Raw genomic sequence first — 53492 nt, 5'->3', positions numbered from 1 at the left:
CTATCGCCCCCCCCCCCCCGCCGGCGGTTGTGTATGGCCGCCACGGGGGCAAATTGCCCCCCTTCCCTCACCCCCGTCGATCGGGGGAGAGGTGTCGAGCGAAGCTCGACGGAGTGGGGGTCGACCTTTCACCGAAGCGATGCTTCCGCCTGGCACTCAGGCGAGCGCCAACGACAGGTTTTTCCGGCGCTAGTTTAATAGACTGCCCAGCTGTGTTAGGCCGAAACATTCCCCGCTCGAGGACAGACATGGCCGGCACATCGCGAAAATATCCCATGCTGCGGCGTTCGCGCGCGATGTGGGGCTCACGGCGGGTTTGGCAGCCGCGCCTGGTGTTCTGGGCGGGGGCGCTTGGCATCGGTGTGATCAGCGTGCTGTTCGCGGTGCTGGCCGACAGGGCGCAGGAACTGTTTCAACTGATGACAGGAGATGCAGGCGGCTGGCGTTTCTATCTGCCGCTTGCAATTACGCCGTTGGGTTTCGTGCTGTGCGCCTGGCTTGCCCACACCTTCTTTCCCGGTTCGCAAGGCAGCGGCATTCCGCAGGCGATCGCCGCCCGCCATCTGCGTGACGACGAGGACCGCAGCCACATCCTGTCCCTCAAACTGGTGGCCGGCAAAATCATGCTCACCATCGTCGGCCTGTTCTGCGGCGCCTCGATCGGCCGCGAGGGTCCGACGGTGCAAGTCGGCGCGTCGCTGATGCTGCAGGCGGCACGCTGGGGCGGCATGGTGCAGGCCCGGGGTCTGATCCTGGCCGGGTCGGCCGCCGGGATTGCCGCCGCCTTCAACACGCCGCTGGCCGGCATCGTCTTCGCCATCGAGGAGATGGGCCGCACCTATGAGGCGCGAACCAACGGGCTGGTGCTGACGGCGGTGATCCTGGCCGGTCTCGCTTCGCTCGGCCTGCTCGGCAACTACACCTATTTTGGCGTCGCCAGGGACACCATCTCGTTTGCTGCCGAATGGCCGCTGGTGCTTGCCTGCGGCATCATCGGCGGCGGGTTCGGCGCGCTGTTCTCGCTGCTGGCGTTGAAGGCGACGCGGCGGATCCGGCGCTGGAACACTGGGCAGCCTTTGCGGCGCGCCCTGGTCGTGGCCGCAATCTGCGGGCTTGCGGTGGCGGTGATCGGCATCGCCTCGGGCGGGCTGACCTTCGGCACCGGTTACGTGCAGGCGCGGGGCGCCGTCGAAGGCACGCCGCTGCCGTGGTTCTTCTTCGCCGAAAAGTTCCTGGCGGGATTGCTGTCGATGATCTCGGGCATTCCGGGCGGTATCTTCGCGCCCTCGCTGGCTGTCGGCGCCGGCATCGGCAGTTCGCTCGGCCTCCTCTTTGGCGCGAGCACTGGGGTGGCGGCACTGCTCGGCATGGCCGGCTATTTCGCCGGTGTGGTGCAAGCGCCGATGACGGCCTTCGTCATCATCCTGGAGATGACCGGCAATCACGACAATGTCATCGCGCTGATGCTGGCCTCGATGCTGGGCTACGGCACGGCGCGCATGATCTCGCACGAGCCGCTCTATCACGCGCTATCGCGTGTCTTCATCGCCGAGGCGATCCGGCGCCGCCGGGCGGAGGCCGGGCCGGGGCAAGTATGAAAGAAAAAAGGCCGGGCTTCGCGGCCCGGCCTTTCTCTCAAAAAAAGTAGCTTTGCCTATTTACACTTGGCGATCGATGTCAGCGCCGCCGAAATGCCCTTCAGAGAGAAGACATAGGAGGTGGGATTGCCGCGGCCGGACTTCGCCGTCACCTTCATGTCGGTGCCGGTCTTCATGGCGGCGATCAGTACCGGCTCCTCGGCGGCATTCTCGACCCAGGCCGATTTGCCGCGCGTGAACATCGAAAACGTCTTCTTGTCGATGGTCACAGTGGCCTTGGAGCCTTCCTGGAAATTGTAGCCGGCAATGAATTGCGGCTCGTAGGACACTTGCTGGCCGGGCCGCTGGCTGACGAAGAAGAACATATCGCCATGGTCGAGCGTGGGCGGCTGCTTGTCGGTCGGCACGGTCAGGACATAGCAGACCTTGCCGCCCGATGCCTGGTAGCTGTAGGTGCCCCAGGCATTGTGCTGGCCGATCTTGGTCGCCGACTGCGCCAGTGCCGGCGCTGCCACGGCCACCAGGGCCAGACTCGAAACTATCGCAATCAATCCGCGCATCGCTTTTCCCGTATTCCAAATGGTGCGGAGGCAGGCCGGCTTGGCGTCCTGCCCGTCGCTTCATTTTGATTTAATCTGGGTTACCAAACGGTGAATTTCCGAAGAGAAAAGGACCCTCACCCCGAGGAAACCGCCACCATACCCGCGCCGCCGCCCTGCGAGCGGGTGGCGCGACATCCCTTTGGCGACTTGGAGGCCACGAAAGCGGCAAGAGTTTGACTTTTTACGCTGTCGCCGAAAGCCGGCTTCAACGGCGTTCCGCGCGCGTGTTCAGCCCTTCTCGGCCATGGCGTCCCTGGCGGCCTGCCGGTGCGCAGTGGTGATATGGGCACTGACGGCGGTGATCGCGGCGGTGAGCACGGCGATGTCGTCGGTGAAGCCAAGCCCGAAGACGAAGTCGGGGATGACATCCACCGGCAGCACGAAATAACCGAGCGCGGCCAGCAGAATGCCCTTGGCGCGCAGCGGCGTGTTCTTGTCCATGGCGCAATAATAGGCGGCCACGACCTCTTCCATGAAGGGGATCTGCCGCGCGGCCTTCTTGGCTGTGCGCCAGAATTTCTCGCGCACTTCGCTCTCGTCTGACGGCTTGCCGCCAAAGCCGAAGAAATCAAAACCGGATTGTTGCGCCATCAGTCTCTCCTTGCGGGGCTCATGCGCATCCGGCGCCTGCCCGCGGGGGAAAATGTGGTGAAACCCGACCCCCGCTACAAGATGCCGGTGCCGATTTGGGCCTGCCGAGGCGATACCAGGCCTCAGGCGCCGGCAAAACGGTTCATTTTCGTGGCCAGATCGATATCGAGCGCAGTGACGCCGCCGGCGTCGTGGGTGTTCAGCGTCACGTCGACGGTCTTGTATACATTCGACCACTCGGGATGATGATCCATCGCCTCGGCGGCAAGCGCGACGCGGGTCATGAAGGCGAAAGCCTCGGAGAAATTCGCGAAGGTGAATGTGCGCTTGATGGAGGCGCCGTCTTCCGCCAGCGCCCAGCCGTCGAGGCCCGTCAATGCGGCTTCAGCGGCTTGCCTGCCCAGTTTCTCTCTCGCCATGTCCCTATCCTGTGCTATTCGAAAACGGCCCTCACCATAGCGACGGATCGATGAGCGCGAAGCCTATAAATTCCATTCTCTTCGTCTGCCTCGGCAACATCTGCCGGTCGCCGCTGGCGGAAGGTGTCTTCCGCGCCGTTTGGGCCGAGCGCGGGTCGGCCCGGGATATCCTGCTCGATTCGGCGGGAACCAGTGACTGGGAGGCCGGCTCTGCCCCCGATCGACGCGCGATCGCGGTCGCCATGCGGCACGGCGTAGACATTTCCGGGCAGAGGGCGCGCAAGGTCACGCCACAGGACCTCCACCGTTTCGACCTGATCCTCGGCATGGACCGGTCGAATGTCGCCGACCTGAAGGCGCTGGCGCCGGCGGCCGTGCAGGACCGCATCCATCTGTTCCTGGAATTCGCGCAGGGAAAGGCACGCGACGTGCCGGATCCTTATCATGACGAGGCAGAAGCCTTCGCTTCCGCCTATCGCATGATCCGCGAGGCGTCGGAGGCGCTGGCGACAAGGCTGGAGGCGCGGGCGTCCGTGCCTGACAGCGGCCAGGCTTCCTCGACGATGTAGGGTCCGCCGCCGACCGAATCGCGCGACGACATCAAAACGAAACGGCCGATGCGGAACGGCAGCGTCGAGAAATTGCCGCGCGCCGACAGATATTGGGCAACGTCCAGCGGGGTCGAATTGCGCAAGCGCGCCAGCGTCACATGCGGCATGAATTTGCGCGGGTCGGCCGGGATGCCGAGCCGCTGGCAGATGCGGTCGATCTCACCTTGAAGGGCGGCCAGATCGGGCGAGGCGGAAGCGCCCGCCCACACCGCATGCGGCTTCTTCTGGCCGAAAGCGCCGACGCCGGTCAGCGCCAGCGAGAAAGAAGGGCGGTGGACGCGGTCGAGCGCGTTGGCGATCTCGTCGGCGACATGGCCGGGAACATCGCCGATGAAGCGCAGCGTCAGATGGTAGTTTTCGACGTCGATCCAGCGGGCTCCCGGCAAGCCGCCCCGCAGCAGGGACAGCGAAAGGGCAGCGTCACGCGGAATTTCGAGGGCGGTGAAAAGACGCGGCATGAAGAGCCTCCCTTCCTCGAATCGAACTGTCACCCATAGCGAATCATCGATAGTCAAACGGAGCAAGAGGTTTGTTGGCCACAGTCCCTGTTAAAAGCTCGCCGGGCGGAAACAGTTCCAACCCGCTAGGAATCGCCCGGGACCGCCGCGATCACCTTCTCGACCGCGGGCAGGATGCGTTCGACCATCTGGTCGACGCCTCGTGCGCTCGGATGCAGGCCGTCCTCGAGCTGCATGCCGGGCTGGCCGGCGACGCCGTCGAGAAAGAACGGGTAGAGCGCGACGTCGTATTTCTTCGCCAGGTCCGGGAAAATGGCGTCGAAGGCGCTCTGGTAGTCGGGACCGAGATTGGGTGCGGCGCGCATGCCGGCCAGAAGCACGGCAATCTTGCGCTGCTTCAGCTTGCTCAGCATCTCGTCGAGGTTCTTTTTGGTGATGTCGGGCGAGACGCCACGCAGCATGTCGTTGGCGCCGAGTTCGAGGATGACCAGTTGCGTGCCGTCCGGCACCGACCAGTCAAGCCGCGCCAGGCCGCCGCTCGTCGTGTCGCCGGAGACGCCGGCATTGGCGACGGTCACATCATGGCCTTTGGCGCCAAGCGCTGCCTGCAGCCTGTCGGTAAAGCCCTGGTCGGGTCCAAGGCCATAGCCCGCCATCAGGCTGTCACCGAAGCCGACGATCTTGAACGGCTCGGCACGCGCCGACGACATGACGCCGCAAATGGCGAGGAAAACCACGAAGCCTGCGGCAATACTGCGTTTGAAAGACATGCGGCAGGCCCCATATGAGCTACAAATTCTTCAGTCGACGGCTTCCGGCAAGCAGAGCCTTCATTCCCAGATATAGGACGATTTCATTTTGACAGAAGCCGTCATCGCGCTGAAAGATGTGTCCCTGACCCTTGGCGAGGGCGCTTCATCGGTCCATGTGCTGAAGGGGGTGAGCCTCGATGTGGCGACCGGCGAGGCGACCGGCATCGTCGGACCTTCGGGTTCCGGCAAGTCGACCTTGCTGATGGTCCTGGCAGGCCTGGAAAGGGTCGATTCGGGTATGGTCCGAATCGCCGGCGAGCTGCTCAACGGCAAAAGCGAGGACCAGATTGCTTCGTTTCGTGGCCGAAACATTGGCATCGTGTTCCAGTCCTTCCATCTCATTCCCAACATGACGGCGCTCGAAAATGTCGCGGTGCCGCTGGAACTGGCCGGCCATTCCGATCCGTTCGCGGTGGCGGCGCGCGAGCTGGCGGCGGTTGGCCTCAGCGACCGCGTCACCCACTATCCCGGCGAATTGTCGGGCGGCGAGCAGCAGCGCGTGGCGATCGCCCGCGCATTGGCGCCGTCGCCGCGCATCCTGATCGCCGACGAGCCGACCGGCAATCTGGACCAGGCGACCGGGCGGCAGGTCGCCGACCTCTTGTTTGCGAAGGCGGCCGAGCGCGGCATGACGCTGGTGCTGGTGACGCATGATCCGGCGCTCGCGACACGCTGTTCGCGCCAGGTTTCGATGCGCTCGGGCCGGATCGAGGCACCGGCGCCGGTCAAGGTGACGGCCTGATGCCGCTGTCCCGGACGTTGAGGCTCGCTGTCCGCTTCTCGCTGCGCGAGATGCGCGGCGGCCTGTCCGGTTTCCTGATCTTCCTCGCCTGCATCGCGCTCGGCGTCGCGGCCATCGGCGGCGTCAACTCGGTGGCGCGTTCGATCACCGCCGGTGTCGCCAATCAGGGCCAGACGCTGCTTGGCGGCGATCTTCGCTTCCAGATCAACCAGCGTGACGCCAGCCAGGCGGAGCGCAGCTTCCTTGACGGGCTCGGCACGGTTTCGCGGACCGCCAGCATGCGTTCGATGGCGCGTCTGGCCGACGGATCCGACCAGGCGCTGGTCGAGGCCAAGGCGGTCGACCATGTCTATCCGCTCTATGGCACGCTGGAGACCGAGCCGGCGTTGTCGAAACAGGAACTGTTCGGCGAAGAGTTCGGCGTCTTCGGTGCGGCAGCGCCCGATCTTCTGTTCGAGCGGTTGCACGTCAAGCTTGGCGACCGGCTGAAGCTCGGCACCGCCACTTTCGAACTGCGCGCCAAGCTGGTCGCCGAACCGGACGCCGTGTCCGACGGTTTCGGCTTCGCGCCGAGGCTGATGATCTCGACCGAAGGGTTGGCGGCCACTGGACTGATCCAGCCGGGCAGCCTGGTCGAGAATGCCTACAAAATCCGGCTGCCGGCGGACGCCGACGAGACGAGGCTCAAGGCCATCCAGGATCAGGCCGCCACGGATTTTCCGGAAGCCGGCTGGTCGATCCGCACGCGCAGCAACGCGGCGCCCGCGCTGTCGTCCAACATCGAACGCTTCTCGCAGTTCCTGACCCTGGTCGGGCTGACGGCGCTGGTGGTCGGCGGCGTCGGCGTCGCCAATGCGGTGCGCGCCTATCTCGACGGCAAGCGCGGCGTCATCGCCACCTTCAAGAGCCTGGGCGCTTCGGGCGGCTTCGTCTTTGCCGTCTATCTCGTGCAGATCCTGATCATAGCCGGATTGGGTATCGTGCTGGGCCTTGTGCTCGGCGCACTAATGCCCTTCGCGGCGAGCGCGGCCTTGCAATCCGTCATTCCGGTGCCGGCCGAAGGCGGCTTCTATCCCGGCGCGCTCGGCATGGCGGCGCTGTTCGGCCTGCTGGTGACGTTGGCTTTCGCGCTGCTGCCGCTCGGCCGCGCCCGCGACGTGCCGGCAACCGCGCTGTTTCGCGAAATGGGGCTGGAAGGCCGCGGCTTGCCGCGCCCCGCCTATGTCGCGGCGGCCATAGGCATCGCGCTGCTGCTTGCGGCGCTGGCCATTCTATTCTCGGGCGACCAGCGCATCGCCTCGATCTTTGTCGGCGCTACCGTCTTCGCCTTCCTGGTGCTGCGCGCGGTCGGCGCACTGGTGCAATGGACGGCCAGGAAAAGCCCGCGCGTGCGCTTCGTGGCGCTCAGGCTCGCCATCGGCAACATCCATCGGCCAGGCGCCCTGACGCCATCGGTGGTGCTGTCCCTGGGGCTCGGGCTGACGCTATTGGTGACGCTGGCGCTGATCGACGGCAATCTCAGGCGACAGATCTCGGGCAGCCTGCCGGAACGGGCGCCGAACTTCTTCTTCGTCGACATCCAGAGCGCCGATGTCGCGTCCTTCTCGGCGCTGATCGGCAAGGAGGCGCCGCAGGGCGTGCTGGCCAAGGTGCCGATGCTGCGCGGCCGGGTGATGGCGCTGAACGGTGTCGATGTCGACAAGGTGAAGGTGCCGGCGGAAGGCGCCTGGGTGCTGAGGGGGGATCGCGGCCTGACCTATGACACCAGGCAGCCGGAGAACGCGACGCTGACCGAGGGCAGTTGGTGGCCCGAAAATTACAGCGGCGAACCGCTGGTTTCGTTTTCGGCGCAAGAAGGCAAGGAGATCGGGCTGAAGCTCGGCGACACCATCGCGGTCAATGTGCTGGGCCGCAACGTCACGGCCAGGATCGCCAGTTTCCGCCAAGTCGAATGGGAGACGATGGGTATCAATTTCGTCATGGTCTTCTCGCCCAACACATTCGCGGGCGCCCCGCATGGCTGGATGGCGACGCTGACCGAAAAGAGTGCATCGACGGCCGACGACGCCCGCATCCTCAACGCCGTCACCCGCGCCTTCCCGGCGGTGACGACGGTGCGGGTCAAGGACGCGCTCGACATCGTCAACCGGCTGGTCGGGCAGCTCGGCACGGCGATCCGGGCGGCCGCTGGCGTGGCGCTGATCGCTTCGGTGCTGGTGCTGGCCGGCGCGCTTGCAGCCGGCAACCGGGCGCGCATCCATGATGCGGTGGTGTTGAAGACGCTGGGCGCGACACGCACGACGCTGATATCGGCCTTCTCGCTCGAATATATGCTGATCGGGCTGGCCACCGCCATTTTCGCGCTGGCGGCGGGCAGCGCAGCCGCCTGGTTCGTCGTCGCGCGCATCATGACTCTGCCGTCGCATTTCATGCCGGAGGTGGCGGTGGTAACCATTCTGTTTTCGCTGGTGATCACGGTCGGCATTGGTCTCGCCGGCACCTGGCGGGTGCTCGGCCACAAGGCAGCACCGGTGCTGCGCAACCTGTGACGACAGGCCCGGAACGGGCATCCTGGATTAAATCTTGGTAAGAAAGCCGTCCGAAAAGCCGAGGAAACGGCGCTTCGCCCTCTCACGAACCGTTACATCCGGTTACGGTCTTGTTCTTGACGCGAATAACCATCATATTTCGCCACAGGCATGCTGGAGCCCTGCCAGCGGCGCCTGGGTCCGGAAGGACCTGACACCGGACGGGGCAGAAGCAATAGAGGACTACAATGGCTGATCCCATTCGCAACTACCAGACGCGCGCCGTGCCCGGCGTCGGCGTCGGTGCCGACATCGATCAGGGCCTGCGCGCCTACATGATCAAGGTTTACAATCTGATGGGGCTTGGCCTCCTCATCACCGGTCTTGCCGCTGTCGGCACGATCATGCTGGCCACCACCACCGATCCGGCTTCGGCTGTCGCGACGCTGCCGAGCGGCGAGATGCTGACGTCCTTCGGCTACGCGATCTTCGGCTCGCCGCTGCGCTGGGTGGTGATGCTGGCGCCGCTGGCCGCCGTGCTGTTCCTGTCGTTCCGCGTCCAGTCGATGAGCGTTTCGGCGGCGCAGACGACGTTCTGGGTCTATGCCGGTCTCGTCGGCCTGTCGCTGTCTTCGATCTTCCTGGTCTACACCACGGCCAGCATTTCACAGACCTTCTTCGCCACGGCCGCCGCCTTCGGTGCGCTGTCGCTGTTCGGCTACACCACCAAGCGCGACCTGACGGCAATGGGCTCGTTCCTGATCATGGGCGTGTTCGGCATCATCATCGCGTCGGTGATCAACATCTTCCTGCAGTCGTCGGCGCTGTCGTTTGCCGTGTCGGCGATCGGCGTGCTGGTCTTCGCGGGCCTCACCGCCTATGACACGCAGAAGATCAAGGAGATGTATTTCGAGGGCGACAGTTCGGACGTTGCCGGCCGCAAGGCGATCATGGGCGCGCTGACGCTCTATCTCGACTTCATCAACCTGTTCATGTTCCTGCTGCAGTTCATGGGCGACCGTCGCTAGTTCAGCATGCTGGACCATCGAGTTCCAAAAGGGCGGCCCAACGGCCGCCCTTTTCTTTTGTGCCGGGCTTTGCTGTTATCGCGAGCAGAGAAATGGCACCCATAAACTATGAGCACTATTACGATTCGACCGGCGACAGCGGCCGACCTCGACAGCATCACGGATATCTACGCCGACGCGGTCGCCAAAGGCACGGCGAGCTATGAGTTGGAGACGCCGAGCCGGGCGGAGATGGGTGTTCGATTCGACAGCCTGATGGCCGGCGGCTTTCCCTACCTTGTGGCGGAGAAGGACGGCGCGGTTCTCGGCTACGCCTATGCCGGTGCCTTCCGGCCACGCCCGGCCTATCGCTTCATTGTCGAGGATTCGGTCTATGTCGCGCCCGAGGCCAAGGGCCAGGGCGTCGGGCTCAAGCTGATGCAAAGCCTGATCGAGGCGGTGACGACGGCGGGCTTTCGCCAGATCATCGCGGTGATCGGCGATGGCCATCCCGACAGCGCCTCGGTGCGGCTGCACGAAAAGCTCGGCTTTCGCCATTCGGGCCGCCTGGAAGGCTCCGGCTACAAGCACGGGCGCTGGCTGGACACGGTGTTCATGCAGCTGTCGCTGAATGGCGGGGCATCGGCGCCGCCCGATCCCGAATCGCTGCCGGAGCGGAAGTTTCGCCTTAGAGCGGACTGAAGAAGGAACTGAAGAATTGCGGAATTGAAGAACTGAAGAATAAAAAGAAGCGGCGGCAACAGATGACGCCGAGGCCTTTTCTCAACTCATCAATTCTCCATTTCTTCAATTCCCCTGCTCTAATTCCCTGCTCTAATTCCCTGCTCAGGCTTCGACCAGCTTCAACTTGCTGTCGAACACACCGAGCACGCGGCCGAGTTCCTGGCCGCGTTTCAAGATGCGGCCGCCGGCGGCGATGACGGCAAAGGCGCCCTGCTTGCGGGCCAGTTTCGGATCCTTGACGATCTGGAACAGCGGCACTTCGCTGGTGCGGCGGAAGACGGAAAAGACAGCGCGGTCGGCGAGATGATCGATGGCGTAGTCGCGCCATTCATTGGCGGCGACCATGCGTCCGTAGAGCCTGAGGATCTGGTCCAGCTCGCGTCGGTCGAACCGCACCGGCTGATCGAGACGTTCGCGTCGCGCCTCGTGCAGCGGGATTATTGCGGATGCGTCCCCATCCTCCGTCCCGCCACTGTCATCGGTCATGCCTCGATCCTTCAAAATGAATCTTTGCCAACCAAAGTTGGCGTGTTCGCGACTGAATTGCAAGGCCCGGCGAACCGAGCCCCGCGCCGCGCCGTTTCCGTCACGTCCAGTCACTTTTATGAAACGCCGTGTTGGAATTGGTGATGTTTCGCCACATTTCCGCCTTTTTTTATCCGCGCTCATGCCCCAATGTCCGACGAATTTACCGGCGTTGCCTGAGACGGTTCGGTCCGGCACCGGCTCGTAAACCCCAAGCCCCCCGCCCACGGGTCTGCGTCGGATCGAACCAACCTCGGCTCTTCCTCGGAAGAACCGGGAGCGACGATCCCAAAACCTAAATGACCGGCGTCAGAAGCAAGCTGACGTCGGTTTTTTATTGGCTGGTGATAGGTGAGCCTTCGCGCTACCGCGGCAGGGGTTTGAGCGCTCTATCTCAAGGCTTGTGGATGAATGCGGCGCCGAGAATGGGACCGGGCATGCCGTCCTTGCCGACCGACTGCAGCAGCACGGCGCAGCCGCCCTTTTTGGCAATCTCGCTCATCGGCAGTTCGTAGCGCTGTGCCTTGCCATGCCACATGCCGGCGGTCTGGATGCCGGTGACGGCGTTCCAGTAGGTCATCTTGCGGCCGGTATTTTCGCCCTCGCCGACTTTGACCGTCTGCGGCGGGTCGAAATAGACGATGACGACATGGGCGTCGCTGGGGCCGTTGCCGGCATCGCCGGCGTCGATCATCACGCGATCGCTGGTGCGGCTGACCTTGACGGCGACGCGCATGCCTTCGCCGCTCTTGGCCATGCGGGCGAGCGCACCATCGACCTCGCCGCGGTTGGCGCCGTTGACATGGACGCGGCCATTGATGACGGCCTGCGGCGTATAGACGGAGCGGCTGCCGAAGGCGCGCATATAGTCGTATTGCCGCTCGGTGTTCTCCTTGCGGCCGAGCGTGTCCTGCCAGCCGAGATAGTCCCAGTAGTCGACGTGATAGGCGAGCGCGACGATGTCTTCCTTGGCGGCAAGTTCGGAGAACAGAGTATCGGCCGGCGGGCAGGAACTGCAGCCCTGGCTGGTGAACAGCTCGACCACGCCCAATGGCTTTTCGATCTGGACCCGGTCGGTCTGGGCGCGATCGGATTCGCCGGCATGCCCGGCGCCGGCAGACGCCGAGAAGGCCAGCGCAAGAGCTGCCAGCCACAATGATTTTCGCGAGGCCATGGCCATTCCGATTCCCGCCGGTGATGCCGGCTTTATCTTGATTGCTGAAATATGTGGCAGAACCGGAAGTCAACGGGAAGTCACGTTGCGGTGAAATTTTGCCGTTGCAGCCGACCGCAACCGCGCAATAGGAAGGATCTGCGCTTCAGGATAGAAACCGATTCGGGCGGCAATCGCGATGTGGCAAACGTTTTTGGCGCCGGTGGACCTCTATTGCGAGCGGACCGGCCCGGAATTCTGGTCCGAACCGGTCAACGCCCTGACCAACTTCGCCTTCATCGCCGCCGGCCTGTGGGGCGTGCGCGAGGTGCGAAGGCTGGGCACCGGCGCCTTCGCCGAGGTGCTGGCCTGGTGGGTGGTGGCGATCGGCATCGGCTCGACGATCTTCCATACTTTTGCCACCAAGGGCACGGTCTGGGCCGACGTGCTGCCGATCGCCGGCTTCACGCTGGCCTACACGCTGTTCAATCTGCGTCGCTTCCTCGGCATGCGATGGGGCAAAGCCATCGCCATCTTCATCGCCTTCTATGTGATTGCCGGGGCGATAACCGTTGCCGTGCCGGACTGGTTGCGCCAGGCGTCGAACGGCACGACGGGCTATCTGCCGCCGTTCCTGGCGCTCGCCTTCTTCGGCGCGCTGGTGGCCGCCAGCGGCAATCGCGCCGGCTGGTACAATCTGGCCGGATCGGCGATCTTCGTGGTGTCCGTCGTCTGCCGGATGATCGACCCGCTGGTCTGCAGCGGCTTCCCGCTCGGTACGCACTTCCTCTGGCACATCCTCAACGGGCTGATGCTGGCTGTGTTGTTGGCCGCCGCGGCGCGGTTTGGGGCGCCGAAAGTAAGGGAATAGGGGAATAGGGGAATAGGGGAATAGGGGAATAGGGGAATAGGGGAATAGGTATTCCCTTCCCTACTTCCCTACTTCCCTACTTCCCTACTTCCCTACTTCCCTACTTCCCTACTTCCCTACTTCCCTACTTCCTTACTCCCTTACTCCCTTACTCCCTTACTCCCTTACTCCCTTACTCCCTTACTCCCTTACTAAGCTGCCAGATCGCGCAGCACGTATTGCAGGATGCCGCCGTTCTTGAAGTAGTCGAGCTCATCCAGCGTATCGATGCGGCAGATGATCGGCACGTTCTTCACCGTGCCGTCGCCATAGGTGATTTTGGCGATCATCGTCTGGCGCGGCTTGATGGTGCTCAGCCCGTCGATCTCGACCAGCTCGTCTCCCTTGAGGTTGAGCGATGCCCATGAGGTGCCTTCCTCGAAGACGAAGGGGATGACGCCCATGCCGACCAGGTTCGAGCGATGGATGCGCTCGAAGGACTGGGCGATGACCGCGCGGACACCGAGCAGATTGGTTCCCTTGGCCGCCCAGTCGCGCGACGAGCCGTTGCCGTATTCGACGCCGGCGAAGACGACCAGCGGCACGCCTTCCCTTTTGTACTCCATCGCCGCGTCGTAGATCGATTCCTCTTCCTTCGACGGGTAGTGAATGGTGTAGCCGCCCTCGCGGCCGTTCTCGCCCAGCATGTGGTTGCGGATGCGGATGTTGGCGAAGGTGCCGCGCATCATCACCTCGTGATTGCCGCGCCGTGTGCCGTACTGGTTGAAGTCGGCGACGCCGACGCCGTGGTCGGTGAGATATTTTCCGGCCGGCGACGCTGCCTTGATCGATCCGGCCGGCGAGATGTGATCGGTGGTGATCTTGTCGCCGAACAGGCCGAGCACGCGGGCGCCCTTGATGTCGCCGATCTTGCCGAAACCTGATGTCATGCCGGCGAAATAGGGCGGGTTCTGCACATAGGTCGAGTTGTCGTCCCAGGCATAGGTCTGGCCTTCCGGCGCCTTGACGTTCTGCCAGTACTCGTCGCCCTTGAAGACGTCGGCATATTTGCGGGCGAACAGCTCGCGGGTGACGTTCTTCTCGATGAACTCCTGGATTTCGGCCGAGCTCGGCCAGATGTCCTTGAGGTAGACCGGCTCGCCGTTCTTGTCCTCGCCGAGCGGCTCTGTCGTGAGGTCCTTGGTGACAGTTCCGGCCAGCGCGTGCGCGACGACCAGCGGCGGCGAGGCCAGATAGTTGGCCTGCACGTCAGGCGAGACACGGCCTTCGAAGTTGCGATTGCCTGACAGGACCGCGGCGGCGATCAGGCCCTTGTCGTTGATGGTTTTGGAGATCGGCGCCGGCAGCGGGCCGGAATTGCCGATACAGGTGGTGCAGCCGAAGCCGACCAGGTTGAAGCCGATCTGGTCGAGCTCCTTCTGCAGGCCGGATTTCTCCAGATATTCGGCGACCACCTGGCTGCCGGGAGCCAGCGAGGTCTTCACCCACGGCTTCTGCTTCAAACCGAGCCGGTTGGCATTGCGGGCCAAAAGACCGGCGCCGATCAGCACGCTCGGGTTCGAGGTGTTGGTGCAGGAGGTGATGGCGGCAATGACGACATCGCCGTGACCGAGATCATGGTCGGTGCCTTCGACGGCATAGCGCTTGGAGATTTCGGCCGCCTTCTTGTATTCGGTCTCCATCGCCTTGGCGAAGCCTTCCGGAATGCCTTCCAGGGCGACGCGGCCTTCAGGCCGCTTGGGGCCGGCCATCGACGGCACGACGGAACCAAGTTCGAGCTCGAGCAGATCAGTGAAGACAGGGTCGGCCGAGCCGGTTTCACGCCACAGGCCCTGCGCCTTGGCGTAGGCCTCGACCAGCGCGATGCGGTCCTCGCTGCGGCCGGACATTGTGAGATAGCGGATGGTTTCCGAGTCGACCGGGAAGAAGCCGCAGGTGGCGCCATATTCGGGGGCCATGTTGCCGATGGTGGCCCGGTCGGCCAGCGTCATGTTGGAGAGGCCCGGGCCGAAGAACTCGACGAACTTGCCGACGACCCCCTTCTTGCGCAGCATCTGGGTGACGGTGAGCACGAGGTCGGTGGCGGTGACGCCCTCTTTCAGCTTGCCGGTGAGGCGGAAGCCGATGACTTCCGGCAGCAGCATGGAGACCGGCTGGCCGAGCATGGCCGCCTCGGCCTCGATGCCGCCGACGCCCCAGCCGAGCACGCCCAGGCCGTTGATCATGGTGGTGTGCGAATCGGTGCCGACGCAGGTGTCGGGATAGGCTGTGGTTTCGCCGTCCTCGGTGTTGGTCCACACCACCTGGCCGAGATATTCGAGGTTGACCTGATGGCAGATGCCGGTGCCGGGCGGCACGACGCGGAAGTTGCGGAACGCCTGCTGGCCCCATTTCAGGAATTTGTAGCGCTCTTCGTTGCGTTCATATTCCAGCTCGACATTGCGGGCGAAGGCCATCGGCGTGCCGAATTCGTCGACGATGACGGAATGGTCGATGACGAGGTCGACCGGCACCAGCGGGTTGATCTTCTGCGGATCGCCGCCGAGCGAAGCCATGGCGTCGCGCATTGCGGCAAGATCGACCACGGCCGGAACGCCGGTGAAATCCTGCATCAGCACGCGGGCCGGCCGATAGGCGATCTCGACGCCGGCGGTGCCCTTGTCGGTCAGCCAGCCGGCCACCGCCTGGATCGATTCCTTGGTGACGGAGCGGCCGTCTTCGTTGCGCAGCAGGTTTTCCAGCAGCACCTTCATCGAATAGGGCAGCTGCGAGATGCCGGTAAGGCCGTTCTTTTCGGCCTCGATGAGATCGAAATAGGCATATTCAGCGCCGCCTGCGGTCAGCGTGCGGCGGCAATTGAAACTGTCGAGGGATTTTGACACGTGCGATCCTTGTCTGTTCAGCCTGAAAGGGAACGGACGCCGATGGCATGCAATCACGCGCAAAGGTGCGGGTACGGCCATTTCCGCTGTCCGTTCCCAAGCAACCCGAGCCGTTCAAGGCGGCGCGTGCGCTGGTTCGGCGCTAATTCTGTTCCCGTGCCGACCGCTGGCACGGATGCACCGCATATAGAGAATTTTCTGGAATAGTTCTAGACAGTTGGAAAGCAATTTTGTGCGATGCGGCAGCGGCCGCGACACATGGTTTCAGGGCAGGCGAGGAATGCGGCTGATCGCCGAAAATCTGGGCGGCGAGCGAGGCGGCGACGCGGTGTTTTCCGGCATCGGCTTTGCCTTGGAGCAGTGTCAGGCGCTTATCGTCACCGGGCCGAACGGATCGGGCAAGTCGACCTTGCTGCGGATCATCGCCGGGCTGCTGCCGGCGGCGGAAGGCAGCGTGAGGATTGAGGGCGTCATGAAGGTTGAAGACGGGGGCGAAGCGTTTCCGTCTGTCGCCTCGGCCTGTCACTATCTCGGCCACCAGAACGCAATGAAGCCGGCGCTCAGCGTGGCGGAGAATTTGCGCTTTTGGCGAGACTTCAATGGCGACGGACAGCTCGGCGTCGAAGAGGCGCTGGAAACGGTCGGGCTCGGCGGCATCGGCCACCTGCCGTTCGGCTATCTATCGACCGGGCAGCGGCGCCGCGCGGCGATCGCCAGGCTTTTGGTCAGCCACCGGCCATTGTGGCTGCTGGACGAGCCGACGGCGGGGCTGGACAAGGCGGCGGAGGCGCGGTTTGCGGGGTTGATGGCGAGGCATTGCGCGGATGGCGGGATGATTGTCGCGGCGACGCATCTGCCGCTCGGGATCGAGGGGATGGAGTTGAGGATGGGGGAAGCCGGTTGATGGTGTCTGGGCGAAAGCATCTCAAACCATGCTAGCGCTCTTCCTGCGCGACATCCGCCTCAACATCCGTGCCGGCGGCGGAGCGCTGACCGGGGTCATCTTCTTCCTCGCCGTCATCGTCACCATCCCGTTCGGGGTCGGGCCGGACCTGAAGCTGCTGGCCCGCATCGGACCGGCCATCCTGTGGATCGGCGCGCTGTTGTCCTGCCTGCTCGGGCTCGACCGGTTGTTCCAGGCCGATCGCGAGGACGGTTCGCTCGATCTCCTGGTGCTCGGCAACGATCGCCAGATGCTGGCTCTGACAGTGCTGGTGAAATGCCTGGCGCATTGGGCGGGCAGCGTGCTGCCGCTGGTCATTGCGGCTCCCCTGCTCGGCCTGTTCATGAACATGGAGCCGCTCGGCATCGGCGCCACGGCGCTGACGCTGCTGGTCGGCACGCCGGCCATCACGTTCATCGGCGCCGCCGGTGCGGCGGTGGCGGTGGCGCTGCCGCGTGGCGGGCTGCTGATCTCGGTGCTGGTGCTGCCACTGACCATCCCGGTGCTGATCTTCGGCGTATCGGCAAGCTATGGGGCGACCGCCAATCCCGACCCGTTTCTGCAGCCCTTCCTCATTCTTGCCGCGCTGACCCTGTTTCTTGGCGTGCTGGGTCCGGTCTCGGCGGCGCTGGCGCTGCGCCATGGCACGGATTGACGCGGCGAATGACTGCGGATTGCGAAGCCGACGGAGCGGGGCTAAGGAAAAGCATGTCTAGACTGGGCGACATGATCGGCTTGGAAGGCCCCACTTCAGCGGGGCCTGCCGCATGAGTGCGCATGCACTCTACGTGACCGCCGCCTATGGCATCACTGCCGTGGTGCTGGCCGGATTGATCGGCTGGATCCTGCTCGACCAGCGGGCGCGCAAGCGTGAGCTTGCCGAACTGGAGGCGTCCGGCGTGAGGCGTCGCTCCGACAAGGTCGCCAAGCCATGAGCACCGAAACGGAAACGCCGCCGCCCAGTCGTCGCCTGTTCGTGCTTCTGCCGCTGCTGATCTTCCTCGGCCTGGCCGGACTGTTCCTGTCGCAGCTGCTGTCGGGGCGCGATGCTTCGGAAGTGCCGTCGGCCCTGATCGGCCTGCCTGCGCCGCAAACCAGCCTGCCGGCGCTGGAGGGCTCAAACCTGCCGGGGCTCGATTCGAAAACCTTCGCCGGCAAGGTCACATTGGTCAACGTCTTCGCGTCGTGGTGTGCGCCATGCCGCGAAGAGCACCCGGTGCTTCTGGCGTTGTCGCAGGATAAGCGTTTCACCATGGCAGCGCTGAACTACAAGGACCGGCCCGAAAACGCACGCCGGTTCCTCGGCGATCTCGGCAATCCGTTCCAGGCGATAGGGGTCGACGAAGCGGGCCGCGCGGCGATCGACTGGGGCGTCTACGGCGTGCCGGAAACCTTCGTCATCGGCAAGGACGGCAAGATCGCCTACAAACATGTCGGCCCGCTGACGCCCGAGACGGTGCAGGCGTTGCTGTTGCCGCAGATCGACAAGGCACTGGCGGCGCATTGATATTCAGGTGATGCCGGCCTGCAAACAGCGGCTTCCTGCGCTTCCGGTGCTCGCGTACCAAAAGTACGCTCCGCTCCGGTTCTCGGAAACCACCGTTTTCGACTCGGCCTGACCTGAATCTCAACGCACCTTGGCGGCGCGTCTTATCGGGCTTGAGATCAGCCGTAGATCTGCTTGTGGATCTGGTAGAGCATTTCCGAGCGGTCGGCGCGCATGTCGGCCAGATCGCGGCTGGAAAAGCTGTCGATTTCGGCGACAAGGCGGTTGTAGTGCTTGCGCTTGGCAATGCTGTTGCGAGCGCGGGTCATGAGACTGTCGAGGATCATAGCAAGGTTCCTTTTTGGCGCCGCATTTCGGCGGCGGTTTCTTCCTCCCTTGATCGATACGAAGCATGACATAGTAATGGTGCATTGCAAAAAGAAGATGTTGCAATGCACCATTGCGCTGGACGCATAGCCGGTTAATGCGGCGCTAACGTCATACGCAGAGCCGGCAAGCGATCTTTTGTGGGACACTGTGCGTACCCACATTGCCTTCTGTCCCTCCGGCTGGCTTGATCCCTGTCATTGATGCCGGGAGGAAAGCATGGCGGCCGCAGACTATTATGAAATTCTCGATCCGCGCTTCGCGCGCCTGTTCAACGGCAACGCGCAGGTCGAGAAGCTGTTCACCGGATGCCAATGGGCGGAGGGGCCGGCCTGGTTCGCCGCCGGCCGCTATGTCGTCTGGTCCGACATCCCCAACAATCGCATGCTGCGTTATGACGAGACCGACGGCAATGTCAGCGTCTTCCGGCAGCCGTCCGGCAACTCGAACGGCAACACCGTCGACCGGCAGGGCCGGCTGATCACCTGCGAGCATTCGGGCCGCCGCGTCAGCCGCACCGAGTTCGACGGCTCGGTCACCACGATCGCGGCCAAATGGAAAGGCAAGCGGCTGAATTCGCCCAACGACGCGGTGGTGAAATCCGACGGTTCCATCTGGTTCACCGATCCAAGCTACGGCATCGATACGGATTATGAGGGCGACAGGGCTGAGAGCGAAATCGGCGCCTGCCACGTCTACCGGGTCGATCCCGGCACCGGCGAGGTCGAAGCCGTCATCACCGACATGGTCAGGCCCAACGGCCTCGCCTTCTCGCTGGACGAGAGCAAGCTTTATGTCGTCGATACCGGCCGCACGCATGGCGCGCAGAATCCGGCGCATATGCGGGTGTTCAATGTCGGCAAGGGCGGCAAGAAAGTCTCCGGCGAAAAAGTCTTCGCCGACTGCACCGCCGGCCTGTTCGACGGCTTCAGGCTCGACGAGGACGGCCGCATCTGGACCAGTGCCGCCGATGGCATCCATTGCTACGATCCGGACGGCACGCTGATCGGCAAGGTCAAGGTGCCGGAAGTCACCGCCAATTGCGTGTTCGGCGGCAACAAGCTGAATTGCCTCTACATCGCCGGCACCACGTCGCTCTACATGGTGCGGCTGATGGTCAACGGCGCCAAGACATACTGAGAGTTGAACACTGGCGACCGTTCGACGGTTTCATCGAAGCGGGTCGTGAGCACGAACATCCCCGGGAGGACAAGAAATGCCATTCGTCAACATCCGCATCGTCAAGGAAGTGATCGCCGCCGATCCGGCGGGCAAGAAGGCGGATATCGCCAAGAAGGTCACCGCGGCCATCATGGACGCCACCGGGCTGAGCAACGACGATGTCTGGGTGGTTTTTGAAGAGGTCAATGCCCGCGATTGGTACGTTGGGAAGACCGATGTGGAGACGCTGCGAAAGGGGTAGTGCGCGATCTTTCCTTCTCCCCTTGTGGGAGGTGGATCGGCGCGCAGCGCCGAGACGGTTGAGGGGTGGGTGACGGATTGCCGTCGGTGCCAAGCTGGAACACACCCTCATCCGACCTCGCTTCGCGAGGCCACACCCTGGGGCGAGCAACGGGTCTCGCCCCGTCCTTTAGACCCACAAGGGGAGAAGGAAGAGAGGCCGCCGCTCAACGCGAGCGGATAAACTCCGCGAAGGCATTCAGTGCATCATGCATCGCCTGCCGGTTCGCCGGCGCCGCCAGGATGCCCGCCACCTCAGGCGGCTTCCTGCCGAGCAGGGCGATCTCCAGCACATCGTCGTAAAGCGCGAACGACATGGTGCGCATGATCTCGGCCAATGCGGCGCGGGCGAACAGCGAGCGCGGCGAGGCGTGTACCAGCATGGCGGGCTTGGCGACGGCGGCATCGCGCGAGACCAGCCAGTCGAGCGCGTTCTTCAGCCCGCCCGGCACGCCATGGGCATATTCCGGACAGGAGACGATCAGGCCGTCGGCTCGACTGACGGCATCGATCAGCTTGGAGGCTTCGAGCGGCGTCCGCTCGCCTTCATCGTCGGGATTGAAGATCGGCAAACGGCCAAGCCCGTCATGGACGGTGACGCGGCAGCCGGACGGCGCTTCGCGCGCCAGTGCGGCGATCAGCGCCGAATTTGTGGAGGCCGCGCGCAGGCTGCCGGAAATGGCAAGGATGTTCAGCAAGGTATGGAATCGGTCCAGACGCGAATCGCGTCCGCAAAAACTACCACATCGTCTTCTTGTATTCCTCGTCGAGCCAGCGGTCGGTCGCCTCGGCGGAATCGGCAACCGCCAGCTGATCGCGCATGATCTGGCCGAGCGTCGGCAGCGTCGCGCGGTCGTACCAGGTTTCCGGCTTCCACAAATCCGAGCGCATGAAGGCTTTTGCGCAGTGCATGTAGGCCGCCTTGACGCTGACCACGACAACGCTTTGCGGCTCCCTGCCGTCGACGGCGAGCCGTTCGCGCAAATTTGCGTCGACGGTGATGCGGGCATCGCCGTTGACGCGCAGCGTCTCGTTCATGCCGGGGATGAGGAAGAGCAGCCCGACCGGGGGATTGACGAGGATGTTTTCCAGCGTGTCGAGCCGGTTGTTGCCGGGCCGGTCGGGAATGGCGATGGTGGTGTCGTCCAGAACGGTGGCAAAGCCCGGTTTGTCGCCCTTCGGCGTCACGTCGGGATTGCCGGCACCGTCGGACGAGCCAATCAGCACGAATGGGCTCTTGCCGATGAAGGAGCGGCAATGGCCGTCAAGTTTTTTCAGCTCCTTGCGGATAGAACCGTCGGTCGGCCGTGGCGTCTTGTAGATCGTCCTCAACTGGTCGCGCGTGGTGACGAATTCCATGGCCCTTTCCCCTTATTTGCAGGCTCTATTTCCCGGCCTTCTCTTCTTTGCCGGTCTTGTCGTCCAGCGAATGGCGCAGGATCAGCGGCATCTGGCTGAAGGTGAACAGAAGCGTGATCGGCATGATGCCCCAGACCTTGAAAGTAACCCAGGCGTCGGTGGAAAAATTGCGCCACACCACCTCATTGACGATGGCCAGGAACAGGAAGAACAGGCCCCAGCGGAAGGTCAGCTTGCGCCAGCCTTCAGCGTCGAGGCTGAAGGCTGAATCGAAGACATAGCCAAGCAGCGACTTGCCGAAGTACAGGCCGCCGAGCAGCACCCCGCCGAACAGCGTGTTGACGATGGTGGGCTTCATCTTGATGAAGATGTCGTCCTGCAGATAGAGCGTCAGCGCGCCGAAAATGAAGACGACGACGCCCGACACCATCGGCATGATCGGCAAGGTGCGGGTGAGCAGCCACGAGGCGATCAGCGCGATTGCCGTGGCGGCCATGAACAGGCCGGTGGCGACGAAGATCGGCCCGCCGAACTCGGCCAGAACAGGGAATTTCTGCACCAGCCATCCGCTGCGCGCATTGGCGAAGAAGAACACCATCAACGGACCCAGCTCCAGCACCAGCTTGAGCAGCGGATTGACGCCTTCCTTCTTCTGCTTCTGCGGGTCCGACGGATCGCGTTCGAGAATGGGTGGGTTCATGGAATCTCTTTCTTGCGCATGATCTGATCCAAAAAGTCTGCACCTTTTTGGGACATGCTTGTTAAGCTACTCCAGCGATCGCCCTGGCGAATTCGCTTGCCGAGAAAGGTTCGAGGTCGTCGACCTGTTCGCCGACGCCGATGAAATAGACCGGCAATTTGTGCTTTGCCGCGATCGCCACCAGAATACCGCCGCGCGCCGTGCCGTCCAGCTTGGTCATCACCAGGCCGTTGACGCCGGCGATATTGCGGAAGATCTCGACCTGGTTGAGCGCGTTCTGGCCGGTGGTGGCGTCGACCGTCTGCAGCACGGTGTGCGGCGCTTCCGGATCGAGCTTGCCGAGCACGCGGACGATCTTTTCGAGCTCGGCCATCAGTTCGGTCTTGTTCTGCAGACGGCCGGCGGTGTCGATGATCAGCACGTCGGAGCCGGCCTCTTTCGCCCGCTCGAATGCATCATAGGCAAGGCCGGCGGCATCGGCGCCGAGCTTGGAGGCGATGACCGGCGATTTCGTCCGCTCGCCCCAGATCTTCAGCTGCTCGATGGCTGCCGCGCGGAACGTGTCGCCGGCGGCGAGCATGACCGACAGGCCGCCATCGGTCAGCTTGGCGGCGAGCTTGCCGATGGTGGTGGTCTTGCCGGTGCCGTTAACGCCAACCACCAGGATGACATGCGGCTTGTGCGAGAGGTCGAGCTCCAGCGGCATGGCGACATGGGTCAGCACTTTTTCCACCTCGGCCGCCATGATGGCGCGGACCTCGGTGTCGGAAACGTCCTTGCCGTAGCGGCTCGCGGCCAGCGCGTCGGTAACGCGCAAGGCGGTCTCCATGCCGAGATCGGCGCGGATCAGCACATCCTCCAGGTCCTGCAAAGTCTCTTCGTCCAGCTTGCGCTTGGTGAAGACGCCGGCAATGTTGCCGGTCAGTTCCTTGGACGAGCGGGCAAGCCCGTCCTTCATGCGCTGGAACCAAGAGCGCCTCGGTGCCGGCTCCGGCGCCTTTTGCGGCTCGGCCTTCTGCTCGACCTTCTTGGTGACGGTCACCTTGCCGGGGGCGGCTTTCGGCTCCGGCGCGGGTGGTGGAAGAGGCTGCGGCTCGGGCGCAATTTCCGCAATGACCGGCTGCGATTCGATCGGCGCAGGCTGGCGAATGGGAGGTGCGATTTCGGCGGCGGGTGCTTCGGGTGTCGGCACTGAAACTTCTTCCTTCTCCCCGTCGCTATACGGGGAGAAGGTGCCGGCAGGCGGATGAGGGGCGGCGCTGGCCTTTGAAGACGGCTGAAGAGGGGACGGCGCCGGTGTGGGCACCTCGATCGGGGCTGGTGTTTCTGCCGGAACCTCGGCCGGCGTCGGCACTTCGACTGGTGCCGGCTCCGGCCGCTTTTCCGGGCGTGACGGGACGATCTCCGGTTCGGTCGGCGCCGGCGCTGGGACTTCTTGCGGCTGCCGTTCGGGCGTGGGTTCGGGAGTCGCAGGGGTGAGCGGAACTTCCTCGGGCGCCGGCGGCTCTGGAGTCTCTGGCGCGGGCGCCGGTTCTTCTTTCGGCGCGGGCTCCGGCAGAGGTTCCGGCTCGGAGGGAACAGTCGGCTCCGGTGCTGGCGGGATGGTCGGCTCCGGCGCGGGCACCGGTTCCTCGACAGGCGCCGGTTCCGGCGCAGGAATTACCTCCGGCTCGACCGTCGGCGTCGTTTCTGCCTCGGGCCGCGGCTCGTCGCGCTTCAAGAACTCCGGGACGACCTGTTCGGCCGCCGGCTTCAGCGCATCGAGTGCTTCCCATTTGATCGGCGGTAGCGGGGCGGTCTCGTCGATCCGTTCCTCGACCACCTCTTTCTTGCCGAACGAAAATATCTTCTTGAAAAAACCAGCCATGCTTTGCGTTTCTCAGGCGGCGCGGGCGGCAAGCGGCGCCGCGATCAGCCTGGTACCATCATGGCCCGATATATCGGCCTCGACGATCTCACCCGGTGCGCCCGTGCCGAGTGCGGCAAGCGTAAAACCCTCGGTGCGGCCAAGGCCGTCTCGCTCGATCAGGATCGACTGACGCGTACCGGTGAGCAACGACAGATGCCTGACATAGGCAACTTCACCGGCGGCGCGCAGCCGGGCGGCGCGCTGCTTGACCACCTCGCGGCGGAGCTGCGGCATGCGCGCGGCAGGCGTGCCTTCGCGTGGGCTGAAGGGGAAGACGTGGAGATGGGTCAGGCCACACTCCTCGACAATTTTCTCCGAGTTCTCGAACATTTCGTCGGTCTCGGTCGGGAAGCCGGCGATGATGTCGGCGCCAAAGACGATACCGGGGCGCAGCTTGCGCACATCCTCGCAGAAGCGGATCGACTGATCGCGCAGATGCCTTCGCTTCATCCGCTTCAGGATCATGTCGTCGCCCGACTGCAGCGAAAGATGCAGATGCGGCATCAACCGGGGCTCGGTGGCGATGGCGTCGAGCAAATCGTCGTCGGCCTCGATCGAATCGATCGACGACAGCCGCAGGCGCTTCACATCGGGCACCTGTTTCAGGATGGTCTTCACCAGTTTGCCGAGCTTCGGCGCGCCCGGCAGGTCGGCGCCGAATGAAGTCATGTCGACGCCGGTCAGAACGATCTCGGCATAGCCGTTGCCGGCGAGCCGCTTGACCTGCTCGACCACGGCGCCCATCGGCACCGAGCGCGAATTGCCGCGGCCGTAGGGAATGATGCAGAAGGTGCAGCGGTGGTCGCAGCCGTTCTGCACCTGGACGAAGGCGCGTGCGCGGCCCTCGATGGCGTCGACCAGGTGGCCTGCGGTCTCACGCACCGAAAAGATATCGTTGACGCGCGCTTTCTCGGTGTCGTTGACGCCGAAATCCGGCAGCGCGCGGTAGGAATTCGCGTTCAGCTTCTCTTCATTGCCAAGCACGAGATCGACCTCGTCCATGGCGGCGAATTTTTCAGGCTCGGTCTGCGCGGCGCAGCCGGTGACGATGATGCGGGCTCGCGGGTTGTCGCGGCGCGCCTTGCGGATCGCCTGCTTGGCCTGGCGCACGGCTTCGCCTGTCACGGCGCAGGTGTTGAAGATCACGGCGCCACCTTCCAACGCGCCGAGGCCCGCACTTTCAGCCTCGCGCCGCATCACCTGCGATTCATAGGTGTTGAGCCGGCAGCCGAAGGTGACGACATCGATCCCCGGGGACACCGGGCTCTTGGGCAGAGCGGACATCAGGCCGCGCTTTCAGTGTCGCGGGCCCATGTCCCGATCGACGGGTCGAAGTTGCCGGAAAATTCCCATTCGGCGGCGCCGGTCAGGACCACGTGGTCATCGTCGCGCCATTCGACATGCAGCGTGCCGCCGCCTGGCGTCAACAGACTGACGCTGCGGCCGGTCCGATTGGTGCGAGCCGCGGCCACGACGGCGGCGCAGGAGGCCGAACCGCAGGCCTTGGTCAGGCCGGCGCCGCGTTCCCAGGTGCGGATGACCATTGTTTCGGGCGAAGTAACCTGAGCGATGGTTATGTTGGCGCGCTCGGGGAACATCGGGTGGTTCTCGAGCAGCGGACCGAAGCGGTCGAGCTCGTAGGACCAGACGTCGTTGTCGACCCAGAAGATCGCGTGCGGGTTGCCCATCGAAACGACCGAGGGTGAATGCAGCACGGGGGCGTCGATCGGGCCGATCTGCAGCTCGATCATGCGGGTGTCGCGGAATTCCTCGGCCAGCGGGATATCCTGCCAGCCGAAGCGCGGCGTGCCCATGTCGACCGAGATCGAACCGTCGGCGTGTTCGCGCGCATTGAGGATGCCCGCCACGGTCTCGAAGGTGAAGATCTTCTGGCCGGTCTCGGCGGCGAGCGCCTGGACGACGCAGCGCATGCCATTGCCGCAGGCCTGCGCACCGGTTCCATCGGAATTCAGGATGTCGATGAAAAAGGCGGTGCCAGGCGTCCTGGCGTCATGGATCGCCATGATCTGGTCGAAGCTGGTCGCGGCATCGGCGTTCAGCGCAATCGCCGCCGCCGCCGTCACCCGATCGGCACGGCCACGCATATCGGCAACGATGATCTCGTTGCCGATGCCGTTCATCTTGGCGAAAGGGGCAGTGCTGGCCATTGCTCCGAAAAATTCCGTGTCCGTTTGGCGCTATATGGCGGAAACGGGCAGGAATTACCAGTGCGCAGCCGCTTGGTCTCGGCGAAAGCGCCGGACTTACGTGACGGCGAAAATGCCCAGCACCACCAGCAGGAAGATGATCAGAACGATGCCGATAAGGATACGCGCACCGGTGGCCGCGGCACCTGCCAGTGCCGGCATGCCGAGCAAGCTCGCCGCTGCGGCGACGATCAGGAGAATGATAATCCATTTGAGCATGACAATGCCTCGCAAACCGGCAAATATTTCAACCACATGAAAACGCGGTTGCAGCGCTGGGGTTCCGTCGAACCGATGCGGATCAGGGCGCTATGTGCTCCGGCACATCCCAGACCTCGCCCGGCCGCAAGGCGCGAAAGCGCTCGCGTGGGATGCCTCGATCGTCAAGCGCCTCGGTCAATTTGCGCGCCGGCTCGTCGATCGGCTCGTCGGTGAGCTGGAAGGTGCCCCAGTGACAGCCGGCGGCATGGGCGGCGTTGCACAGCGTCATGCCTTGCACGGCTTCCCAGGGATTCTGGTGCTGCGGCGCCATGAACCAGCGCGGCTCATAGGCGCCGATCGGCAGGATGGCGAAGCGGAAACCGCCATGTTTCTCGGCCATCAGCCGGTAGTTGATGCCATCGTGGAAGCCGGTATCGCCGGCGAAATAGAGCTTGCCGTCAGGCGTTTCGACGACAAAGCCGGCCCAGAGCGCCATGCGCCGGTCGCGGGCGCCACGCGCCGACCAGTGATGCACCGGCTCGACATGAACGGCGGCGCCGTCGCCGATCTCGACCCTGTCGCCCCAGTCATGCGCCGACAGCCGCATGCCGGGCACGGCGGCTTCGATGATGGCGTCGTTGCCGAGCGGAGTGAGCACCAGCGGGTCGTGGCCGGCCTTCAGCCGCTTCAACGTGGCGAGGTCGAGATGGTCATAGTGGTTGTGGCTGACCAGCACGAGGTCGATCGGCGGCAGGTCGGCAAAGGCGATGCCTGGCGCATTGATGCGTTTTGGTCCGGCGAAGGAAAGCGGCGAGGCGCGCAGCGACCACACCGGATCGGTAAGGATGTTCAGACTGGCCGTCTGGACCAGCAAGGTGGAATGGCCAACCATGGTCACTTCCAGCGCGGCGCCCTCGACCCTTGTCGCCGGCTTTGCCTGCGGAAAGGGGCTTGCATCGCTCGCCGGCCATTTCGAGCGCTGGCCATTCAACTGCCATTTCAGCAGGTCGGCGAAACGGCCGGGTGGCTGGCCGTCGGGATTGAAGAACAATGCGCCGTCGAAATGGTCGCTGGGCGGGCCGCTATAATAGCGATTGGCGGCTGTCTTTCTCGCGGCCAATTTTGCGGCTCCGGCAGGTGTTTCGTTTTCCAGACATAGGCGCTAAGGCGGCTCGCGCAAGCGTCCAACCGTCGAATGTCGGCGCTGCACTGCTTTGACCGGATCCCCAGGCGACGCGCGACAAGCGGTCAGCCGCCGCGATTGCGTTAAATTTGCAACAATTCTTGCTGCAAACTGTATTTTAACCATATCGGGTTGAAATTTCGCCACCTTCTCCATCTTGGTGGGGGTGAGATTGTGCGGACGGCTTCCCCCCAGCCGGATCCGACGGAGGTTGGAATGACTTTTTCGAAAACCGGTCTGGTGGCCGTATCGCTGGCGGCGCTCGTTGCGAGCGGCTGTTCGACCTCGCGTTTCTCCTCGATGGATGACCAGCAGCCGGCACCGCTGGAGGCCGCGCCCGCCGGCAAGGTGACGGCGAACCAACTGCCGCCGCCGGCATCGCCCGGCACCACCGACCCGTCTCAATTCCCGACCGCTCCTGCGAACACGCAGGTCGCCGCGCTGCCTTCGGATGGTTCGGCGCCGGCCGGCGCTTCGGACGTGACTGCCGCCAGCGTCGCCGGTGTCTGGAACGCCAGCGTTGCGGGCCAGAGCTGCAAGGTGGCGACACCGCAGACCAAATTCGGCGCCGGCTTCCGCGCCGGTCCGCTGCATTGCCCGGCGCCGATGGACGGCGTCAAGTCGTGGAACGTCGCCGGCAAGCAGCTGACGCTCTATGACGAGAGTGGCGGTGCGCTGGCGCGGCTCTATTCCTCGGGCGGCTCGAAATTCGACGGCCAGACTTCCAACGGCCAGCCGATTTCGCTTACAAGGTAGGCTAATGCATGTCGCCCAAAAGTGGCCGCGGTTTTGGGAAAACAAAGATCTAAAGCGGGTCGTCTGAATCCGTTCAGACACGACCGCTTTAGTCCTTCCGAATGCATGTCGCGCAGAAGTGACCCCGGTTTCGGGACAGCGACATGCATAAACAAATGGCGTGACCGATGCATCTGCGTGACGGCCTCCAGACCCATGCGACCGTCAGGCAGCGCTACGACCATCTGGTGGAAACCGGTACGATCGACCGCGATCCGGCGCAGGAACGGATCGTTGCGGCGCTCGACCTGCTGACCGATGAGATTTCGGCCAAGCGGCTGGCGCATAAGTCGAGCGCGCTGGGCTGGCTGTTCGCCCGCAAGCGCGAGACGCATGAGGCCGTCAAAGGCCTTTACATCCATGGCGGCGTCGGTCGCGGCAAGACCATGCTGATGGACATGTTCTTCGAGTTGCTGCCGGTGCGGCGCAAGCGCCGCGTCCACTTCAACGACTTCATGGCGGACGTGCAGGACCGTATCCAGAAGCACCGGCAGGCGCGCAAGAACGGCGACGTCAAGGAGGACGACCCGATCCCGCCGGTGGCCAAGGCCCTTGCCGAGCAAGCCTGGGTGCTGTGCTTCGACGAGTTCTCGGTCACCGACATCGCCGACGCGATGATCCTGTCCAGGTTGTTTTCGGCGCTGTTTGCCAGCGGTGTGGTGCTGGTCGCCACCTCGAATGTGGCGCCGGAAAACCTCTACAGCGACGGGCTGAACCGTCAGCTTTTCCTGCCCTTCATCGGCATACTGGAGCGGCACACACAGGTGCTGGCGCTCGATGCCGACAAGGACTACCGGCTGGAAAAGCTCGCCCGGACACCGGTCTATGTCACGCCGGCCGATGCGGCGGCGGACCAGCTACTCGACGAGGCCTGGCAAGCCATGACGCGCAACGCGCCGACCGCCGAGACATCGATTGCCCTCAAAGGGCGGCAGGTGATCGTGCCGCGTGCGGCAGGCGATGCGGCGCGGTTCTCCTTCGCCGATCTCTGCGAAAAGCCGCTTGGCGCGCGCGATTTCCTGGCGATCGCCGGGCGCTTCTCAACCATTTTCATCGACCACGTCCCGGTGCTCGGCGAAGGCAAGCGCAACGAGGCCAAACGCTTCATTCTTCTGATCGACACGCTCTACGACCATCATGTGCGGCTGGTGGTGAGCGCCGAAGCGCCGCCGCAAGCGCTTTATGCCGCCAAGCGCGGCGTGGAGGTCTTCGAGTTCGAGCGCACCGCATCGCGGCTGATCGAGATGCAAAGCCGCGACTGGCTGGAGGATTGGGCGGAGCGGCAGAAAGGGAAGCCGGCGCCAGAGGCACAGCAGGCGCAGGCCTGAATTTCCAGGGAATGCGTCGGTAGCGATCCTTTGCCCCCCCTCTGTCATGCCAACGTCTACAACTCGAACCTCCTCGGCCACCCGCATCACAAGGGCGTCATTACCCGCATTCAGCCTTACGATTTCCATCTTCATCGGTTATTTCCTCCCAAGTCGGCTTACAAACTTTGACGTTTACGTAAATCCCAAATGATCTAACCGATTGAAAACACTGACGCCAAAATAATCGTTTGAATTTTTTCCGTGCCGGGGCTATTGGGTGCGGCGAAAATTCGCGGTTCCCCGCAGCATTCCGGCCTCTTCTTCGACGCCACCATCAAGTCACCAGAGATTTGAGACGTCGTCACCGACAAAGGGAAAACATCCTCACATGGCACGCAACAAGATAGCGCTTATCGGCTCTGGCATGATCGGCGGCACGCTCGCTCACATGATCGGCCTCAAGGACCTCGGCGACGTGGTGCTGTTCGATATTGCCGAAGGTATCCCGCAGGGCAAGGGGCTCGATATCGCGCAGTCGTCGCCGGTCGATGGCTTCGACTCCAGGCTCACCGGCATCAACGACTATGCCGGCATCGAAGGCGCCGACGTCTGCATCGTCACCGCCGGCGTGCCGCGCAAGCCCGGCATGAGCCGCGACGACCTTTTGGGCATCAACCTCAAGGTCATGGAGCAGGTCGGCGCCGGGCTGAAGAAGTATGCGCCGAAGGCTTTCGTCATCTGCATCACAAACCCGCTCGACGCCATGGTCTGGGCGCTGCAGAAATTCTCAGGCCTGCCCAACAGCCACGTCGTCGGCATGGCCGGCGTGCTCGACAGCGCGCGCTTCCGCTATTTCCTGGCCGAGGAATTCAAGGTCTCGGTCGAGGACGTCACCGCCTTCGTGCTCGGCGGCCACGGCGATTCCATGGTGCCGATGATCCGCTACTCGACGGTATCGGGCATTCCGCTGCCCGACCTCATCAAGATGGGCTGGACCTCGAAGGAGAAGCTCGACCAGATCGTGCAGCGCACCCGCGACGGCGGCGCCGAGATCGTCGGCCTGCTCAAGACCGGCTCGGCCTATTACGCGCCGGCCGCTTCGGCGATCTCGATGGCCGAAGCCTATCTCAAGGACAAGAAGCGCGTGCTGCCCTGCGCGGCGTATCTCTCCGGCCAGTATGGCGTCAAGAATACCTATGTCGGCGTTCCCGTGGTGATCGGCGCCGGCGGCGTCGAGCGCATCATCGAGATCGAGCTCAACAAGAGCGAGCAGAAGATGTTCGACTCCTCCGTGGCGACGGTGCAGGGCCTGACCGAGGCCTGCGTCAAGATCGCGCCGCAACTCGCCTCCAAATGAATCTCCAGTAAGTGAACCCCCAGTCGATCCGGAGACCATCCAGATGAACATCCATGAGTATCAGGGCAAGGCACTGCTGAAGAGCTTCGGCGCGCCGGTGGCCGAAGGCGTGCCGGTGTTCAAGGCGAGCGAAGCGGAAGCCGCCGCCAAGGCGCTGCCGGGCCCGCTCTATGTGGTGAAGAGCCAGATCCATGCCGGCGGCCGCGGCAAGGGCAAATTCACCGAGCTCGGCCCGGACGCCAAGGGCGGCGTGCGGCTGGCGAAATCGGTGGCCGATGTCGTCGCCAACGCCAACGAGATGCTGGGCAACACTCTGGTGACCAAGCAGACCGGCCCGGCCGGCAAGCAGGTCAACCGCCTCTATATCGAAGACGGCGCCGACATCGAACGCGAGCTCTATCTGTCGATCCTGGTCGACCGTTCGGTCGGCCGCATTGCCTTCGTCGTCTCGACCGAGGGCGGCATGGACATCGAGGCGGTCGCGCATGACACGCCGGAAAAGATCATCACCGTCGCCATCGACCCGGAAAAAGGTGTCACTTCAGCCGACCTGAAGGCGCTCAACGGCGCGCTCAAGCTCGACGGCGATGCGGCCAAGGACGGCGATACGCTGTTCCCGATCCTCTACAAGGCCTTCGTCGACAAGGACATGAGCCTGCTCGAGGTCAATCCGCTGATCGTCATGAAGAACGGCCGGCTGCGCGTGCTCGACGCAAAAGTGTCGTTCGACAACAACGCGCTGTTCCGTCACCCCGACGTGCTCGAACTGCGCGACACCACCGAAGAGGACGAGAAGGAAATCGAGGCGTCGAAATACGACCTCGCCTATGTCGCGCTCGACGGCAATATCGGCTGCATGGTCAACGGCGCCGGCCTTGCCATGGCGACGATGGACATCATCAAGCTCTATGGCGCCGAACCCGCCAACTTCCTCGATGTCGGCGGCGGTGCGTCCAAGGAAAAAGTGACGGCGGCGTTCAAGATCATCACCAGGGATCCGGCGGTCAAGGGCATCCTGATCAACATCTTCGGCGGCATCATGAAGTGCGACATCATTGCCGAGGGCGTCATTGCCGCGGTCAAGGAAGTCGGCCTGGAAGTGCCGCTGGTGGTGCGCCTGGAAGGCACCAATGCCGAGCTGGGCAAGAAGATCATCAACGACAGCGGCCTGAACGTGGTGTCGGCCGACGATCTCGACGATGCAGCCAAGAAGATCGTGGCGGCGGTGAAGGGCTGATCTGGTGCCTCCGCATAAGATAAACCTGGTCGAGGCTGCGGATCAAAAGATCAAGAAGGTCTTCGATCCGCATATCGCCGGCGACGTCAACGACAGCCAGGCGAAGGTCGCCAAGTTCGGCGAGGTCTTCGATTGGCACGCGCATGACAATGAGGACGAAGCCTTCCTCGTGCTGCGTGGGCGTATTGCCATCGATTTCCGCGACGGCCCGGTCGAACTCGGCGAGGGCGATTTCATCGTCGTGCCGCGCGGCGTCGAACACCGGCCGCGCTCGCTCACCGTTGAGCCCGTGGTGCTGATGTTCGAGCCGGCAACGACGCTCAACACCGGCAACGCCAAGAGCGACCTCACCGTCGCCGACTTGAAGCGGCTCTGACCATGTTTTCCTCGATCAACGGTTTTTAGAAAAGGGCTCCCATGTCCATCCTCGTCGACAAGAACACCAAGGTGCTGGTGCAGGGCCTGACCGGCAAGACCGGCACGTTCCACACCGAACAGGCGCTGGCCTATCACGGCACGAAAATGGTCGGCGGCATCCATCCCAAGAAGGGTGGCGAGACGTGGACCGGCGCGAAGGGCGAAAGCCTGCCGATCTTCGCCACCGTCGCCGAGGGCAAGGAAAAGACCGGTGCCAATGCGTCCGTCGTCTATGTGCCGCCGGCAGGCGCCGCCGAAGCCATCCTCGAAGCGATCGAGGCCGAGATCCCGCTGATCATCTGCATCACCGAAGGCATACCGGTGATGGACATGATCAGGGTCAAGGCCAGGCTCGACCGTTCGACCTCGCGGCTGATCGGCCCGAACTGCCCGGGCGTGCTGACGCCCAACGAATGCAAGATCGGCATCATGCCCGGAAACATCTTCCGCAAGGGCTCGGTCGGCGTTGTTTCGCGGTCGGGAACGCTTACCTATGAGGCAGTGTTCCAGACCACCAATGTCGGCCTCGGCCAGACCACCGCCGTCGGCATTGGCGGCGACCCCGTCAAAGGCACCGAGTTCATCGACATGCTCGAGATGTTCCTCGCCGACGAGGAGACCAAGTCGATCATCATGATCGGCGAGATCGGCGGTTCGGCCGAGGAAGACGCCGCGCAGTTCCTCAAGGACGAAGCCAAGCGTGGCCGCAAGAAGCCGATGGCCGGCTTCATCGCCGGGCGCACGGCGCCGGCCGGCCGCACCATGGGCCACGCCGGCGCGGTCATCTCCGGCGGCAAGGGCGGCGCCGAAGACAAGATCGCGGCAATGGAATCGGCCGGGATAAAAGTTTCGCCGTCGCCGGCAAGGCTGGGCACGACCTTGGTCGAAGCGATCAAAGGGTAAGGGAATAGGGGAGTAAGGGAGTAGGGCAGTAGGGAAAATAGCAGCGGCAAAAAGCCCTACTCCCCTATTCCCTTATTTCCCTACTCCCCTCCAAAAACAGGAGACGGAGCCGGGCTCCGCGGACAAAAATGGCAAGACAAGATCAGGCCAACGACCAATTTTCTCTCACCTCTTTCCTCTATGGCGGCAATGCCGATTACATCGACGCGCTTTATGCCGCCTATGAGGACGATCCAGCCTCGGTCAATCCCGAATGGCAGGAGTTCTTCGCCGGGCTGAAAGACGATTCCGGCGATGTGCGCAGGAACGCCAAGGGCGCCTCCTGGGCCAAGCCCTCCTGGCCGCTGCAGGCCAATGGCGAATTGGTGTCGGCGCTCGACGGCAATTGGGGCATCGTCGAGAAGACGATCGAAAAGAAGGTCAAGGACAAGGCGGTCACCAATGGCGTCGTCTTGTCCGACGCCGACGTGCACCAGGCGACGCGCGATTCGGTGCGCGCCATCATGATGATCCGCGCCTACCGCATGCGCGGCCATCTGCACGCCAATCTCGATCCGCTCGGCATCGCCAAGCCGCTCGAGGACTACAACGAGCTGTCGCCGGAAAACTACGGCTTCACCGAAGCCGATTACGACCGGCCGATCTTCCTCGACAATGTGCTGGGGCTTGAATTCGGCAGCATCCGGCAGATGCTGGAAATCCTGACCCGCACCTATTGCTCCACGCTCGGCGTCGAGTTCATGCATATTTCCGACCCTGAGGAAAAGGCCTGGATCCAGGCGCGCATCGAGGGTGCCGACAAGGAGATCACCTTCACCGCCGCCGGCAAGAAGGCGATCCTGCAGAAGCTGGTCGAGGCTGAAGGCTTCGAGCAGTTCATCGACGTCAAGTACAAGGGCACCAAGCGCTTCGGCCTCGATGGCAGTGAGGCGCTGATCCCGGCGCTGGAGCAGATCGTCAAGCGCGGCGGCCAGCTCGGCATGAAGGAAATCGTGCTCGGCATGGCGCATCGCGGCCGGCTGAACGTGCTCTCCCAGGTGATGGCCAAGCCCCACCGCGCCATCTTCCACGAGTTCAAGGGCGGCTCTGCGGCACCCGATGAGGTCGAAGGCTCGGGCGACGTCAAGTACCATCTAGGCGCCTCGTCGGACCGCGAATTCGACGGCAACAAGGTGCATCTGTCCTTGACCGCCAACCCCTCGCATCTGGAAATCGTCGATCCGGTGGTGATGGGCAAGGCGCGCGCCAAGCAGGATTATCTGTTCGGCCGCAGCCGCGAGGAAATCGTGCCGCTGGAAGAGCGCGCCAAGGTGCTGCCGCTCTTGCTGCATGGCGATGCCGCCTTCGCCGGTCAGGGCGTGATCGCCGAGATCCTCGGCCTGTCCGGTCTGCGCGGCCACCGCGTCGCTGGCACGCTGCATTTCATCATCAACAACCAGATTGGTTTCACCACCAACCCGCGCTTTTCGCGCTCCTCGCCCTATCCGTCCGACGTCGCCAAGATGATCGAAGCACCGATCTTCCACGTCAATGGCGACGACCCGGAAGCCGTGGTGCACGCCACCAAGGTGGCGATCGAGTTTCGCATGAAGTTCTTCAAGCCTGTTGTGGTCGATATGTTCTGCTATCGCCGCTTCGGCCACAATGAGGGCGACGAACCGGCCTTCACCCAGCCGATCATGTACCGCAACATCCGCAACCACAAGACGACGGTGCAGATCTATGGCGACCGGCTGATCGCCGAGGGTCACCTCACCCAGGCCGAGCTCGACCAGTTGAAAGCCGACTGGCGGGCGCATCTGGAATCCGAATGGGAAGTCGGCCAGCACTACAAGCCCAACAAGGCTGACTGGCTCGACGGCGCCTGGTCGGGCCTGCGCACCGCCGACAACCAGGACGAACAGCGGCGCGGCAAGACCGCCGTGCCGGTCAAGACACTGAAGGAAATCGGCAGGAAGCTGACCGAGGTGCCGAAGGACTTCGAGGCGCACAAGACGATCATCCGTTTCCTCGAAAACCGCCGCCAGGCGATCGAGTCCGGCGAAGGCATCGACTGGTCGACGGCCGAGGCGCTGGCCTTCGGCGCCATCCTGCTCGATGGCAATCCGATCCGCCTGTCGGGGCAGGATTCCGAACGCGGCACCTTCTCGCAGCGCCATTCCGTGCTCTACGACCAGCGCGACGAGACCCGCTACATCCCGCTCAACAATCTGTCGGCCGCACAGGCCGGTTACGAAGTCATCAACTCGATGCTGTCGGAAGAGGCGGTGCTGGGCTTCGAATATGGCTACAGCCTGGCCGAGCCCAAGGCGCTGACCCTGTGGGAAGCGCAGTTCGGCGACTTCGCCAACGGCGCCCAGGTGGTGTTCGACCAGTTCATCTCGTCAGGCGAACGCAAGTGGCTCAGAATGTCGGGCCTCGTCTGCCTGTTGCCGCATGGCTATGAAGGCCAGGGTCCGGAACATTCCTCGGCCCGGCTCGAACGCTTCCTGCAGCTTTGCGCCGAAGACAACATGCAAGTCGCCAACTGCACCACGCCGGCCAACTACTTCCACATATTGCGCCGGCAGCTGAAGCGCGACTTCCGCAAGCCGCTGATTCTGATGACGCCGAAGTCGCTGCTGCGCCACAAGCGGGCGGTGTCGACGCTGCCGGAAATTTCGGGCGAAAGCTCGTTCCACCGGTTGCTGTGGGACGATGCGCAGCTGCTTTCCGGACAAGCGATCAAGCTGGTCAAGGATTCCAAGATCCGCCGCGTCGTGCTGTGTTCGGGCAAGGTCTATTACGACCTCTATGAGGAGCGCGAAAAGCGCGGCATCAACGACATCTATCTGCTGCGCGTCGAGCAGCTTTACCCGTTCCCGGCCAAGGCACTGATCACCGAACTGTCGCGGTTCCGCAATGCCGAGATGGTGTGGTGCCAGGAGGAGCCCAAGAACATGGGCGCCTGGTCGTTCATCGACCCGTATCTGGAATGGGTGCTGGCGCATATCGACGCCAAGCATCAGCGGGTGCGCTACACCGGCCGTCCGGCCGCCGCCTCGCCGGCGACCGGACTGATGTCGAAGCATCTCGCCCAGCTCGCCGCCTTGCTCGAAGACGCGCTTGGTGAATAGAGAAGATCTGGGCGCACAACAGAACCGAAAGAAAACGGACAGGCACAATGGCTACCGAAATCCGCGTTCCCACTCTCGGCGAATCCGTCACTGAAGCGACCGTCGGCAAATGGTTCAAGAAGGTTGGCGATACAATCGCCGCCGATGAACCGCTGGTCGAGCTCGAGACCGACAAGGTGACGGTGGAGGTGCCTGCCGCCGCCGCTGGCACTCTGGGTGAGATCACCGTCAAGGAAGGCGAGACGGTCGGTGTCGGCGCGCTGCTGGGGTCGATTTCGGCAGGCGGCGCGGCCGCCGCGCCGGCGACCAAGCCGCAAGCGGTGTCGCAGGCCTCGTCGCCGGATGCGGCATCGACCGGCAAGCAGGCCGCGGCCGAGACCGCCAAGATCGCCGGCGATGCCGGCCCGGTCGAACCGCGCACCATGCCGCCGGCACCGGCCGCGGCGAAACTGATCGCCGAAAGCAATCTCTCGGTCGACCAGATCTCCGGTTCGGGAAAGCGCGGCCAGGTGCTGAAAGGTGACGTGCTCGACGCCATCTCCAAGGGCGCGCCGTCGCAGCCGGCCGAGACGCCGAAAGCAGCACCGGCACCGGTTGCCGTGCGGGCGCCGTCCTCGGGCGACGATGCATCGCGCGAGGAGCGCGTGCGCATGACCAAGCTGCGCCAGACCATCGCGCGCCGCCTCAAGGAAGCGCAGTCGACCGCAGCCATGCTGACCACCTTCAACGAGGTCGACATGTCAGCGGTGATGGCGCTGCGCACCAAGTACAAGGACGTGTTCGAAAAGAAGCACGGCGTGAAGCTCGGCTTCATGGGCTTCTTCACCAAAGCCGTCACCCACGCCCTGAAGGAAATCCCCTCGGTCAATGCCGAGATCGACGGCACCGACATCATCTTCAAGAACTATGCCCATATCGGCGTCGCCGTCGGCACCGAAAAGGGCCTTGTCGTGCCGGTGGTGCGCGATGCCGACCAGATGTCGATCGCCGAGATCGAGAAGGACATCGGCCGGCTGGGCATCGCCGCGCGCGACGGCAAGCTGTCGGTCGCCGACATGCAGGGCGGCACGTTTACGATTTCGAACGGCGGCGTTTACGGGTCGCTGATGTCGACCCCGATCCTCAACGCGCCGCAGTCGGGCATTCTCGGCATGCACAAGATCCAGGACCGGCCTGTCGTGGTCGGCGGCCAGATCGTCATCCGGCCGATGATGTACCTGGCGCTCAGCTACGATCACCGCATCGTCGACGGCAAGGAAGCGGTGACGTTCCTGGTGCGCGTCAAGGAAAGCCTGGAGGATCCGGAACGGCTGGTGCTTGATCTCTGAGGTCTGGTGCTGGTCCGGCTGTTGGAATGTGTGCCGGAGGAAGGGATCTGCGCGGCAGAATGACGACCCGTTCCCTTAGCCTTTCCAAGGTGCTTTCGATCGCATCGATCGCGGCCGGCATGGTGCTGGCCGCTGCCGGCGCCCATGCCGCCTGCCCGATAGAACTCGCTGTCTATGGCGACGCCCAGAGCGGCAGCGAGATCGATTTCACGCCGACCGGCACCTCGGCTACCGTCACCAACACGTTCCGCATGATCCTCGACAACAATGTGGTGCTGAATGGCATCGTCATGTGGAATGAAGGCGTATCGCGGCCGAACGGTGCGCTGATGCACAAATGCCCCGAGGGCGACGTCACCGGCGAGGAGCTTGCCGCCTGCACGCCCTGGCATGGCGTCATCTACACGGCGGATGAAAAGGGCAACATCGGACTGCTGCCGGCTGAAGGCGTCGAAGCGCCGAAGACGCTGATCCTGCCGGACCTCGGGCCGGCGTTGCGCCAATCCAGCGCCTATGGCGGCAGCGGATTTTCGAAAGTGCCGTGGGATGTGTTTGCCTTGAAGGGATGCCAGGAATGAGCGGGACGCAAAAGGTGCTGCTGGTCACCGGCGGCAGCCGCGGCATCGGCGCCGCGATCTGCCGGCTCGGATCGAAGGCCGGCTACCGGGTCGCGGTCAACTACACTTCGAACCAGGAGGCCGCCAAGGCGCTGGTCGCCGAGATCGAGGCCGCCGGCGGCGAGGCTTTCGCGGTCAAGGGCGATGTCGGCAAGGAGTCCGATATCGTGGCCATGTTCGAGGCCGTCGACCGCGCCTATGGACGGCTCGATGCCTTCGTCAACAATGCCGGCATCGTCGAGGTCAAGGCGCGCGTCGACGAGATGGATGTTTCGCGGCTAGAGCGCATGATGCGCATCAATGTCGTCGGCTCGTTCCTCTGCGCCCGCGAGGCGGTGAAGCGCATGTCGACCCGTCATGGCGGGTCGGGCGGATCCATCGTCAACATCTCGTCGGCCGCGGCGACATTGGGCTCGCCGGGCGAATATGTCGATTATGCCGCCTCCAAGGGCGCCATCGACACCTTCACCGTCGGGCTCGCCCGTGAGGTGGCGCTAGAAGGCATCCGCGTCAATGCGGTGCGGCCGGGCATCATCGACACGGACATCCACGCCTCCGGCGGGCAGCCGGACCGGGTGGAGCGGTTCCGCGATCTGCTGCCGATGAAAAGAGCCGGTACAGTGGATGAAGTCGCGGGCGCGGTTCTCTATCTTCTCTCCGACGCCGCGTCCTATACGACGGGCGCGATCCTGAATGTAAGCGGCGGCCGCTGAGCGCTCTCAAGCAGATCGAGCATGATGTTATCCGAAAACCGCGTCACACTTTTCGGCATCATGCTCAAAACAGAAGGACAGTATCATGGCTTATGACGTCGTTATCATCGGATCGGGACCCGGCGGCTATGTCTGCGCCATCAAGGCGGCGCAGCTCGGGCTCAGGGTTGCGGTGGTCGAGAAGAACGCGACCTTCGGCGGCACCTGCCTGAACATCGGCTGCATCCCGTCCAAGGCGCTGCTCCATGCCTCCGAGATGTTCGCCGAGGCCGGCCACTCCTTCGACACGCTCGGCGTCGAGATATCGGCGCCGAAATTGAACCTGAAGAAGATGATGGCGCACAAGGATGCGACGGTGTCGTCGAACGTCAACGGCGTCGCCTTCCTGTTCAAGAAGAACAAGATCGACAGTTTCCGCGGCACCGGCAAGGTGCTCGCCGCCGGCAAGGTGTCGGTCACCTCCGAGGACGGCAAGGTCGAGGAGATCGAGACCAAGAACATCGTCATCGCCACCGGCTCGGATGTCGCCGGCATTCCCGGCGTCAAGGTCGACATCGACGAGAAGGTGATCGTGTCGTCGACCGGCGCGCTGTCGCTGGATAAGGTTCCCGGCCATCTGGTGGTGGTCGGCGGCGGTGTCATCGGGCTCGAGCTCGGCTCGGTGTGGGCGCGGCTCGGCGCCAAGGTCACCGTGGTCGAATTCCTCGACACTATCCTGGGCGGCATGGACGGCGAGGTCTCCAAGCAATTCCAGCGGTTGCTGGGCAAACAGGGCTTCGAGTTCAAGCTCGGCGCCAAGGTCACCGGCGTCGCCAAGGCCAAGAAGGGTGCGACCATCACCTTCGAGCCGGTCAAGGGCGGCGCCGCCGAGACCATCGAGGCCGATGCCGTGCTGATCGCCACCGGCCGCCGCGCCTATGCCGACAGCCTCGGGCTCGGGGAAGCCGGCGTCGAGGTCGACGAGCGCGGCCGGGTCAAGACCGATGGCCATCTCAAGACCAATATCCCGGGCATCTATGCCATCGGCGATGTCATCGCCGGGCCGATGCTGGCGCACAAGGCCGAGGATGAGGGCCTGGCGGTAGCGGAAACCATTGCCGGCCAGGCCGGCCACGTGAACTATGACGTCATTCCGAGCGTCGTCTACACCAGCCCGGAAATCGCCTCGGTCGGCAAGACCGAGGAAGAATTGAAGAAGGCCGGCATCGACTACAAGATCGGAAAGTTCCCGTTCAGCGCCAATGGCCGGGCGCGCGCCATGCTGCACACGGACGGTTTTGTGAAGATCCTCGCCGACAAGCAAAGCGACCGTGTGCTCGGCGTCCATATCGTCGGCTTTGGCGCCGGCGAGATGATCCACGAGGCGGCGGTGCTGATGGAGTTCGGCGGTTCGTCGGAGGATCTCGCCCGCACCTGCCATGCGCACCCGACGATGTCGGAGGCGATCAAGGAGGCGGCGCTGGCGACGTTCTTCAAGCCGATCCACATCTAAAGCCCTTTCATAAACTCTACTCCGTCGGCCATCTGGCGAGGTTTTCTCCGCTTTCACAGCGCCGCGCGTCCCTCCTGGACGCTCAAAGGATGCTGTGACCCTTTTTGATTGGCGCATGATCCTCTCCGAAAATCGGACTGATCTTCGGGGTCATGCGCTGCTCACGGACCCAAATGTCCGCTGCGCTCCGGTTCTCGAAAACCACACCAGCTGACTCACCGGAGCTAGTTTCTGGAAAGGCCTTTCTGGCGGCCCCTACAAAACAAAACGGCCCGCTTTTCAGCGGGCCGTTCGTAACTGATATCGAGCCAATCACTGGGCCGGTGCAGGTGCCGGCGCAGGGGCTGGTGCCGGCGCAGGAGCCGGTGCGGGCGCGGGTGCCGGGGCAGGCGCCGGTTCTGCAGGTGCCGGAGCAGGCGCGGGCGCAGGTTCAGCCGGCTTCATCGGTTCCGCCGGTGCAGGCGCTGGGGCCGGTGTGCTGGCCGCCGGCGGCTCGGCGGGTGCCGGGTGCTCACCACTTCTTCCGAAAACATAATACGCGACAACCGCCAGAATAACGACGACCAGTGCAATCAGCCAACCGCTACCACCGCCGCCGCCACTTGGCCTTGGTGCGTTGGTGGACGAATTGAACGGGTCGTTTGGATTCGGTGTGTTCGCCATAAAAGTGTCCTCCGTGGATGAAAAATATCAATCAACACCATACAACGCGCAATCATTGAACTGGTTTCACGCTAGGGTTGGAAAACGCCAAAAACAAGGACAATCCTGCCCTCCGCAGCCGGAGTGGCGTCGTTTCGCCACGCAGCGCGCCAAGTTTGCGTCTGTTAAGGTCGAATCAGAGGGTTTTGCCGTGACGAATCCGTCAGCTCAGCTTGTCCCGAATCACTGCGATGCTCTCGCCAGAGCCCAGTTCGCAGACCGCTATGTGCTGGTCACTGAAGGCCTTTCCTTAACCGCATTCGGCGCGGCCGAACGCGCTCTGGGGCGAACGCCGCCCTGGGTCGGCAGGCTCATGGCGCTGCGCAATCTTGCCGTCAGGCCGTTCCGGCTGAAGACGGGCTTGGAAACTGCGGTGTTGCCGTCGGGCCGGATCGGGATATTTCCGCTCATCAGCCAGTTTCCCGGCAAGGTTGTGCTTGGCCTCGACGACCGGCATCTCGATTTCCGTGTTCTGGTCGAAGTCAGGGATCTTGGCAGCGGCCGGCAAGAGGTGGCCGCGACGACGATCGTCAAGACGCACAATTGGCTCGGGCGCGCCTATCTCGCGATCATCATGCCGTTTCACCGGATCGTCGTTCCGGCGATGCTGGCCCAGATCCTGGCGAAGTAAGCTGAAGTCACTAAAGTCCGACAGGCGTGACGGTGTAACCGGCCTTGCGGAAATCCTCGACCAGGCCTTCGGGGCCGGGCAGGTGGAGGGCGCCGACCGCCATGAAGACATTGCCTTTGGCAAGGATCGGTTCGGCATGCTCGACCATCACCTTGTTGCGGCTGGTGATCATGGTTTCCTCGAACGCCGCATAGCCCGCGGGGTCGTCCTGTTGGTCCGGCATGGCCGCACGAAACAGCGGCCAGAACATGCCGGTGTCGCCACGCTGGTAGAGCACGATCATGGTTTCGTTGATGTCGTTGACCTTGTCGCCGAGCTTCAGCGTGTCGACGAGGCCCTTCATGTGAAACGCCAGCGGCAGCGAGGCCATGGCGCGCAGTTGGCCTTCAGCCGTCTCCAATCCTTCCACCGGCTTGCCGGAAGCCTTCGCGCCTTCCGCCAGCCTGACATCGAGCACCGGGGCGCCGCCTGACTGACGGGCCAGCTCGCAGGCCGGCAGTGCCATCATGGCCGAGAGCATCCACGGCTTCATCTTGGCAACCGTTGCCGGCGGAATGCCGCGTGCGTCGAGCGCGGTGTTCATGGCCGCCGCATCGTCGGGCGACAGCAGCGACGCCAGCGTCGTCGAATCCGTGAACATCATCAGGTCCGGCTCCTTGAGCATCGCGACCATCATCTTCTGCTTGTCGAGCACGTCGGTGGTTTCGATGACGATGGTGCCGGCGGCGTCATAGGCTTTCTGCGCTTCGGGAGGCAGCGTGGTGACGCGCGGGTCGGTCATATGCATGGTGCCGAACAGGAAGGACGGCTTCTCGCCGGGCTTTTCCAGCTTCCACAACAGGCCCTTGCCGTTCGGCGTCGCGGCGGCTTCCGCTTCGATTTTGCGGTAGGTCGCCGGATCGTTCTTCTGCAGGGCCGACAGCATGTCGGCACCGGTGCAGGTCGGGACTTCGGCATGCGCCTTGCCGGCCGCGAACAGCAGCACGGCGAGGAACGACAGGAAGAACAGAACATTGAGCGCGACGAGCAGCTTCAGCGACACGGAAGCAGCACGGTCGGCGATGGCGATGACGCGTTTCATGGGCCTCTTCTAGGACTGAAAAGCGGCAAAACGGTTAACCTGTGCTGAGAAATTGTCTTGGACTGGCTATCGCCCTCAACTGACGTCGATGGGGCTCATGCTTCAACGATTAGCGGAAACGCCCATTTCTTCGTCATCCCAGGGTCTCCGCGACGGAGCTTCGCTCCTGCTTCGCCCAGGGATGACGACGTTGGGGAGGCTTTCGGCCAAATGGTGAACGTTACTGGCGTTCACGCCCTGGGATGCGCCTGCTCATAAATCTCGAGCAGCCTCGCGGTGTCGACGCCGGTGTAGATTTGCGTCGTCGACAGGCTGGCGTGGCCGAGCAGTTCCTGGATGGTGCGCAAATCACCGCCGCGGCCGAGCAGATGCGTGGCGAAGGAATGGCGCAGTGCATGCGGCGTCGCGGTATCGGGCAGGTTGAGCGCCGAGCGCAGCTTGGCCATGTCGCGCTGGACGATGGCCGGGTTGAGCGGGCCGCCGCGGGCGCCGCGAAACAACAGGCCCTTGGGGTCGAGATGGTAGGGGCAGAGCCGGCGATATTCGGCGATTGCCCTGAGCGCCACCGGCAGCACCGGCACCAGGCGCGTCTTGCCGCCCTTGCCGGCAACGCGCAGCACCGTGTCGGCCGCCGACGCCAGATCGGCGCCGGTCAGGCCGAGCGCCTCGGAAATGCGCAGGCCAGAGCCGTAGAGCAGCGTCAGCACGGCGGCGTTGCGGGCTGCGATCCAGGGTTCCTCCGCCAGTTGGCCTTCGATGGAAACGATATGCTTGGCATCGCTCGCCGTCAGCGGCTTGGGCAGCGATTTGGGCTGGCGCGGCGCGCGCAGTGCCGCCGCACCGGCCGCATTGGCGAGGCCGCGCCGCTCGAGGAAACGCAGCAGCGAACGAATGCCGGCGAGACCCCGGCCCAGCGTGCGGGCGCCGGCGCCGGCATTGCGGCGGGCGGCAAGGAAGCCGCGCAAATCCGCCGGGCGCAGATCGGCGATGTCCGAAATGCCGGGCGAGCCGCCGCAATGGCCGGTGAGGAAATGCAGGAACTGACGCGTGTCGCGCTCATAGGCTTCCACCGTCTCGGGCGACAGCCGACGTTCTCGCGCCAGCATCTTCAGCCAGCTTTCGCGCGCCGCCTGGAGATCGGGTTTGGCCGGGATGAGGAATTCCTGCATGGCGGCATTTTCGGATATTCGGGTTAGGAAGCGGTGAATAGCCCGTCATTGAAATGACAGCCGCGTGGGGCTAGAGCAGGCCAAAGGATATTTCGCCATGAGCAAGCTCCAGAATCCTGTCCAGATGGCCGTGATCGGCGCCGCCCATGGCATCAAGGGCGAATTGCGGGTGAAGACCTTCACCGGCGAGCCGCTGGCGCTGGCCGATTACGGGCCGCTCTACGCCAGGGACGGGCGCGCCTTCCAGATCGTCGACATCAGGCCCGCCAACACCGTCGTCGTGGTCCGTTTCAAGGGCATTGCCGACCGCAATGCGGCCGAGGCGCTGGCCGGCACGGAGCTGTTCGTCGACCGTTCGATGCTGCCGGACGATGGCGAGGAAGACGAATTCTACCATGCCGACCTCGTCGGCCTCGAAGTCCGCGACGACACGGGTGCCGTGCTTGGCAAGGTGGTCGCGGTGCACAATTTCGGCGGCGGCGACATTCTCGACGTGACGCTGGGCGGGCGCAAGGGCGTGCTGATCCCGTTCACACAGGCTGCCGTACCGCAAGTGTCGATCGCCGAAGGTTTCGTCCGCGTCGATCCGGCGGCGGCCGGGCTGGTCGATGACGAGGATGGCGGTGGTCCGCGTGAGGAAGACTTCGATCCGAAGGGCAGGCCGCGCGGACCGAGCGATGCCGGGGGCAACCGGTGAGTTTTTCCGCTTCGGTGCTGACGCTTTACCCCGAGATGTTTCCCGGCGCGCTCGGCCTGTCGTTGGCCGGCCGGGCGCTCGAGGCCGGGACGTGGTCGCTGGAGACGATCCAGATCCGCGACTTCGCCACCGACCGCCACCGCACCGTCGACGACACGCCCGCCGGCGGCGGCGCCGGCATGGTGATGCGCGCCGACGTGCTGGCGAAAGCCATCGACCATGCTTCGCCGGAAGGCGATGCACGGCCCCGGCTGCTGATGAGCCCGCGCGGCAAGCCGCTGACCCAGGCGCGTGTGCGCGAGCTGGCCGCTGGGCCGGGCGCCGTCATCCTGTGCGGCCGCTTCGAAGGCGTCGACCAGCGGGTGATCGACGCGCGGGGATTGGAGGAAGTCTCGATCGGCGATTTCATTCTCTCGGGTGGTGAGCCGGCCGCCCTTGTGCTGCTCGACGCGGTGGTGCGGCTGCTGCCCGGGGTCATGGGCAACGCGATGTCGGGCGAGGAAGAGAGTTTTGAAAACGGCCTGCTCGAACATCCGCACTATACGCGGCCGCAGGAGTTCGAAGGCCGTGACATTCCCGAGGTCCTGATTTCCGGCAATCACAAGAAGATCGCCGCCTGGCGGCGGGCGGAGTCAGAAAGACTGACAGCCGAGAGGCGTCCGGACCTGCTTGCCGCTGCTCAGCCCTTAGCAAAATAATAGAAGGCCAAAAACAGGCCGACGGCGACGACGAAGCCGCGCACCGCGTTTTGCGGCACGCGCTTGGCGATCCAGACGCCGGCATAGCCGCCGAGCGCGCCGCCCGGGATCATGATGATCGCCTGCGGCCAGGCGACGACGCCGCCCGAGACGAAGACGACGATCGCGACAGCGGCGATGACCATGGCCAGCATGTTCTTCAACGCGTTCAGCCGGTGATAGTCGCCGGCCTGGGTGAGGCCGAGCGTCGCCAGCATCATCACGCCCATGCCGGCGCCGAAGAAGCCGCCATAGATGGCGGTGAGAAATTGTGCGAGCGAGCCGGCCAGCGAGCCCACCGCCGCTTCATGGCCGGGCTTTGGCACTGGTTTCAGCCAGGGGCCGGCGGCGAACAGGGCCGTCGCGGCTAGCAGCAGCCACGGCACCAGAGCGCGAAACGAGGGATTGTCGAGCGCCAAAAGGATCAGAGCGCCGGCCAGTGCGCCCACGGCCGAGATCAGGCACAGCAGCAGCGCGCCGCGCCAGAAGTGCCTGATATCGGCCGAGTAGGCGAGGGTCGAGGTGATGTAGCCTGGAAATTGCGTCACCGAGGAGGTGGCGTTGGCAACGATCGGCGGCAGGCCGACCAACGTCATGGCGCCGAAGGTGATGAAGGTGCCGCCACCGGCGACCGCATTGGCGGCGCCTGACAGAAAGCCCGCTAGAAACAGCAGGATGGCATCGAAGACAGACATGAATTGCGGCCGCTCAAAACTGTGTTATTTCAGGCTTTAGAAAGCCTGAACGACCGGCGCAACCCGGCACGGCAGGATTACGATGGTGCCATGCGAGCAGAAAATGCGCGCCCAAGGCGTGACAAAGCGGCGAAATAGCTGTATGTGCCCGCCCGTACCGGCCAGAAAGAATCTGCCGGACCCGTCAACAATGACGGTGTAGTCGCCCCTGCCTGATGTTTCAAAGACAAATGTCTTGGAGACAAAAGGCATAGCCAAGCGGTCAATGGAACTGCAAGGCGAGTGTCGGACGCTCTGACTGTCGGAAGAACAAGAAGTGGACTTTTGAGATGGATATTCTCCGTCAGCTCGAGGCCGAACAGGCCGCCAAGATCGAAGCCAAGCGCAAGCTTCCCGAATTCCAGCCCGGCGACACCGTGCGCGTCCAGGTCCGCGTGACCGAAGGCACCCGCACCCGCGTCCAGGCCTATGAGGGCGTCGTCATCGCCCGCGCCGGCGCCGGCTTCCAGGAGAACTTCACGGTTCGCAAGATTTCCTACGGCGAAGGTGTCGAGCGCGTGTTCCCGGTCTACTCGCCGATGGTTGAAGGCGTCGAGATCGTTCGCCGCGGCAAGGTGCGTCGCGCCAAGCTCTACTACCTGCGCGATCGTCGCGGCAAATCGGCCCGTATTTCTGAAAACACCGGCGTGCGCGCCCGCAAGCTGAACGATGAGGAGCGCGATGCGCTGAACGCCGAGAAGGCCCGCATCGAGGCCGAGAAGGTGGCAGCAGCCGAGGCCCTGGCCGTCGAGAAGGCCGCCCAGGACGCCGCCGAGAAGAAGGCCGCCGCCGAGGCCGAAGCAGCAGCCAAGGCCGCCGCAGAAGCGACCCCTGCCGAATAAGGTTTTCGGAAATCCCATTCAAAAAGGCGGCTTCGGCCGCCTTTTTTCGTTTCACCAGACTGTGAACGCTTTCAGCGCCAGACACAGGATCCGGCTGTTGACGGCGTATTACTTTGTGCACTAAATAATCGCGCACAAAGTAATTGGAGATTTGATATGGCACTCTACACCACACAGGCTCACGTCACCGGCGGCCGCGCCGGCCATGGCGAGACCAGCGACGGTCTGCTCAAGGTCGATCTGGCAATGCCCAAGGAACTCGGCGGGCCGGGGGGCGCCACCAATCCCGAGCAACTGTTCGCTATCGGCTATGCCGCCTGCTTCGAAAGCGCCATCCGCTTTGTCGCGCGCAAACAGAAGCTGTCGCTGACGGATGCCGGGGTAACCTCCACCGTCAGCCTGCTTCCCGATGGCGAAGGCTTTAAGCTCGGCGTCGCGCTCGCGGCGGAAACGAAAGGCCTTGATCAGGCGGCGGCGGAAGCGCTTGTATCGGAGGCGCACAAGATCTGCCCCTATTCCAACGCCATCAGGGGCAATGTCGACGTAGCGCTTTCGGTAAAGGCGGCATGACGGAAAAGACGACAAAGAGCACCAGGGACGTCCCGGCGGAGGCCACCGGGACGTTTCACGTTCCGCGGCTCGACCAACAGCTCTGCTTCGCGCTCTATTCGGCAAGCGGGCTGATGACGAAGCTCTACCGCCCGCTGCTCGATCCGCTCGGCCTGACCTATCCGCAATATCTGGCCATGTTGGCGCTCTGGGAACGGGCTCCAAGCACGGTCGGCGAGCTTGGCGAAGCGCTCGGGCTGGATTCGGCGACGCTGACGCCGCTGCTCAAGCGGCTGGAGGCCGGTGGCCTGGTCACACGCCGGCGCGACCCCGCCGACGAGCGCCGGGTTCTGGTCGAGCCGACAGCGAAGGGACAAGCGTTGCGTGAGCAGGCCAAAAGCGTGCCGGCGGCGATGCTTTGCAACCTGCCGCTGGATGCCGACGAGTTGAAATCCCTGCACCGCACGCTGACGCGGTTCGTCTCCGGCTTGCGCAAGGCGGATGCCGGCATCGTGAAGCGGAGCTGATCGCTGCCGCGACACCGTTCATTCCTGAATCCCGGAAATGAAGGCATCGGAATCCCTTTTCGCGCGCGCTGACGCAGCGGACCGTCTTGCATGACGCTTGCGGAAAGCTAAAGTCGGCGCCGGATTTTCCTACAAGCCCGGCCGTGCCCGGGTCCTTCAATTTCCGGGGAGTGTGTCATGACCAAATCGAAACTGCTGCTGGCAGGCCTGCTTGCCCTCGTCCTGGTACCCGTTGCCGCCTTTGCGCAGGCGCTGCCCGACCTCGGCGGCAAAAAGGTGGTGGTTGTGACCGAAAACGCCTATCCGCCGCTGCAGTTCATCGATGCCAAGACCGGCAAGCAGATCGGCTGGGAATATGATGCGATGAACGAGATCGCCAAGCGGCTGAATTTCGCCGTCGAGTACCAGAACACATCCTGGGACGCGATGATCCAGGCGGTTTCCGACAACCAGTACAACATCGGCATGACCGGCATCACCATCAAGGACGACCGCAAGGAGAAGGTCGATTTCTCCGACCCCTATATGCGCTCGGAACAGTTCATGCTGGTGCGCGGCGATGAAAGCCGTTTCACCGACGCCAAGACCTTCGGCGCCTTCAAGGATGGGCTGATCGGCGCGCAGGCCGGTACCACGCCCTTCTACACCGCCGTCTACAGCGTGCTCGACGGCGATGAGCAGAACCCGCGCATCAAGCTGTTCGAGACCTTCGGCGCCACGGTGCAGGCACTGAAATCCGGCGACGTTGACGTCGTCTTGACCGACGGCACCGCGGGGAAGGGCTATGTCGACGCCTCCGAGGGCAAGCTGAAGCTGATCGGCGGACCGCTCGGCACCGAGGATTTCGGCTTCATCTTCCCGAAGGGTTCCGACCTGGTGAAGCCGGTCAATGCGGCGATTGCGGCGTTGAAGGCGGACGGGACGTTCGATGCGCTGAACAAGAAGTGGTTTCTTGATTACAAGATGGGGCAGTGATTTCGCACTGACTTCGCGCTTGAACGCCCCCCTCTGCCCTGCCGGGCATCTCCCCCTCAAGAGGGGAGATTGGCTGTTTTTTCCGCTTTCGCCAATCACCAAAGTTGTAAAAAGAGTGCCGTCGACGAAGCTGCCAATCTCCCCTCTTGAGGGGGAGATGGCCGGCAGGCCAGAGGGGGCTGCCTTGGCGCAATCCTTTTGATGCCTCCCGCCTCTTCCTCCAAAGCCGACTTCCCCTGGTGGCTCGTCGTGGCCGTGACCATCGCGATCGCGGTGGCCGTCTTCGTCGCCACCAGCAATCTCTATGCCCAGGTGTTCGCCACGGTCGCCAAGGGTATCGGCGTCACCATCTTCGTCACCGTTGTCGCCTTCGTGCTGGCTTCGGCCATCGGTCTCGGCATTGCGCTGATGGGAATGTCGGGTTCGCGCTGGCTGCGCCAGATCGCGCGCTTCTATGTCGAGATCATCCGCGGCGTGCCGATCCTGGTGCTGTTGTTCTGGATCGCCTTTGCCGGCGCGCCGGCCTTCGTCGCGGCCTGGAACGCGCTGACCGCGCCGCTGCAAAGCGCCGGCCTGTTCGGCGAGCTTTTGGTGCGCGACGTGTCGCTGTTGTGGCGCGCCATCATGGCGCTGACCATCGGCTATTCGGCTTTCATCTCGGAGGTTTTCCGGGCCGGCATCCAGGCGGTGGAGAAGGGCCAGATCGAAGCGGCGAAGGCGCTCGGGCTGACCCGCGCGCAGCGTTTCCGGCTCATCGTGTTTCCACAGGCGATCCGCACCATCCTGCCGCCCCTCGGCAATGATTTCGTCGCCCTGGTCAAGGATTCCTCGCTGGTCTCGGTGCTCGGCGTTGCCGACATCACGCAGATGGGCAAGGTCTACGCCGCCGGCTCCTTTCGCTTCTTCGAGACCTATTCGATAACAGCCTACATCTACCTCATCCTGACCGTCGGCCTGTCGCTGGCGCTCAGGGCGCTGGAACGGCGGCTGCGCCGCCAGCACGAGGAATAGTTTTTCGGCCAAGGCAGCGCTACGATCCCCGAGCATTCCCGTTGAGGAGGTCCCATGATCGTCGACAAAGCCAATGCGGCGCTGGATTCCGTCTATACGGCCGACACGCCGGAAGCGCTTGAAGAGGCCTATGCCGCATGGGCCGGGACCTATGACAGCGAGACCGCCTCGCTCGGCTACCTCCTGCCTTTCCTGATCACCGCCTGGGTGGCGCGCCATGTGCCGGCGGGCGATGGCCCGTTGCTCGATGCCGGCTGCGGCACCGGCCTGTCGGGACCGTCGCTGAATGCGCTCGGCTACCGCGACATTGCGGGGCTCGACCTCTCGGACGATATGCTGAAGATCGCCGGCAGCCGCAATGCCTACAGCGAACTGAAGCAGGCAATGCTGGGCGGTCCGCTGCCGTGGCCGGACGGGTATTTCCGCGCCTTCTTCTCGACAGGCGTGTTCACCATCAGCCATGCGCCGGCGACAGGCCTGCACGAACTGGTGCGCATCACCCGCAAGGGCGGCCATGCGATCTTCACCGTGCGCGACCGGGTGTTCGAGAGCGGCGGCTTCCAGGCGGTGTTCGATGAGTTGGAGCAGACTGGGAAATGGCGGCCGGTCGAGGAAAGCCCGTGGTTCCGCTGCTATGCGATCGCCGAGCCGGATGCGCTGGTGAAGACTTTTGTGTTTGAAGTGATCTGAGCGGCGCGTTCTCCGATCTTGGCTTCCTTCCTCTCCCCCTGAAGGTGTGGAAGTGAGGACGAGGAACCCGAGTTCTGCGAAGGCAGCTTCCAATTGCCGAAAACCCAAAACATTGATATGAGCCACGCCATGGAAGAGCTTTTTGGCGATCCGGCCTACAAGGGGTTCGTGCTGCAGGACAGAAAACGCCTGCCGTCGCGCTTCTCCGCGCGCGTGTCCGGGGCGCTGACCAGCCGACTACCCTAGGCCGACCCATCGGGGTCGTTTCGCCGGGCCGGAGGTCCGGCACCTGCTCTTTCCCATTCTCATATCGACGGATTTACGCACATGAGCGCACCGCGCACCCTCTACGACAAGATTTTCGACGACCATGTCGTCGATCGCCAGGACGACGGCACCTGCCTGCTCTACATCGACCGCCACCTGGTCCATGAAGTGACCAGTCCGCAGGCCTTCGAAGGCCTGCGCATGACAGGCCGTAAAGTCCGGCATCCGGAAAAGACGCTGGCCGTGGTCGATCACAATGTCTCGACTTCGCCCGAGCGCAAGTTCGGCATCAAGAACGAGGAAAGCCGCATCCAGGTCGAGGCGCTGGCCAAGAACGCCAGGGATTTCGGCGTCGAATATTATTCCGAGAACGATATCCGCCAGGGCATCGTCCACATCATCGGTCCGGAGCAGGGCTTTACACTGCCCGGCATGACCATCGTCTGCGGCGACAGCCACACCTCGACGCACGGCGCTTTCGGCGCGCTGGCGCATGGCATCGGCACATCCGAGGTCGAGCATGTTCTGGCGACGCAGACGCTGATCCAGCGCAAGGCCAAGAACATGCTGGTGCGTGTCGACGGCCAATTGCCGGAAGGTGTCACCGCCAAGGACATCATCCTGGCCATCATCGGCGAGATCGGCACTGCCGGGGGCACCGGCTATGTCATCGAATATGCCGGCGAGGCGATCCGTGCGCTGTCGATGGAGGGCCGCATGACGATCTGCAACATGTCGATCGAAGGCGGCGCGCGCGCCGGCCTGATCGCCGCGGACGAGACGACCTTCGCCTATGTCAAGGACAAGCCGCGCGCGCCGAAGGGCGCGGCCTGGGATGCGGCACTCGAATACTGGAAGACGCTACAGTCCGACGAGGGCGCGCATTTCGACAAGGTGATCGTGCTCGACGCGGCCAAGCTGCCGCCGATCGTCTCCTGGGGCTCCTCGCCCGAGGACGTCGTGTCGGTGCAAGGCATCGTGCCGAACCCGGACGACATCACCGATGAGAACAAGCGCACCTCCAAGCAGCGCGCGCTCGACTATATGGGTCTGACGCCGGGCACCAGGATCACCGACATCACGCTCGACCGCGTCTTCATCGGTTCCTGCACCAATGGCCGCATCGAGGATCTGCGCGCCGTCGCCAAGGTGGTCGAAGGCAAGACGGTCAGCCCGCATGTCGATGCGATGATCGTGCCGGGCTCCGGCCTGGTCAAGGAACAGGCGGAAGCCGAAGGCCTCGACAAGATCTTTGTCGCCGCCGGTTTCGATTGGCGCGAGCCGGGCTGCTCGATGTGCCTGGCCATGAACGACGACCGGCTGAAGCCGCATGAACGCTGCGCCTCGACTTCGAACCGCAATTTCGAGGGCCGGCAAGGCTTCAAGGGCCGCACCCATCTGGTGTCGCCGGCGATGGCGGCCGCGGCGGCGATCGCCGGCCACTTCGTCGACATTCGCGAGTGGAAGTAGTCCAGACTTGAACGGACCCGAGCCGCACCCGGCTCGGGTCAACGCTTCCCGTCACGGCGGACGAGTTCGTGGAACTCCTCGCGGCGTCCGGGCTGTTCGGCCGCGACCACAAGCGCAAGCTGTTGTTCCTCGAAGAGCTTGAACCATTCGTCCCATTCGACGAGTTCATATCCTCCCGCATTGAGCGGCCGTTCAGGCTGGTCCTGATCCTGATAGGCGTGCTGGCCGAAGACCAGCCTCAACATGGGCTGCGTCCCCGCTTCGGGCGAGATGTCGACGATTGCGGGAAAGCCGGCGCGCCCGGCAGCCCACGAGCGGATCGCATCGTGGTCGGTCAGTGTGATTGTGTCGGCCATGGGTCGCTCCAGATTGTGAACGAAGGAACGCTGACCGGAGACGGCGGTTCCCTGACATGTTTTGAGATGGCGGTCCTGCTTGCGGCGAGGCTTAACCGCTTGTTTGGGCTTGCCCTCTAAGCTCTTCCCCGACGTAAGCGAGGGGAAGTCATAGTCGTTTGGACACGGGTCTGCTCATAGCGCTGCTCAACCCGACGATCGCGCTGGCGCTCGGCGCGGCGTTCCTCGTGCTATGGTCCTATCAGCGCCACCGCCCCTATCTGGCCGTGCTGGCGCTCAGCTACAGTCTCTCGGCGGTGGGCTTCCTGCTTCAGTATTTCACCTTGCCGATCGGCATGCCGCTGACCAAGCTGGTGTCGAACATCTGCTTCAGCATCGCCGGCTGCTGCC

55 protein-coding genes and 1 pseudogene (1 of these 56 only partly in view) are annotated in these 53492 nt (G+C 63.7%); 35 read left to right on the top strand and 21 right to left on the bottom strand.

The features are described from left to right. Positions 1 to 248 precede the first annotated feature (248 nt). The gene (locus AC0L2D_RS23785) at positions 249 to 1598 is read left to right on the top strand and encodes a chloride channel protein (protein ID WP_024504018.1); all 1350 of its coding nucleotides are present in this window, start codon (positions 249 to 251) and stop codon (positions 1596 to 1598) included. A 56-nt stretch (positions 1599 to 1654) separates the two neighbouring features. Here AC0L2D_RS23785 and AC0L2D_RS23780 read toward each other — a convergent pair whose 3' ends face one another. From AC0L2D_RS23780 to AC0L2D_RS23770, 3 genes are all read right to left on the bottom strand, one after another. Continuing rightward, the gene (locus AC0L2D_RS23780; protein ID WP_013528815.1) at positions 1655 to 2158 is read right to left on the bottom strand and encodes an invasion associated locus B family protein; all 504 of its coding nucleotides are present in this window, start codon (positions 2156 to 2158) and stop codon (positions 1655 to 1657) included. A 270-nt stretch (positions 2159 to 2428) separates the two neighbouring features. Then, positions 2429 to 2791: a YkvA family protein gene (locus AC0L2D_RS23775; protein WP_013528816.1), complete on the bottom strand. Its 363-nt coding sequence runs from the start codon at positions 2789 to 2791 to the stop codon at positions 2429 to 2431. 122 nt (positions 2792 to 2913) lie between these two features. Continuing rightward, positions 2914 to 3210 (bottom strand): 4a-hydroxytetrahydrobiopterin dehydratase, encoded by a 297-nt coding sequence (locus AC0L2D_RS23770; RefSeq protein ID WP_013528817.1) that lies wholly within the window; start codon positions 3208 to 3210, stop codon positions 2914 to 2916. 50 nt (positions 3211 to 3260) lie between these two features. Between AC0L2D_RS23770 and AC0L2D_RS23765 the strand changes: the two genes are divergently transcribed. Next, positions 3261 to 3779: a low molecular weight protein-tyrosine-phosphatase gene (locus tag AC0L2D_RS23765; protein WP_013528818.1), complete on the top strand. Its 519-nt coding sequence runs from the start codon at positions 3261 to 3263 to the stop codon at positions 3777 to 3779. On the opposite strand, the gene thpR is transcribed toward AC0L2D_RS23765, so the two are convergent. After that, entirely contained in the window at positions 3683 to 4279 is a 597-nt protein-coding gene (gene thpR / locus AC0L2D_RS23760; protein WP_013528819.1) for an RNA 2',3'-cyclic phosphodiesterase, read from the bottom strand. The two genes, AC0L2D_RS23765 and thpR, sit on opposite strands and share 97 nt — an antisense overlap. A 125-nt stretch (positions 4280 to 4404) precedes the next feature. Further along, positions 4405 to 5049 (bottom strand): arylesterase, encoded by a 645-nt coding sequence (locus AC0L2D_RS23755; RefSeq protein ID WP_013528820.1) that lies wholly within the window; start codon positions 5047 to 5049, stop codon positions 4405 to 4407. A gap of 88 nt (positions 5050 to 5137) precedes the next feature. On the opposite strand from AC0L2D_RS23755, the gene AC0L2D_RS23750 reads away from it, so the two are divergent. The 4 genes from AC0L2D_RS23750 to AC0L2D_RS23735 all read left to right on the top strand — a co-directional run bounded on the left by AC0L2D_RS23750 (position 5138) and on the right by AC0L2D_RS23735 (position 10070). Next, on the top strand, positions 5138 to 5833 hold the full coding sequence (locus tag AC0L2D_RS23750) for an ABC transporter ATP-binding protein (protein ID WP_473542647.1): 696 nt from the start codon (positions 5138 to 5140) through the stop codon (positions 5831 to 5833). Further along, positions 5833 to 8382 carry an ABC transporter permease gene (locus tag AC0L2D_RS23745; protein WP_473542645.1) on the top strand — a complete coding sequence of 850 codons (2550 nt, stop codon included), beginning with the start codon at positions 5833 to 5835 and terminating at the stop codon, positions 8380 to 8382. The genes AC0L2D_RS23750 and AC0L2D_RS23745 overlap by 1 nt, the downstream gene beginning before the upstream one ends. 227 nt (positions 8383 to 8609) lie before the next feature. Further along, positions 8610 to 9389 carry a Bax inhibitor-1/YccA family protein gene (locus AC0L2D_RS23740; RefSeq protein ID WP_013528823.1) on the top strand — a complete coding sequence of 260 codons (780 nt, stop codon included), beginning with the start codon at positions 8610 to 8612 and terminating at the stop codon, positions 9387 to 9389. Positions 9390 to 9497: 108 nt separating this feature from the next. Then, positions 9498 to 10070: a GNAT family N-acetyltransferase gene (locus tag AC0L2D_RS23735; RefSeq protein WP_473542643.1), complete on the top strand. Its 573-nt coding sequence runs from the start codon at positions 9498 to 9500 to the stop codon at positions 10068 to 10070. Positions 10071 to 10214: 144 nt separating this feature from the next. Here the strand turns inward: AC0L2D_RS23735 and AC0L2D_RS23730 are convergent, their stop codons facing one another. After that, positions 10215 to 10598 (bottom strand): DUF2794 domain-containing protein, encoded by a 384-nt coding sequence (locus AC0L2D_RS23730; RefSeq protein ID WP_127369192.1) that lies wholly within the window; start codon positions 10596 to 10598, stop codon positions 10215 to 10217. Between the two features lie 433 nt (positions 10599 to 11031). Next, positions 11032 to 11817: a DUF1223 domain-containing protein gene (locus tag AC0L2D_RS23725; protein WP_013528826.1), complete on the bottom strand. Its 786-nt coding sequence runs from the start codon at positions 11815 to 11817 to the stop codon at positions 11032 to 11034. 172 nt (positions 11818 to 11989) lie between these two features. Between AC0L2D_RS23725 and AC0L2D_RS23720 the strand changes: the two genes are divergently transcribed. After that, the gene (locus AC0L2D_RS23720) at positions 11990 to 12661 is read left to right on the top strand and encodes a ceramidase domain-containing protein (RefSeq protein WP_473542641.1); all 672 of its coding nucleotides are present in this window, start codon (positions 11990 to 11992) and stop codon (positions 12659 to 12661) included. A gap of 191 nt (positions 12662 to 12852) precedes the next feature. Here the strand turns inward: AC0L2D_RS23720 and acnA are convergent, their stop codons facing one another. Continuing rightward, positions 12853 to 15543, bottom strand: coding sequence for an aconitate hydratase AcnA (acnA, locus tag AC0L2D_RS23715; protein WP_013528828.1), 2691 nt, complete (start codon positions 15541 to 15543; stop codon positions 12853 to 12855). A gap of 280 nt (positions 15544 to 15823) precedes the next feature. Here acnA and ccmA point away from each other — a divergent pair, with 280 nt between their 5' ends. The 4 genes from ccmA to AC0L2D_RS23695 all read left to right on the top strand — a co-directional run bounded on the left by ccmA (position 15824) and on the right by AC0L2D_RS23695 (position 17993). After that, entirely contained in the window at positions 15824 to 16447 is a 624-nt protein-coding gene (gene ccmA, locus AC0L2D_RS23710) for a heme ABC exporter ATP-binding protein CcmA (protein WP_013528829.1), read from the top strand. A gap of 28 nt (positions 16448 to 16475) precedes the next feature. Next, positions 16476 to 17141 carry a heme exporter protein CcmB gene (gene ccmB / locus AC0L2D_RS23705; RefSeq protein WP_013528830.1) on the top strand — a complete coding sequence of 222 codons (666 nt, stop codon included), beginning with the start codon at positions 16476 to 16478 and terminating at the stop codon, positions 17139 to 17141. 112 nt (positions 17142 to 17253) lie between these two features. Then, positions 17254 to 17421 (top strand): heme exporter protein CcmD, encoded by a 168-nt coding sequence (gene ccmD / locus AC0L2D_RS23700; protein ID WP_013528831.1) that lies wholly within the window; start codon positions 17254 to 17256, stop codon positions 17419 to 17421. Next, on the top strand, positions 17418 to 17993 hold the full coding sequence (locus AC0L2D_RS23695) for a DsbE family thiol:disulfide interchange protein (protein WP_063169543.1): 576 nt from the start codon (positions 17418 to 17420) through the stop codon (positions 17991 to 17993). The genes ccmD and AC0L2D_RS23695 overlap by 4 nt, the downstream gene beginning before the upstream one ends. A gap of 158 nt (positions 17994 to 18151) precedes the next feature. On the opposite strand, the gene AC0L2D_RS23690 is transcribed toward AC0L2D_RS23695, so the two are convergent. Beyond that, positions 18152 to 18319: a hypothetical protein gene (locus tag AC0L2D_RS23690; protein WP_013528833.1), complete on the bottom strand. Its 168-nt coding sequence runs from the start codon at positions 18317 to 18319 to the stop codon at positions 18152 to 18154. Positions 18320 to 18578: 259 nt separating this feature from the next. On the opposite strand from AC0L2D_RS23690, the gene AC0L2D_RS23685 reads away from it, so the two are divergent. Next, positions 18579 to 19499: an SMP-30/gluconolactonase/LRE family protein gene (locus AC0L2D_RS23685; RefSeq protein WP_013528834.1), complete on the top strand. Its 921-nt coding sequence runs from the start codon at positions 18579 to 18581 to the stop codon at positions 19497 to 19499. Positions 19500 to 19575: 76 nt separating this feature from the next. Beyond that, a complete protein-coding gene (locus AC0L2D_RS23680; protein ID WP_013528835.1) occupies positions 19576 to 19782 on the top strand; it encodes a tautomerase family protein in 207 nt (68 codons plus the stop codon). 205 nt (positions 19783 to 19987) lie between these two features. Here AC0L2D_RS23680 and AC0L2D_RS23675 read toward each other — a convergent pair whose 3' ends face one another. The 8 genes from AC0L2D_RS23675 to AC0L2D_RS23640 all read right to left on the bottom strand — a co-directional run bounded on the left by AC0L2D_RS23675 (position 19988) and on the right by AC0L2D_RS23640 (position 27316). Next, positions 19988 to 20518, bottom strand: a complete 531-nt coding sequence (locus AC0L2D_RS23675) for an NADPH-dependent FMN reductase (RefSeq protein ID WP_024504967.1) — start codon at positions 20516 to 20518, stop codon at positions 19988 to 19990. A 40-nt stretch (positions 20519 to 20558) separates the two neighbouring features. Next, positions 20559 to 21179, bottom strand: a complete 621-nt coding sequence (locus AC0L2D_RS23670) for a pyridoxamine 5'-phosphate oxidase family protein (protein ID WP_473542636.1) — start codon at positions 21177 to 21179, stop codon at positions 20559 to 20561. Positions 21180 to 21204: 25 nt separating this feature from the next. After that, positions 21205 to 21879, bottom strand: a complete 675-nt coding sequence (locus AC0L2D_RS23665; protein ID WP_013528838.1) for a septation protein A — start codon at positions 21877 to 21879, stop codon at positions 21205 to 21207. A gap of 61 nt (positions 21880 to 21940) precedes the next feature. Next, the gene (gene ftsY, locus AC0L2D_RS23660) at positions 21941 to 23746 is read right to left on the bottom strand and encodes a signal recognition particle-docking protein FtsY (protein WP_473542634.1); all 1806 of its coding nucleotides are present in this window, start codon (positions 23744 to 23746) and stop codon (positions 21941 to 21943) included. Positions 23747 to 23758: 12 nt separating this feature from the next. Next, entirely contained in the window at positions 23759 to 25072 is a 1314-nt protein-coding gene (mtaB, locus tag AC0L2D_RS23655) for a tRNA (N(6)-L-threonylcarbamoyladenosine(37)-C(2))-methylthiotransferase MtaB (protein WP_473542632.1), read from the bottom strand. Continuing rightward, a complete protein-coding gene (dapF, locus tag AC0L2D_RS23650) occupies positions 25072 to 25956 on the bottom strand; it encodes a diaminopimelate epimerase (protein WP_473542630.1) in 885 nt (294 codons plus the stop codon). The genes mtaB and dapF overlap by 1 nt, the downstream gene beginning before the upstream one ends. A gap of 96 nt (positions 25957 to 26052) precedes the next feature. Next, positions 26053 to 26214, bottom strand: a complete 162-nt coding sequence (locus AC0L2D_RS23645) for a DUF1328 family protein (protein ID WP_013528842.1) — start codon at positions 26212 to 26214, stop codon at positions 26053 to 26055. An 82-nt stretch (positions 26215 to 26296) separates the two neighbouring features. Further along, on the bottom strand, positions 26297 to 27316 hold the full coding sequence (locus AC0L2D_RS23640; RefSeq protein ID WP_064992620.1) for an MBL fold metallo-hydrolase: 1020 nt from the start codon (positions 27314 to 27316) through the stop codon (positions 26297 to 26299). 279 nt (positions 27317 to 27595) lie between these two features. On the opposite strand from AC0L2D_RS23640, the gene AC0L2D_RS23635 reads away from it, so the two are divergent. The 12 genes and pseudogenes from AC0L2D_RS23635 (at position 27596) to AC0L2D_RS23580 (ending at position 41997) form a co-directional block, all read left to right on the top strand. Next, positions 27596 to 28135 (top strand): protease inhibitor Inh/omp19 family protein, encoded by a 540-nt coding sequence (locus tag AC0L2D_RS23635; RefSeq protein ID WP_013528844.1) that lies wholly within the window; start codon positions 27596 to 27598, stop codon positions 28133 to 28135. A gap of 167 nt (positions 28136 to 28302) precedes the next feature. Further along, complete coding sequence (zapE, locus tag AC0L2D_RS23630) at positions 28303 to 29502, top strand: cell division protein ZapE (protein ID WP_127384636.1); 1200 nt, start codon at positions 28303 to 28305, stop codon at positions 29500 to 29502. A 370-nt stretch (positions 29503 to 29872) separates the two neighbouring features. After that, positions 29873 to 30841, top strand: coding sequence for a malate dehydrogenase (gene mdh / locus AC0L2D_RS23625; RefSeq protein WP_013528846.1), 969 nt, complete (start codon positions 29873 to 29875; stop codon positions 30839 to 30841). 43 nt (positions 30842 to 30884) lie between these two features. Further along, positions 30885 to 32078 (top strand): ADP-forming succinate--CoA ligase subunit beta, encoded by a 1194-nt coding sequence (gene sucC, locus AC0L2D_RS23620; RefSeq protein WP_013528847.1) that lies wholly within the window; start codon positions 30885 to 30887, stop codon positions 32076 to 32078. A gap of 4 nt (positions 32079 to 32082) precedes the next feature. Further along, positions 32083 to 32454, top strand: a complete 372-nt coding sequence (locus AC0L2D_RS23615; protein WP_013528848.1) for a cupin domain-containing protein — start codon at positions 32083 to 32085, stop codon at positions 32452 to 32454. Positions 32455 to 32495: 41 nt separating this feature from the next. After that, complete coding sequence (gene sucD / locus AC0L2D_RS23610) at positions 32496 to 33398, top strand: succinate--CoA ligase subunit alpha (RefSeq protein ID WP_013528849.1); 903 nt, start codon at positions 32496 to 32498, stop codon at positions 33396 to 33398. A gap of 128 nt (positions 33399 to 33526) precedes the next feature. Then, the gene (locus AC0L2D_RS23605) at positions 33527 to 36514 is read left to right on the top strand and encodes a 2-oxoglutarate dehydrogenase E1 component (RefSeq protein WP_027163286.1); all 2988 of its coding nucleotides are present in this window, start codon (positions 33527 to 33529) and stop codon (positions 36512 to 36514) included. A 47-nt stretch (positions 36515 to 36561) separates the two neighbouring features. Beyond that, positions 36562 to 37842 (top strand): 2-oxoglutarate dehydrogenase complex dihydrolipoyllysine-residue succinyltransferase, encoded by a 1281-nt coding sequence (gene odhB / locus AC0L2D_RS23600; protein WP_127371212.1) that lies wholly within the window; start codon positions 36562 to 36564, stop codon positions 37840 to 37842. Between the two features lie 59 nt (positions 37843 to 37901). Continuing rightward, positions 37902 to 38420 (top strand): hypothetical protein, encoded by a 519-nt coding sequence (locus AC0L2D_RS23595; protein WP_473542626.1) that lies wholly within the window; start codon positions 37902 to 37904, stop codon positions 38418 to 38420. Further along, positions 38417 to 39172 (top strand): SDR family oxidoreductase, encoded by a 756-nt coding sequence (locus AC0L2D_RS23590; RefSeq protein WP_473542624.1) that lies wholly within the window; start codon positions 38417 to 38419, stop codon positions 39170 to 39172. The genes AC0L2D_RS23595 and AC0L2D_RS23590 overlap by 4 nt, the downstream gene beginning before the upstream one ends. Before the next feature lie 76 nt (positions 39173 to 39248). Further along, positions 39249 to 40664: pseudogene (gene lpdA, locus AC0L2D_RS23585) on the top strand (dihydrolipoyl dehydrogenase); the annotation flags it as partial. A 619-nt stretch (positions 40665 to 41283) separates the two neighbouring features. Further along, positions 41284 to 41997: a DUF2867 domain-containing protein gene (locus tag AC0L2D_RS23580; protein ID WP_473542622.1), complete on the top strand. Its 714-nt coding sequence runs from the start codon at positions 41284 to 41286 to the stop codon at positions 41995 to 41997. Between the two features lie 10 nt (positions 41998 to 42007). Here the strand turns inward: AC0L2D_RS23580 and AC0L2D_RS23575 are convergent, their stop codons facing one another. Both AC0L2D_RS23575 and AC0L2D_RS23570 read right to left on the bottom strand, forming a co-directional pair. Beyond that, the gene (locus tag AC0L2D_RS23575) at positions 42008 to 43078 is read right to left on the bottom strand and encodes a TraB/GumN family protein (protein WP_027163290.1); all 1071 of its coding nucleotides are present in this window, start codon (positions 43076 to 43078) and stop codon (positions 42008 to 42010) included. 230 nt (positions 43079 to 43308) lie between these two features. Continuing rightward, the gene (locus AC0L2D_RS23570; RefSeq protein ID WP_024504979.1) at positions 43309 to 44247 is read right to left on the bottom strand and encodes a tyrosine recombinase XerC; all 939 of its coding nucleotides are present in this window, start codon (positions 44245 to 44247) and stop codon (positions 43309 to 43311) included. 97 nt (positions 44248 to 44344) lie between these two features. Between AC0L2D_RS23570 and rimM the strand changes: the two genes are divergently transcribed. Together rimM and trmD are read left to right on the top strand one after the other, a co-directional pair. Then, positions 44345 to 44944 (top strand): ribosome maturation factor RimM, encoded by a 600-nt coding sequence (rimM, locus tag AC0L2D_RS23565; protein WP_013528858.1) that lies wholly within the window; start codon positions 44345 to 44347, stop codon positions 44942 to 44944. Beyond that, a complete protein-coding gene (gene trmD, locus AC0L2D_RS23560; RefSeq protein WP_013528859.1) occupies positions 44941 to 45642 on the top strand; it encodes a tRNA (guanosine(37)-N1)-methyltransferase TrmD in 702 nt (233 codons plus the stop codon). Before rimM ends, trmD begins: the two co-directional genes overlap by 4 nt. Here trmD and AC0L2D_RS23555 read toward each other — a convergent pair. Further along, positions 45624 to 46376 (bottom strand): sulfite exporter TauE/SafE family protein, encoded by a 753-nt coding sequence (locus tag AC0L2D_RS23555; RefSeq protein WP_027163293.1) that lies wholly within the window; start codon positions 46374 to 46376, stop codon positions 45624 to 45626. The two genes, trmD and AC0L2D_RS23555, sit on opposite strands and share 19 nt — an antisense overlap. Positions 46377 to 46705: 329 nt before the next feature. Here AC0L2D_RS23555 and rplS point away from each other — a divergent pair, with 329 nt between their 5' ends. The 7 genes from rplS to leuC all read left to right on the top strand — a co-directional run bounded on the left by rplS (position 46706) and on the right by leuC (position 52746). Then, positions 46706 to 47257: a 50S ribosomal protein L19 gene (rplS, locus tag AC0L2D_RS23550; protein WP_013528861.1), complete on the top strand. Its 552-nt coding sequence runs from the start codon at positions 46706 to 46708 to the stop codon at positions 47255 to 47257. 156 nt (positions 47258 to 47413) lie between these two features. Continuing rightward, on the top strand, positions 47414 to 47827 hold the full coding sequence (locus AC0L2D_RS23545; protein ID WP_013528862.1) for an organic hydroperoxide resistance protein: 414 nt from the start codon (positions 47414 to 47416) through the stop codon (positions 47825 to 47827). Further along, positions 47824 to 48333, top strand: a complete 510-nt coding sequence (locus AC0L2D_RS23540; RefSeq protein ID WP_013528863.1) for a MarR family winged helix-turn-helix transcriptional regulator — start codon at positions 47824 to 47826, stop codon at positions 48331 to 48333. The genes AC0L2D_RS23545 and AC0L2D_RS23540 overlap by 4 nt, the downstream gene beginning before the upstream one ends. 177 nt (positions 48334 to 48510) lie before the next feature. After that, a complete protein-coding gene (locus AC0L2D_RS23535; protein WP_473542618.1) occupies positions 48511 to 49308 on the top strand; it encodes a transporter substrate-binding domain-containing protein in 798 nt (265 codons plus the stop codon). A gap of 201 nt (positions 49309 to 49509) precedes the next feature. After that, positions 49510 to 50319, top strand: coding sequence for an amino acid ABC transporter permease (locus AC0L2D_RS23530; protein WP_064992610.1), 810 nt, complete (start codon positions 49510 to 49512; stop codon positions 50317 to 50319). A gap of 54 nt (positions 50320 to 50373) precedes the next feature. Then, positions 50374 to 51009: a class I SAM-dependent DNA methyltransferase gene (locus tag AC0L2D_RS23525; RefSeq protein WP_063169534.1), complete on the top strand. Its 636-nt coding sequence runs from the start codon at positions 50374 to 50376 to the stop codon at positions 51007 to 51009. A gap of 327 nt (positions 51010 to 51336) precedes the next feature. After that, positions 51337 to 52746, top strand: coding sequence for a 3-isopropylmalate dehydratase large subunit (leuC, locus tag AC0L2D_RS23520; RefSeq protein ID WP_027163297.1), 1410 nt, complete (start codon positions 51337 to 51339; stop codon positions 52744 to 52746). A 38-nt stretch (positions 52747 to 52784) separates the two neighbouring features. Here leuC and AC0L2D_RS23515 read toward each other — a convergent pair whose 3' ends face one another. After that, the gene (locus AC0L2D_RS23515; RefSeq protein WP_013528869.1) at positions 52785 to 53102 is read right to left on the bottom strand and encodes a hypothetical protein; all 318 of its coding nucleotides are present in this window, start codon (positions 53100 to 53102) and stop codon (positions 52785 to 52787) included. 158 nt (positions 53103 to 53260) lie between these two features. Here AC0L2D_RS23515 and AC0L2D_RS23510 point away from each other — a divergent pair, with 158 nt between their 5' ends. Then, positions 53261 to 53492 carry the 5' end (the start) of a GGDEF domain-containing protein gene (locus AC0L2D_RS23510; RefSeq protein WP_473542615.1) on the top strand. The gene runs 965 nt beyond the window's last position, so 232 of the gene's 1197 nt are visible here — the first part of the coding sequence; the start codon lies at positions 53261 to 53263; its stop codon lies beyond the right edge, outside the window.

This window comes from Mesorhizobium sp. WSM4833, assembly GCF_055811095.1.
The sequence above is the reverse complement of the archived record's forward strand: the minus strand, read 5'-3'. Positions and strand labels throughout refer to the sequence as shown.

What these genes read in the sequence shown, in the direction of transcription:
- AC0L2D_RS23680 (WP_013528835.1), top strand. Translation starts at nt 19,576, where the DNA reads ATGCCATTCGTCAACATCCGCATCGTCAAGGAAGTGATCGCCGCCGAT.
- AC0L2D_RS23740 (WP_013528823.1), top strand. Translation starts at nt 8,610, where the DNA reads ATGGCTGATCCCATTCGCAACTACCAGACGCGCGCCGTGCCCGGCGTC.
- AC0L2D_RS23775 (WP_013528816.1), bottom strand. Translation starts at nt 2,791, where the DNA reads ATGGCGCAACAATCCGGTTTTGATTTCTTCGGCTTTGGCGGCAAGCCG.
- AC0L2D_RS23770 (WP_013528817.1), bottom strand. Translation starts at nt 3,210, where the DNA reads ATGGCGAGAGAGAAACTGGGCAGGCAAGCCGCTGAAGCCGCATTGACG.
- AC0L2D_RS23645 (WP_013528842.1), bottom strand. Translation starts at nt 26,214, where the DNA reads ATGCTCAAATGGATTATCATTCTCCTGATCGTCGCCGCAGCGGCGAGC.
- thpR (WP_013528819.1), bottom strand. Translation starts at nt 4,279, where the DNA reads ATGCCGCGTCTTTTCACCGCCCTCGAAATTCCGCGTGACGCTGCCCTT.
- ccmB (WP_013528830.1), top strand. Translation starts at nt 16,476, where the DNA reads ATGCTAGCGCTCTTCCTGCGCGACATCCGCCTCAACATCCGTGCCGGC.
- AC0L2D_RS23540 (WP_013528863.1), top strand. Translation starts at nt 47,824, where the DNA reads ATGACGGAAAAGACGACAAAGAGCACCAGGGACGTCCCGGCGGAGGCC.
- AC0L2D_RS23635 (WP_013528844.1), top strand. Translation starts at nt 27,596, where the DNA reads ATGACTTTTTCGAAAACCGGTCTGGTGGCCGTATCGCTGGCGGCGCTC.
- leuC (WP_027163297.1), top strand. Translation starts at nt 51,337, where the DNA reads ATGAGCGCACCGCGCACCCTCTACGACAAGATTTTCGACGACCATGTC.
- AC0L2D_RS23755 (WP_013528820.1), bottom strand. Translation starts at nt 5,049, where the DNA reads ATGTCTTTCAAACGCAGTATTGCCGCAGGCTTCGTGGTTTTCCTCGCC.
- AC0L2D_RS23695 (WP_063169543.1), top strand. Translation starts at nt 17,418, where the DNA reads ATGAGCACCGAAACGGAAACGCCGCCGCCCAGTCGTCGCCTGTTCGTG.
- AC0L2D_RS23685 (WP_013528834.1), top strand. Translation starts at nt 18,579, where the DNA reads ATGGCGGCCGCAGACTATTATGAAATTCTCGATCCGCGCTTCGCGCGC.
- AC0L2D_RS23725 (WP_013528826.1), bottom strand. Translation starts at nt 11,817, where the DNA reads ATGGCCATGGCCTCGCGAAAATCATTGTGGCTGGCAGCTCTTGCGCTG.
- AC0L2D_RS23555 (WP_027163293.1), bottom strand. Translation starts at nt 46,376, where the DNA reads ATGTCTGTCTTCGATGCCATCCTGCTGTTTCTAGCGGGCTTTCTGTCA.
- dapF (WP_473542630.1), bottom strand. Translation starts at nt 25,956, where the DNA reads ATGGCCAGCACTGCCCCTTTCGCCAAGATGAACGGCATCGGCAACGAG.
- AC0L2D_RS23735 (WP_473542643.1), top strand. Translation starts at nt 9,498, where the DNA reads ATGAGCACTATTACGATTCGACCGGCGACAGCGGCCGACCTCGACAGC.
- ccmD (WP_013528831.1), top strand. Translation starts at nt 17,254, where the DNA reads ATGAGTGCGCATGCACTCTACGTGACCGCCGCCTATGGCATCACTGCC.
- AC0L2D_RS23605 (WP_027163286.1), top strand. Translation starts at nt 33,527, where the DNA reads ATGGCAAGACAAGATCAGGCCAACGACCAATTTTCTCTCACCTCTTTC.
- mtaB (WP_473542632.1), bottom strand. Translation starts at nt 25,072, where the DNA reads ATGTCCGCTCTGCCCAAGAGCCCGGTGTCCCCGGGGATCGATGTCGTC.
- AC0L2D_RS23745 (WP_473542645.1), top strand. Translation starts at nt 5,833, where the DNA reads ATGCCGCTGTCCCGGACGTTGAGGCTCGCTGTCCGCTTCTCGCTGCGC.
- zapE (WP_127384636.1), top strand. Translation starts at nt 28,303, where the DNA reads ATGCATCTGCGTGACGGCCTCCAGACCCATGCGACCGTCAGGCAGCGC.
- AC0L2D_RS23665 (WP_013528838.1), bottom strand. Translation starts at nt 21,879, where the DNA reads ATGAACCCACCCATTCTCGAACGCGATCCGTCGGACCCGCAGAAGCAG.
- AC0L2D_RS23525 (WP_063169534.1), top strand. Translation starts at nt 50,374, where the DNA reads ATGATCGTCGACAAAGCCAATGCGGCGCTGGATTCCGTCTATACGGCC.
- ccmA (WP_013528829.1), top strand. Translation starts at nt 15,824, where the DNA reads ATGCGGCTGATCGCCGAAAATCTGGGCGGCGAGCGAGGCGGCGACGCG.
- AC0L2D_RS23670 (WP_473542636.1), bottom strand. Translation starts at nt 21,179, where the DNA reads ATGGAATTCGTCACCACGCGCGACCAGTTGAGGACGATCTACAAGACG.
- AC0L2D_RS23545 (WP_013528862.1), top strand. Translation starts at nt 47,414, where the DNA reads ATGGCACTCTACACCACACAGGCTCACGTCACCGGCGGCCGCGCCGGC.
- AC0L2D_RS23575 (WP_027163290.1), bottom strand. Translation starts at nt 43,078, where the DNA reads ATGAAACGCGTCATCGCCATCGCCGACCGTGCTGCTTCCGTGTCGCTG.
- AC0L2D_RS23595 (WP_473542626.1), top strand. Translation starts at nt 37,902, where the DNA reads ATGACGACCCGTTCCCTTAGCCTTTCCAAGGTGCTTTCGATCGCATCG.
- mdh (WP_013528846.1), top strand. Translation starts at nt 29,873, where the DNA reads ATGGCACGCAACAAGATAGCGCTTATCGGCTCTGGCATGATCGGCGGC.
- AC0L2D_RS23730 (WP_127369192.1), bottom strand. Translation starts at nt 10,598, where the DNA reads ATGACCGATGACAGTGGCGGGACGGAGGATGGGGACGCATCCGCAATA.
- AC0L2D_RS23765 (WP_013528818.1), top strand. Translation starts at nt 3,261, where the DNA reads ATGAGCGCGAAGCCTATAAATTCCATTCTCTTCGTCTGCCTCGGCAAC.
- AC0L2D_RS23785 (WP_024504018.1), top strand. Translation starts at nt 249, where the DNA reads ATGGCCGGCACATCGCGAAAATATCCCATGCTGCGGCGTTCGCGCGCG.
- AC0L2D_RS23690 (WP_013528833.1), bottom strand. Translation starts at nt 18,319, where the DNA reads ATGATCCTCGACAGTCTCATGACCCGCGCTCGCAACAGCATTGCCAAG.
- AC0L2D_RS23720 (WP_473542641.1), top strand. Translation starts at nt 11,990, where the DNA reads ATGTGGCAAACGTTTTTGGCGCCGGTGGACCTCTATTGCGAGCGGACC.
- ftsY (WP_473542634.1), bottom strand. Translation starts at nt 23,746, where the DNA reads ATGGCTGGTTTTTTCAAGAAGATATTTTCGTTCGGCAAGAAAGAGGTG.
- sucC (WP_013528847.1), top strand. Translation starts at nt 30,885, where the DNA reads ATGAACATCCATGAGTATCAGGGCAAGGCACTGCTGAAGAGCTTCGGC.
- AC0L2D_RS23515 (WP_013528869.1), bottom strand. Translation starts at nt 53,102, where the DNA reads ATGGCCGACACAATCACACTGACCGACCACGATGCGATCCGCTCGTGG.
- rplS (WP_013528861.1), top strand. Translation starts at nt 46,706, where the DNA reads ATGGATATTCTCCGTCAGCTCGAGGCCGAACAGGCCGCCAAGATCGAA.
- AC0L2D_RS23570 (WP_024504979.1), bottom strand. Translation starts at nt 44,247, where the DNA reads ATGCAGGAATTCCTCATCCCGGCCAAACCCGATCTCCAGGCGGCGCGC.
- rimM (WP_013528858.1), top strand. Translation starts at nt 44,345, where the DNA reads ATGAGCAAGCTCCAGAATCCTGTCCAGATGGCCGTGATCGGCGCCGCC.
- odhB (WP_127371212.1), top strand. Translation starts at nt 36,562, where the DNA reads ATGGCTACCGAAATCCGCGTTCCCACTCTCGGCGAATCCGTCACTGAA.
- sucD (WP_013528849.1), top strand. Translation starts at nt 32,496, where the DNA reads ATGTCCATCCTCGTCGACAAGAACACCAAGGTGCTGGTGCAGGGCCTG.
- AC0L2D_RS23780 (WP_013528815.1), bottom strand. Translation starts at nt 2,158, where the DNA reads ATGCGCGGATTGATTGCGATAGTTTCGAGTCTGGCCCTGGTGGCCGTG.
- AC0L2D_RS23590 (WP_473542624.1), top strand. Translation starts at nt 38,417, where the DNA reads ATGAGCGGGACGCAAAAGGTGCTGCTGGTCACCGGCGGCAGCCGCGGC.
- AC0L2D_RS23535 (WP_473542618.1), top strand. Translation starts at nt 48,511, where the DNA reads ATGACCAAATCGAAACTGCTGCTGGCAGGCCTGCTTGCCCTCGTCCTG.
- AC0L2D_RS23530 (WP_064992610.1), top strand. Translation starts at nt 49,510, where the DNA reads ATGCCTCCCGCCTCTTCCTCCAAAGCCGACTTCCCCTGGTGGCTCGTC.